This is a genomic window from Curtobacterium sp. C2H10, assembly GCF_025407985.1.
Classification (GTDB): domain Bacteria; phylum Actinomycetota; class Actinomycetes; order Actinomycetales; family Microbacteriaceae; genus Curtobacterium.
The window spans coordinates 1-54,468 of record NZ_JABXGF010000021.1 but is presented as its reverse complement, the minus strand read 5'-3'; the positions used below and the strand labels follow the sequence as shown (position 1 = coordinate 54,468).

Genomic DNA, 54,468 nt, shown 5'->3' with positions numbered 1-54,468 from the left:
GGGCACCGCCGTCGTCGTCACGGGCTCGCCGGGCGAGCGCGCCCTGACGGCGCGGGTCGCCGGCGACACCGCGATCGACCTCGGCGGACGCACCACGCCGGCCGAGCTCGCGGCGGTCCTGGCCGGTGCCGAGGTCGTCGTCGTGGGCAACACCGGGCCGGCGCACCTCGCCGCAGCGGTGGGCGCGCCGATCGTCAGCCTGTTCTCGCCGGTGGTCCCGGCCGTCAAGTGGGCGCCGGACGCACCGCTCGTCGAACTGCTCGGCGACCAGGGGGCTCCGTGTCGCCTCAGCCGCGCCCGAGAGTGCCCGGTGCCGGGGCACCCGTGCCTGTCCTCCGTGCGCATCGAGGACGTCCTCGAGGCGCATCGGCGGCTGCTCGACCGCGCTTCCCGGATGGTCCGGAGAAGTCTGCGGAGCACGCCAGAAGGAGCTGCGTAGCTTCCGGACTGCTCCTCCTCCTCTTCTTCTCCTCCCGACCGGAAGGCCCTGCATGCGGATCCTCGTGTGGCACGTGCACGGCGGCTGGATGGACGCCTTCGTCCGCGGCCAGCACGAGTACCTCGTCCCGACCACGCCCGCCCGGGACGCCTGGGGGCTCGGCCGTGCCGACCGGGCCTGGCCGGCCTCCGTCGTCGAGATCGACCCGGCCGACGTCGCCGACGCCGAGGTCGACGTCGTGGTGCTGCAGCGGCCCGAGGAACTCGACGGGGCGCGCCGGCTGCTCGGCGGGCGCGAGGTCCCGATGGTGTTCGTCGAGCACAACGCACCCCGTGTGGACGTGCCGAACAGCCGCCACCCGCTGCGGGACCGCGACGACGTCACCATCGCCCACGTCACGCACTGGAACGCGCTCATGTGGGACTGCGGCTCGACGCGGACCACGGTCGTCGAGCACGGCGTCGTCGACCCCGGGCCCCGGTACACCGGCACGCTCGACCGACTCGGCGTCGTCATCAACGAACCCGTGCGCCGCGGCCGCGTCGTCGGGACCGACCTGCTCCCCCGCTTCGCCGCGGTCGCACCGGTCGACGTCTGGGGCATGGGCACCGAGCGCCTGCCCGAACTCGGCTTCGGCGATCGTGTGGTCGCCCGCGGCGACGTGCCCGCCGACCCGATGCACGCCGCCCTCGCCGAGCGCCGGGCGTACGTGCACCCGAACCGGTGGACGTCCCTCGGCCTGTCGCTCATCGAGGCGATGCACCTGGCGATGCCGGTCCTGGTCCTGGCGACGACGGACGCGGCCCGCACGGTCCCGGCCGAGGCGGGCGCGATCGCGACGGACGTCGAGGAGCTGGTCCGCGCCTCCAGGACCCTGCTCGAGGACCCGGACGAAGCGCGCCGACGGGGTGCCGTCGCCCGCGAGGCCGCGCTCGCGCGGCACGCACTCGGCCGCTTCACCGCGGACTGGGACGACCTGCTCGACGACGCCGTGACGCGCGCCGTGACGCGGAACCGCACGGCCTCCGCCGCGCTGGAAGGGAGTGCGCGATGAGGATCGCGATGGTGTCCGAGCATGCGAGTCCGCTCGCGGTCCTCGGCGGGGTCGACGCCGGCGGGCAGAACGTGCACGTCGCCGAACTGTCGGGCGCGCTCGCGGACCGCGGGCACCGGGTGACGGTGTACACGCGCCGCGACGACGCCGACCAGCCCGTGCGCGTCCTGCTCCGCCCCGGCGTCGAGGTCGTGCACGTCGATGCCGGGCCCGCGCGGGCGGTCCCGAAGGACGACCTCTTCCCGTACATGGGGACCTTCGCGTCGGTGCTCGCCGCGGAGTGGTTCGTCGACCGGCCCGACGTCGTGCACGCGCACTTCTGGATGTCCGGGCACGCGGCCCTCGAAGCCGTCGCCCAGGTCCAGGCGCGCACCGGCGGCGTCCGCATCCCGGTCGTCCAGACCTTCCACGCGCTCGGGGTCGTGAAGCGCCGACACCAGGGCGCTGCCGACACGAGCCCGGCCGAGCGCGAGTGGCTCGAGCCCGCGGTGGGCCGCAGCGCCGACCAGGTCGTGGCGACGTGCTCGGACGAGGCGTTCGAGCTGAAGGCGCTCGGTGTCCCGCTGCACCGCATCTCCGTGGTGCCCTGCGGCGTCGACGTGTCGCTGTTCCGACCCGAGGGCGCGGGTCTCCCCGTGGAGGAGCGCGGCCGTGCCGCCCGGATCCTCACGGCGTCGCGGCTCGTCCGGCGCAAGGGCGTCGGGACCACCATCGCCGCACTCGCCGCGCTCGTGCACGAGGGTCGCGATGTCGAACTCGTCGTCGTCGGCGGTGCCGGGGTCGCCGGCGCCGACCTCCCGGACGACCCGGAGTACCAGCGCCTCGACGCGCTCGCGCGGTCCCTCGGTGTCCGCGACCACGTCACCTTCCGGGGCCAGCTCGGACAGCACGACATGCCGGCGGTCTACCGCAGCGCGGACGTCGTCGTCTGCGCGCCCTGGTACGAGCCGTTCGGGATCGTCCCGCTCGAGGCGATGGCGTGCGGACGCCCGGTCGTCGCGTCGAGCGTCGGGGGGCTGATCGACACCGTCGTCGAGGACGCCACCGGGCTGCACGTGCCCCCGCGCGACGAGCACGCCGTCGCCGCGGCCGTCGGCGGTCTGCTCGACGACCCCGACCGACGGGCGCAGTACGGACGGGCCGGCCGCGAGCGTGCCGAGTCGCGCTACACGTGGCAGAAGGTCGCCGCGGACAGCGAGCGGGTCTACGGGCGGCTGCTCGCCGGCAGCCGGTCGGTCGCCGCCCCCGTCCCCGACGCCCTCGCCCCGATCGACACCGAGCCCCGCGGTCCACGGGCCGGACGGACCGCCCGCTCCACCCAGTCAACCGAGAGGACGGCACGATGACCATCGACCAACGCACGGGGACCGTCGACGAGCGCACCAGCGCCAGTGCTCGGATCGTGCTCGACCACGTGGCGGCCTCGGTCCCCGTGGTCGCGTCGCTCGTCGACCACGGCGACCACATCGGTGCATGGGCGGACGACATCGCCGCGCGGCTCGTCGCCGGACGCCGGTTGCTCGCTGCGGGCAACGGCGGGTCGGCGGCCGAGGCGCAGCACCTCACGTCCGAGCTGACCGGTCGCTTCGACGGGGACCGGCCGGCGTACTCGGCGATCTCCCTGCACGCCGAGTCCTCCGCCGTGACGGCCATCGGGAACGACTACGGCTTCGACCAGGTCTTCGCCCGACAGGTCTCGGCGCACGCACGGGCCGGCGACGTCCTCGTCCTGCTGAGCACGAGCGGCCGGAGCCCGAACCTGCTCCGCGCCGCGGAGGCCGCCCGCGCCGTCGGGGCCCGGACGATCGCGATGACCGGGCCGCGGCCGAACCCGCTCGCCGAGGCGGTCGACGACGCGATCTGCATCGACGGGCCCTCTGCGAACGTGCAGGAGGCGCAGCTCGTCCTCGTGCACGCACTGTGCCGGGCGATGGAACCGGCGCTCCGCCGCGGGGCACGGCGATGACCGGGCCGCACGGGAACCCCACCGTGCCGCACGGGTCCGCGACCGCGCCGCGGCTCCGCATTGCCGTCGTCGGGGACACCCTGCTCGACGTCGACGTCTCCGGCACGAGCGAACGCCTCAGCCCCGACGCGCCCGTGCCCGTCGTCGACGTCCGCACGGACGACCGCCGTGCCGGTGGCGCCGGCCTCGTGGCGACGATGCTCGCGCGCGACGGCCACGACGTGACCCTCGTCACCGTGCTCTCCGACGACTCCAGGGGACCGGAGATCCGCAGCCTGCTCCCGGACGTCACCGTCGTCGCGGGCCCGTCCGGAGCGCCCACACCCGTGAAGACCCGCGTGCGCGTCGTCGACCACGCGCTCGTGCGGATCGACGAGGGGTGCGGCACCCCGCCCGTCCCGGACGTCACCGACGCGATGACCGCCGCCCTCGACGGGGTCGACGCCGTCGTCGTCGCCGACTACGGCCGCGGGGTCGCCGCTGCGCCGGGCATGCGGGAGGCCCTCGCCCGGGCGGCCCGGAGCACCCCCGTCGTCTGGGACCCGCACCCGAAGGGCGCCACGCCGGTCGCCGGGGTCGCGGTCGTGACCCCGAACTCCGCCGAGGCGCGCCGGTTCACCGCCGACGCGGTCGTGTCACCCCACGCGGGCGCGGGCAGCGCCGGCAGCGCGGACGTCACCTTCGCCACCGCGGCAGCGGCCCACCTGGTAGCCACGTGGCGCGTCGGCGCCGTCGCCGTGACGCTCGGCGACCGCGGCGCGCTCGTCGCGAGCAGCCGAGACGGCAACCGCTTCGTCCCGGCACCCTCCGTCACCGCAGGCGATCCCTGTGGCGCGGGCGACCGTCTCGCCGCCGGTGTGGCCGTCGCCCTCGCCTCGGGAGCCGACGTCGCCGAGGCCGTCACCGCCGGGGTCACCGCCGCGTCCGAGTACCTCGCCGCGGGCGGCGTCACGGCGCTCTTCGCCCAGGAGGGTCCGGCACCCGTGCGCGTCCCCGGCGCCGACCGCGACGCGATGCGCTTCGTGCACGACGTGCGGAACGCGGGCGGGACCGTGGTGGCCACGGGTGGCTGCTTCGACCTGCTGCACGCCGGGCACGCCCGCACGCTCTCGGCAGCCCGGGCGCTCGGGGACTGCCTGGTGGTCTGCCTGAACTCCGACGACTCGGTCCGGGCGCTCAAGGGCCCCGACCGGCCGATCATGGGCCAGGACGACCGCGTCGAGCTGCTCCTCGCGCTGGACTGCGTCGACGCCGTCGTGGTCTTCGACGAGCACACGCCCGACGAGGCCCTGCGCCGCTTCCGTCCGGACGTCTGGGCGAAGGGCGGCGACTACACCGCGGCCGAGCTCCCGGAGTCGCACACCCTCGCCGAGTGGGGCGGCCGCGTCGTGACGGTCCCGTTCCACCCCGGCCGGTCGACCACGCGACTCGCGGCGGCCCTCGAACACGTCGGCTGAGCCGGCACGCCCCACCACCCCACCACGGAAGGAAGTCCATGCCCGTCCCCACCACCCCCATCGGCCGTGTCCTCGTCACCGGCGGCGCCTCCGGCCTCGGGGCCGCGGTCGTCGCCGCGGTCACCGAGGCCGGCGGCACGCCGATCGTCCTCGACCTCCGGATCGATGCCGTCCCGGACGGCCTCGACGCCGTCGCGGTCGACGTCACCGACACCGAGGCGACCGAGCGAGCCGTCCGCGAGGCAGCGGAGCGGCACGGCGGTCTTGACGCCGTCGTGACCGCGGCGGGGATCGACAAGCCCGCCCCGATCGGCGGCATCTCGTCCGGCGACTGGGAGCGGATCGTCGCCGTCAACCTGCTCGGCACGGCGGCCGTCGTCCGTGCGGCGCTGCCCGCGCTCGAGGCATCGCACGGTCGGGTCGTCACGGTCTCCTCGTCGCTCGCCCTCCGCGGCGTCGGGGACGGCACCGCATACTCGGCGTCGAAGTTCGGCGTCCGCGGCTTCTCGCAGGCCCTCGCCGCCGAGACCGGCGGCAGCGTCGGCGTCACGAACGTGATCCCGGCGGGCATGCGGACGAACTTCTTCGCGGACCGCACGGAGCAGTACAAGCCCGGGTCGGACGCGCAGCTCATCGAGCCGGAGTACGTCGCGAACGCGATCCTGTTCGCGCTCGCGCAGCCGGCTGGCTGCGAGATCCGCGAGCTGTCGATCATGCCGGCGACGGAGCCGAGCTGGCCGTAGACGCGACCGTCTGACGGACGGGAGGCGCGGTGCGGGCCCGCACCGCGCCTCCAGTCACGTGGTGCGGAGCAGGTCCGCGACGTCGTCGAGCACGGCCTGCGGCTCGACCTCGTCGACGTAGGACGGGTCGTGCGCGCAGCGCTCGGCCGTCCACCCGACCTGCGTCACGTCGACCCCGCACACCGGGCACCGCGTCACGTACGAGAGGTGGACGCGGTGCCGACCGCGGTCGAACGGACCGGCGTTCACCACGTTGCCGAACCAGAACACGCCCACCGTCGGGGTGCCCACGGCCACGGCGAGGTGCCGCGGGCCGGAGTCGTCGCCGACCATGACGTCCGCCGCCGCGAGGACCGCCGGGAGGTCGGTGAGCGGGAGCGCGCCGGTGCGGTCGTGCACGCGGTCCGCGGAGTCGGCGGGCAGCGCGGCCCGGATCGCTGCCGCAGCGGGCACGTCCGTGGCGTCACCGACGAGGACGACGTCGTCACCGGCGGCGAGCCGAGCCCGGGCGACCGCGGCGAACCGGTCCGGGCTCCAGCGGCGCCGCGGATCGGTGGCCCCCGGGTGGATCGCGACGAGCCGCCCGCTGCGGTCCGACGCGGTGCAGACGCCGAGCCGGTCGCGGACCGCCGTGCGCTCCTCGTCGGAGACGCGCACGCGGGGGTCGAGGGTCACCGGTGCGGCACCGGCGAGCGAGACGACCTCGAGCGCCCGGAGGACCTCGTGCTGGTAGTAGACGTAGCGGACCCAGCGCTCCGTGACCTCGGCGTCCTCGGTGGCGGTGCCGACCGTGTGCCGGGCGCCGAGCCGGAGCAGGAACGGGTTCGAGTTCCGTCCGCCCCCGTGCAGCTGCACGGCGAGGTCGAAGCGCCCGGCGAGCCGCGACTCGAAGTCCGCGAGGGTCGGGGCACCCTCGCCGGAGTCCCGGACGCCCGGGATGACCGGCAGCTCCTCGAACGCGTGCACGGCGTCGGTCCGGCCGCGCAGCACCGCCGGGGCGGTCGGCGTGCCGAGCAGGGTGATGCGCGCGTCGGGGTACGCCGCTGCCAGGGCCTCGAGCGCCGGCACCGCGAAGAGCAGGTCGCCGAGGCCCCCGCCCCGGAGCACCCCGATCTCGCGGACGTCGTCGAACCGTTCTCCACCGTTGCCGATCAGTTGCACCCGTCCCGTCTACCGACCAGGGGCCGCCCGGACGTCCAGCAGCGGGCTCGGATGGACGAGAAACGCGATGCCGTGGGCGTGCCCAGCTTCCCGCGAGGACCGTCGGACCCCCGCCCGTCCCCCGGAAGGACACCATGACGATCGCTCCCCCCGCCACCGATGACATCGTGGTGGCCGACCCCGCCACCGGGACCCTCGCCTCGACGGTGCGCCGCGCCTCCGAGGAGGAGGTCCGCACCGCCGTCGCCCGTGCCCGCGCCGCGGCCCCGATGTGGGCCCGGACCGCACCGGCGGAGCGGGGTGCCCTGCTGCACCGCGCTGCCGAGCACGTCCGCGCGCACGCCCAGGAGCTGGCTGATCTGAACACCCGGGAGACCGGCAAGGTCCCCGGCGACGCGCTCGGCGGGGTCGAGGCCGGGGTCGGGACGCTCGTGCAGTACGCCGAGCTCGGACCCGTGCACCGCGGCGAGGCCCTGCGCGGCGCGTTCGGCGCTGCCGACTGGTCGGTGCCGCACCCCCGCGGCGTGGTGCTCGCGCTCACCCCGTGGAACGACCCGGTCGCCGTGGCGTGCGGGATCCTCGGCGCCGCGATCGTCACCGGCAACACGGTCGTGCACAAGGGCAGCGAGCGCTCCCCCGCCACGATCGCCCGGCTGAACGCCCTGCTCGCCGAGGTCCTGCCGGACGGCGTCCTCGTCGGGGTGGACGGCGACGGCGCGACGGGTGAACTGCTCCTCGCGCTGGACGGCGTCGACGTGTACGCGCACGTGGGCTCCACCGCGACCGGTGACCGGCTCTCCGAGGCTGCGGTGCGGACCCGTGCCCACGTCGTCCGGGAGAACGGCGGGAACGACGCGGTCGTCGTGGACGCCGACGTCGACCCGGTGTGGGCCGCCGCCCAGGTGGCGCTCGGCGCCTTCGCGAACACCGGCCAGATCTGTACGAGCGTCGAGCGGGTGTACGTGCACCGCGCGGTCGCCGAGCCGTTCCTGGCCGCACTCGTCGCCGAGGCCGAGCGGCGCACGTCGGCCCCGGCAACGGAGTACGGGCCGCTCGTCGACGACCGGCTCCGGCGCACCGTGCAGTCGCACGTCGACGACGCGCTGCAGCGTGGGGCGTCGGCGCGCACCGGCGGGGCCACACCGGACGGCCCGGGCGCCTTCTACCCCGCGACCGTGCTCACCGGTGTCACCGACGACATGCTCGTCATGACCGAGGAGACCTTCGGGCCGATCGCCCCCGTGCGCGTCGTCGAGGACTTCGACGAGGGCCTGCGGCTCGCGGCGGCCGACCGCTACGGCCTCGCGGCGACGGTGCTCACGAACGACACCGGACACGCCCTGCGTGCGGCCGCGGAACTCCCCGTCGGGACGGTGAAGGTGAACGCCGTCTTCGGTGGCGCCCCGGGTGGCAGCGCGCAGCCCCGGGGTGCCTCCGGTGCCGGGTTCGGGTACGGCCCGCACCTGCTCGACGAGCTCACCACCACGACGGTCGTGCACCTCGAGGCGGCCCCGCCGGCCGGGGGTGCCCGGTGAGCGTCGACGTCCGGCTCGTCCGGGACCTCGTCGCCACGGTCGACGACCGCGAGCCGCTCGTCGTCGTCATCGGCGACTGCATCCTCGACCGCTGGACCGTCGGCGAGGCCGAACGGGTCTCGCGCGAGGCCCCGGCCCCGGTGGTCCGCGTGACGGAGACCGTGGCGGTCCCTGGTGGCGCGGCGAACACCGCGGTGAACGCTCGCGCGCTCGGCGCCCGCGTCCGGATGGTCGGGCTGCTCGGTGACGACGAGGCCGGTGCTGTGCTCCGCGAACGCCTCGACACCGCCGGGGTGGACACGTCCTGCATGGTCGTCGTCCCCGGCACCCGCACCACGACGAAGTCGCGGGTCGTCGGCGGCGACCGGGTCGTCGTCCGCGTCGACGAGATCGCCGCGGAGCCCACCGCCGAGCACGGCGTCCGGCTGGCCGAGGCCGTCGCCCGCGCGCTGCGGTGCGCCGACGCCGCGGTCGTCTGCGACTACGGCCTCGGGGTGGACCCGGGCGACGTCGTCCCCGTGCTCGACGCCGACCGTCCCACCGCGGTCGTCGTCGACGCGCACGACCTCACCCGCTGGGCGGCGCTCCGGCCCGACCTCGTGACGCCCAACGCCGGCGAGGCGGCCGCCCTGCTCGGTGCGCCGCTCGGGACCGGCCCGGACCGGGCGTCCGCGGTCGTGGACGCCCGGCACGAGGTGCTCCGACGGACCGGCGCACGTGCGGCGGTCGTCACGCTGGACCGCGACGGCACGGTCCTGGTCGAGCACGGTTCCGACGGTGGATTCCGCACGCGGGCGGTCCCCGCCTCGGAGCAGCAGGCCTCCGGTGCCGGCGACACCTTCTGCGCCGCTGCCACGGTGGCGCTCGCCGTGCACGCCCCGCTCCGCGACGCCGTGTCGGTCGCCCAGGCGGCAGCCGATGTCGTCGTCCGCGAGGCCGGCACCTCGGTGTGCTCGGCCGCGGCGCTGCTCGAGTCGGTGACCGCGCCGGCCGCGACCGTCGTCGACCACGACGAGCTCGCCGCCGCGGTGGACGCCGCGCGGGAGGCCGGACGACGGATCGTGTTCACGAACGGCTGCTTCGACGTGGTCCACCGCGGGCACACGACGTACCTCCGGCAGGCCCGGGACCTGGGCGACCTGCTCGTCGTCGCACTGAACGACGACGACTCCGTCCGGCGCCTGAAGGGTCCGGAGCGGCCGATCAACCCGGCCGAGGACCGGGCCGGTGTCCTCGCCGCCCTCGCGTGCGTCGACCTGGTGACGGTCTTCGCCACCGACACCCCGATTCCGCTCATCGAACGGCTGCACCCCGAGGTCTACGTCAAGGGCGGCGACTACTCCCCCGAGATGCTGCGCGAGACCGCGGTGGTGCAGGGCTACGGCGGCGAGGTCGTCATGGTCGACTACGTGCCCGAGCACTCCACGACCGCCGTCGTCCGACGGATCCGCGAGGCGGCCGCAGCGACCGAGGCCGCGCGGACGGACCCCGAGGCCGCTCCGTGACACGTCAGGGGGAAGTCATACCGCGGTAGGGGGTGGTCGAGACCCGCGCGGGATGGCAGCCGGTCGCACGCTCCGTAGCGTCGAAGCCGTCGACGAGGTCCGTCGGCGGAGGGAGCCACCGTGTTCGACCAGATCACCCCGCTCGTCGTCGAGCTGGCGGCCAGCCCGCTCGTCTTCGTCGTCCTCTTCGCGCTCTGCCTGGTGGACGGCTTCTTCCCACCCGTGCCGAGCGAGGCCGCCCTCGTCGCGGTCGCCGCCATCGCCGCGACCTCCGGCCAGCCGGTCCTCGCCGGGGTTCTCGCTGCCGCGGCGCTCGGGGCGGTCGCCGGGGACTCCGTCGCCTACTGGATCGGCCGTCGGATCGGACTCGGCCGCCTCGCGCGGTCCCGGCGTCCGAGGATCGCCGCGGCGTTCGCGTTCGCCGAGCGCCAGATGCGACGGCGGTCCGCGAGCCTCATCCTCGTCGGTCGGTACATCCCCGTCGGACGCGTCGCGGTGAACACGACCGCCGGTGCGACACGGCTCCCCTACCGCCGGTTCCTCGCGATCAGCTCGGTCGCCGGGCTGGCGTGGTCGGCCACCTCGATCGGGATCGCCCTCGCGGCGTCGAGCGTGCTGCACGAGCCGCTCGTCGCAGCGCTGGTCTCGATGGTGGTCGCCGCCGGACTGGGGATCGCCGTCGACCGGGTCATCGGTAGAGTCACCCGGAAGCGGGAGGCCCGAGCAGCCGCCCGGGCGGACGACCGCGCGGACGCCCGGGCAGCGGTCCTCGACGCCGCCCGCCCCGCACCGCACCTCGCCCACTCCGGAGGGACCGCACGACCGTGACCGCCCACGTCCCACCCGCGACGCCGCGCCGACGCCGGCCGTGGTCGACGCGCCGGGAGTGGGCGACCTGGCCCGTCGTCGCCGCCCGGATCGCGCTCGTCGTCGTCGCCGCGACGCTCTTCGCGGTGGCCGCACCCGTGACGGTCGCCGTGTACGACGTGCCCGTCCCGCTCGCGCTGCTCGTGACCGCGGTGCTCTCCGTCTCGCTCGGGCTCGCTCCGGTGCTGCCGCGGACGTCCTCGGTGGTGCACCTGGCGGGGGTGGCGGCCCTCGGGCTGCTCACCGCCGGGTCGCCGGCCGGTCCGTGGCCGCTCCCGGTCACCGCGATCATCGGCGTCGGCGCGCTCCTCGTCGTGCTCGGCGTCCGGACGGACTGGCGACTCACCGCCGCCGTCTGGACCGCGGCGACGGTGCTCACGCTCGGCCTGGTCGCGGTGGTCCCCGGTCGGTGGGACCCGGCCGACGTCTGGGCCGCGACCTTCGTCGTGTCCGCAGGCAGCGACCTGCTCCTCGCCGGGACGGCCGTGGCGATCGGGCAGCGCCGCGCCGTCCGGGTGGAGCTCGCCGAGGCCCGCCGCGACGCCGAACTCGAGCAAGCCCGCCGCCGGTCGGTCGAGGAACGCTCCCGGATCGCCCGCGAACTCCACGACGTCGTGGCGCACAGCATGTCCGTCGTGCACATGCAGGCCGAGTCGGCGCCGTTCCGCGTGGCCGACCTCCCGCCGGCAGCACGTGCGGAGTTCGCGGCGATCGCCGAGACCTCGCGGACGGCGCTCCGCGAGATGCGGCAGCTGCTCGGCACCCTGCGCGGCGACGGCTCGGCGGAACGGGCGCCGCAGCCCCGGCTCGCCGACCTCCCCGCGCTCGTGCAGGCCACGCGGGCCGCCGGGATCCCGGTCGAGCTCCACCTCGACGACGACGCATCCGACGACGGGGACGACCGGCTGGCACAGCTGAGCGCGTACCGGGTCGTGCAGGAGGCGCTCGGGAACGTCGCGCGGCACGCTCCCGGTGCGGTCACGATCGTGACGGTCGCCCGGCGCGGCGCCCTGCTGGCGGTCGAGGTGACCAACGCCGCGCCACCCGCCGGCACCGTCCCCGCCACTCCCCCGGACGACGGCGGGTTCGGGCTCGCCGGCATGCGGGAGCGCGTGTCGGCACTCGGCGGGACGATCGAGCACGGGCCGCTCCCGGACGGCGGGTTCCGGGTCGCCGTGACCCTGCCCGCCCACCCGAGCACGGCCCAGTCCGCCCACCCGAGCACCGCCCAGCCGAGCACGGCCCCGCCCGACCGAGGAACCCGATGACGCGTGTGATGGTGGTGGACGACCAGCAGATGTTCCGCATGGGACTGCGGGCGATCCTCCAGGCCCAGGACGACGTCGAGGTCGTGGGCGAGGCGTCGGACGGCGCCGAAGCGGTCGTCGAGGCGCTGCGGCTGCGACCCGACGTCGTGCTCATGGACGTCCGGATGCCCCAGCTCGACGGGATCGAGGCGACCCGACGGATCACGGCCGCCCCGGCCACGCAGCCCGTGCGGGTCGTCATGCTCACGACGTTCGACATCGACGACTACGTGTTCGACGCCCTCCGGGCCGGGGCGAGCGGGTTCCTGCTCAAGGACGCCAGCGCCGACGAACTCGTCCAGGCGGTCCGGACCGTCGCGGCGGGCGACTCGTTGCTGGCGCCGCGGGTGACCCGCCACCTCGTCGAGGCGTTCGTCGCGGGCCCGCTCCCGGCCGCACCCCGGACCGAGGTGCTCGAGGTGCTGACCGAACGGGAGCGCGACGTGTTCCTGCTGCTGGCTCGGGGCCGGTCGAACGGGGAGATCGCGGCGGAGCTCTACATCGCCGAACAGACGGTGAAGACGCACGTCGGCCGCATCCTGGCGAAGCTGCAGCTGCGGGACCGGGTGCACGCGGTGGTGCTGGCGTACGAGACCGGCCTGGTGACGCCCGCCCCCTGAGGGACCGGTGCCACCAGGCCGTCTCGACCGAGCCGAGGAGGCTAGCGGACCCGGACCTGCTTCGAGGCCTGCTTGCCGGACTGCACGCCGGTGAAGGTGATCGTCGACTTCCCCGACGTCGCCTTCCACGCCACCGTCGCCGTGCCGTCGACGACGTCCACCGTGCCGAGGTCGGTCGACCCGACGGCGACCCGCACCTGGCGGTCACCGGCGAACCGCGACCCGGTGAGCGTCACGCGCTGGTTCGGACGCGGTGCACCGACGGACAGGTCGATGCGGGCGCCGCGCGACAGTGCCGCGAGGTCGTCGTGCAGCCGGAGCCCGTCGCGGATGGTGGAGAACGTGTCCGTCTGGTCCGACAGCCCGACGACGTTCGCGGCACCCGGGCCGTACGCCGCGATGCGGACCTGCGTGCCGGTGTGCTGCTGCGAGCTGCCCGCGGCCGAGGTGCCGTACGAGACCTTCATCGTGGTGCCGTCCGCGGTGCGGAGCGCCGTGGAGAGCGAGGTCGGCGGCGTGCTGTCGACGATCTGGCTCGAGTGGGCGTGGTCGGCCGTGGCGATGACGAGCGTGTTGCCGTCCTTCTTCGCGAAGGCGAGTGCGGACTGCACGGCCTCGTCGAAGTCGATCGTCTCGCCGATCTGGCCGCAGGCGTCGGCGGCGTGGTCCTGCTTGTCGATGCTCGCGCCCTCGACCTGCAGGAAGAAGCCCTTGCCGGTCTTCCCACGGTCACGGTTCAGCAGGTCGATCGACTTGTTCGTGAGCGACTGCAGCGACAGCCCGGTCGACAGGCGTGCCGGGTTCGGCGTGCACTGCACCGGTGCCTGGTCCGCCCCGCCGACGGTCGCCGTGGTGGGTGCGTACCGGGTCGGGAAGTTGCCCGGGGTGAAGAGCCCGAGGAGCGGCTTCGACTGGTCCGCACGACGGACGGCGGCGAGGCCGTCGGCGTCGGAGACCACCTGGTAGCCGCGCTGCTCAGCCTGGTCGAAGAGCGTCGAGCCCTGCCACTGCCCGGCCTTCGCGGTCTGCTGGAAGCTCGCCGAACCGCCGCCGAGGGTGAGGTCCGGGCGCGTGTTCAGCAGCTGCTCGCTGATCGACCCGAGCCCACCGTTCTGCAGCGCGTCGGTGCCGCACGAGGCCGTGTCCGGGCCGTAGCAGGAGCGGGCGCCGACGTGGGCGACCTGGACCGCCGGGGTGGCGTCCTGGATCTCGGCGGTGGACACGTCGCCGGTGCGGAGGCCGTTCGCCTTCGCGAGCTCGAGGAGCGTCTGCTGCTGCTTTCCGTCGATGTCGACCGAGATCGCGCCGTCGTACGTCTTCGTCCCGGTCGCCCAGGCGCTGCCGGAGGCCGCCGAGTCGGTGACGTAGTCGGGCTTGCCCTTGTCCGCACCGTCCTTGTACAGGGAGTACGTCGTGTACGAGCCGGTCAGCGGCAGCGCGTCGAGGCCCGGGAGCCGACCGGCCGCGCCGTACTGGTAGTTCCGCGCGATGGTGATCTCGGAGTCGCCCATCCCGTCGCCGATGAGCAGGATGACGTTCTTCGCGCCGGCCCGCTTGATCTCCTGCTGGATCGACCGGGTCTGGTCGCCCTGGTGGCGCTGTGCGCCGCCGTGCTGGTTCAGCGCGAGCTGCCCGACGGCCTCGGCCGCGCCCGGCAGGGCGACGGCGCCGGCGATGAGCGCGGCGCCGAGTGCGAGCGCCGCGCGGCGGCGGCGCTGCGAAGTGTGCTGCATTGGGTGTTCCCCTCGTCTGTGCCCCGAACGGGTGCCATCCGAGGATGGCTGTGCGTGGGTACAGGCGGGTGAACGGGCCCGGTCTGGTCGATGAACAGACGCGGTGACAGCGAGACGGGAGGCGCGGTGCCACCTGGCACCGCGCCTCCCGTCGGAAGTCGGTCGGGTCTACGCGGCGAGGTGCGCCTGCAGGAACCAGCGGTCCTTGGTCAGGCCGCGCTCGATCTCGATGACGACGTCCTGGCTGTTGAGGTCGACCTCGTCGAGGCCCTCGACGGCGCGGCGGACCTGCAGCAGCGCGGCGTCGATCTCGGCGATGACCTCGGTGATGGTCACGTCGGAGTTCTGGAAGCCCTCGGACAGCGGCGGGATCGTGGTGTTCGCGGCGACCGTGGCGATCCGGGAGTCGACCGGGAGGCCGAGGGCGACGATGCGCTCCGCGGCGAGGTCGGCCCACTCCTGGGCGTGCTCGACGATGGTGTCGAGGAGCTCGTGCACGCCGACGAAGTTGCGGCCGCGGACGTGCCAGTGCGCCTGCTTGCCGTTGACGACGAGCGCCTCGAGGTCGATCACGACGGGGGCGAGGAACTGCGCCACCCCAGCGGCGAGCTCCGGCGTCGTCGAGAACGGGGACGTGGTGGGCGTGGTGCTGGTGGTGTTGGTCATGTCGTTTCCTCCTGCCTCGTGGTCCCACCCGAGTGGGGTGGATCCGATGGTGACAACAGTGCCCGCTTCTCTTGTATGCCGCAAGGAAGCGAAGGCTGACCTCACCCGGTCAGCCGACGAGTGTGTCGAAGCCGGCGTCGGCCAGTTCGATCTGCACGACGGAGCGGGCGCGCTCGACCCAGGGGCTGTCGGCGCAGCCGATCCAGACGCTCGTGCGCGGTTCGCAGTCGGCGACGCACCACTCGGCCGCCCACCCGGTGACGGCGTGCGCGAGGGCCTCGCCGTGGTCGGCGAAGACGAGGGGTGACACCGCGGACGTCCGGGCGCTCCGGAGCAGCCACGTCACCGTGACGCGCGGGGGCGCCGGGAGCGTGCGGACCTGCTCGGCGAGGGCTGCCTCGACGAAGACCTGGCCGTAGGCGTTCTCGGGCAGGTCCTCGAGCATGCGGGTCATCTCGGGAAGGTCGTCGACACTGCCGGCGATGAGGATGCGTTCGCTGGGCTGTCGCCGGGTCCGTGCCATGCGACCACGGTAAGGCAAGCCTTACCTCATCACAAGGGCGTTGCGGCGGTTCCCCCGATACGCGCAGGTGCCACACCGAGTTCGTGGGCGAGGAAGGTCCACATCCAGGACAGGGCGACCGTGTTCGTCAGGTCCGGCACCCCCTGCGCGATCTGCGTCGCCACCCCGTCGCTGTACGCCGCGAGCTTGAGCGCCACGATCTCGGGCGACTCCGCGGGCGTGAACACCCCCGCCTCGATGCCCCGACGGACGACCCGGACCAGGCAGGCCTCCCACACGCGGATCCGCTCGGCGTACTCCGCAGCGACCTCGGGCCGCCGCACGACCGCCGTCCAGTAGTCCGACCAGATCCGCCAGTGCTGCCGCACCTGCTCGGTGTCCCCGAAGAGCGGTTCCACGAGCATGCGGATGCCGGCGACGGGGTCCGGCTCCGCGTCGACCGCGGCAACGATCGCCCCGTAGAAGCGCTCCGTCTCGAGCACGACGACCTCGTTGAGGATCTCCGCGACGCTGCCGAAGTGGTACGTGACGGTCCCGACCGAGACGTCCGCCTCGGCGGCGATGTCCCGCAGCCCCGTCGCCCCGACGCCGTTCCGGACGATCACGGCGCGTGCCGCCTCGACGATCATCGCCCGCCGGACCTCGGGACGCTGCCGGACCCGTGTCTGCTCCGGCCCGCTCACGCCGAGGTCCTCGGCACCTCGTCGACGAACGTGTGCTCGGCGACGAGCACCTCGGCGACGTCGGGACCACCGTCCCGGGCCCAGGCACGCACGGTGTTCCGGACGTGGAAGGCGTCGGCGTCCGCGGTGACCTCGGAGGCGGTCTCGAGCCGTGCGGCCCACTCCGGCTTCGCCAGGCCGATCGACCAGCGGGACGTCGCGCTGGCGCTGGTGGGGTCGTCGGACCGGATGCGGTAGGTCTCGCGGGCGTCCTCGCTGAAGACGAGCCCGTCCGGGTACACGCGTCCGCCGCCGTACCCGGGGTCGACGTCGAGCGTCCACTCCCCCGACTCGACGTCGTGCGTGACGGTGCGCTGCGGCAGGACCTCGGTCGGCGCGACCCGGTCGATCGCGAGCGGCTCGGAGCGCTCCGGCTGCTCGAACCGCACGCCGTCGTCGGTGGCGCGGGTCCACACCGGGAGCTCGACGTGCGAGCCGGCGGGGTCGATCGTGACGGTCGGTGTGACGCCGTGCGGCCAGACCCACGGCCAGTACGACGTCGACACGGCGATCCGGAGCCGGTGTCCCGCGGCGAACCGGTGACCGGTCGACACGAGCCGGACCGGCAGTGACGCCGCGGCGCCGGGCTCGAGCGGGTCGTCCCGGTCCATCCCGTCGCGCTTCGCGGCGTTGAGCACACCCCGGGTCACGAGGGTCGACGACCCGTCCGGCGCGACGTCGCACAGGCGCACGATCACGGTGGCCCGGGGCTGGTCGCTCGTCACGGCGAGGTGGACGAGGACGGTGCCGAGCACGTCGACCGGCTCGTCGAGCGGCAGGTCGAAGCAGACCGAGCGGCCGTCCTCGGCGCGCTGGTCCGGTGGCAGGTCGGTGGCGTTGCCGAACGGGAAGAAGCGTCCGGCGTCGGCACCGGTGTGCTGCGGCGACCGGACGACGACCGCGCCGTCCGCGCCGCCGCGGAACCCGGCGAGGGGAACCGTGCGGGACACGGTGGCGGACGACGGCCAGGCCTCGGCACCGACCCACCGGCCGCGGCGCGTCTCGTAGTGGGTCGCCGGCGGCTCGCCCTCGTTGATCCAGGCCCGGAGCGCGGGCTCCTGCTCGACGCCGGTGTCGACCCCGCGCAGCCAGCGGTCCCACCACCGCAGGGTCTCCTGCAGGAAGCCGATCGACGGCCCGGGTGCGAGGCCCCGGTCGGGGTACTGGTGCGACCACGGTCCGACGATCCCCTTGACCGGGGCGTCCACGTTGGCCACGAGCCGGAGCACGGCGTCGCGGTACGGGTCGGCCCAGCCGCCGACCGCGAGGACCGCGGCGCCGATGTTCCCGTACTCCTCCGCGGCGCTGCCGTGCCGCCAGTAGTCGTCGCGCTCCTGGTGGGACAGCCACACGGGCGTCATCGGGCGGTTCGCATCGAGGCGGTCACGCCACCGGTCGACCCAGCCGGACCCGACCACCTCGGGCCGCGGCGGCCGCGAGTTGAACGCGAACATCGTCGCACCCCACGCCGCCATGTCGATCCCGAGCACCGCACCGCCGACGTAGTGCACGTCGTTGTCGTACCGGTCGTCGGTCGAGCACACCGTCACGATCGCCTTGAGGGCCGCCGGTGCCCGGGCCGCGAGCTGCAGCGCGTTGAACCCGCCCCACGAGATGCCGAACATCCCGACGGCGCCCGTCGACCACTCCTGTGCGGCGAGCCACGCGATCACGGCCTCGCCGTCGCGGAGTTCCTGCTCGCTGTACTCGTCGTCGAAGAACCCGTCCGACGAGCCGGTCCCGCGGATGTCCACCCGCACCGAGGCGTACCCGTGCTGCGCGTACCAGGGGTGCCGCTCGGAGTCCCGCGGCGCGGTCCAGTCGTCGAGCCGGTAGGGCAGGTACTCGAGCAGCACCGGCACGGGGCCGTCGGGTGCCGCCGGGGACCAGATCCTCGTGTGCAACCGGACGCCGTCGGACATCGGGATCCACTCGTCGCGGACGGTCACACCGTCGGGCAGGGCCGGGTCCACCCCGAGTGCGGTGAAGCCGGTCATGCGTCCTCCCAGTTCCGGGTCAGGTGTCCGTCACCGCGGTCGGTCCACCCCGGAGCCTCGCGCCACCGCGGCACGCCGTCGCCGACGTCGGGCAGCTCGGTGCTGCCGGGTTCGAGCGTCGCTGCGAGGAGCGTCGCCGTGTACGGGTGGTTCGGGCCGCCGAACACGGCCTCGGTCGGGCCGATCTCGACGATCCGGCCGCCGGTCATCACGGCGACGCGATCGGCCACACCCCGCACCACCGCGAGGTCGTGGCTGATGAACAGGCAACTCAGCCCGCGCTCGCGCTGCAGGTCGGCGAGCAGCGCGAGGATCCCCGCCTGCACCTGCACGTCGAGCGCGGTCGTGATCTCGTCGGCGATGACCAGGCGCGGCTCGGCGGCGAGGGCCCGGGCGATCCCGACACGCTGCCGCTGCCCGCCGGAGAGCTGCGCCGGCAGCCGGTCAGCGAACTCCGGCCCGAGGCCGACCTGGGAGAGCAGTTCCCCGACCCGATCGCGCGACGAGGAACCGGTGAACAGCTTCAGCGGCCGCGCGATGGCGGCCCCGACGGTCCGGCGGGGGTTCAGCGAGGTGTCGGCGTTCTGGAACACGAGCTGCACCGCACGACGGAGGTCCGGGGACCGTCCGGCGATCGGCTCGCGCAGGTCCCCGCTCACGGTCCCGTCGTCGAACGAGAACGTGCCCGACTCGGCCGGGACCAGACCGGCCAGGGCCGTCGCGAGCGTCGACTTGCCGCTGCCGGACTCCCCCACGACGGCGAGCGTCTCGCGCGGCGCGATCGTGAACGAGACGCCGTCGACGGCGGCCGGCAGGCCGCGTCCGTAGCGGATCACCAGGTCCTCGGCGGTCACCACGGGGCGGACGAGCGGTTCTGGGCCCACGCCGCCGGTTCCGGCGCGACGCGCCAGCGGCGGGCCGGCCGTGCCGGTGGGGAGACCAACGGTCCGGCCGGCCCTGGAGGCGACCGTCGACGAGACGGACGCCGTCTCGGGCACGTGGTCCGTTCCTCCTGGCCGGCGCCCGTCCGGCACCGCGGCCAGCAGGGCACGCGTGTACTCGTGCTGCGGGGAGGCGAAGAGCGCCGCCGTCTCGGCGTGCTCGACGACCTCGCCGTCGCGCATCACGGCGATCTCGTCGGCCATCGCGGACACGACGCCGAGGTCGTGGCTGACGAGCAGGACGGCCATGCCGAGCTCGCGGCCGAGGTCGGCGACGAGGTCGAGCACGGCGGCCTGCGTGACCACGTCGAGGGCGGTGGTGGGTTCGTCGAGGACGAGCACACGGGGGCGCGCGGCGACGGCCATCGCGATCGCGACGCGCTGCTGCTGCCCGCCGGAGAGCTGGTGCGGGTACCGGCGGACGATCGTCTCCGGCGACGGCAGCCGCACGAGCCGGACGAGCTCGAGCACGCGCTCGGGGCCGTCGGGCTCGCCGTGGGCGCGGAGGGCCTCGCGGATCTGCTCGCCGACGCGCATCGACGGCGTGAGTGCCTGTCCGGCGTTCTGCGCGACCACCGACGCGGTGCCGCCACGGAGCGCCCGTCGGCCGGCCGGCGAGAGGGCGAAGACGTCCTCGCCGTCGACGTGCACGGTGCCGTGCTCGATGCGCGACCCGGTCCGGAGGTGCGCGAGCAGGGTGCGGGCGACGGTGGACTTGCCGCTGCCGGACTCGCCGACGAGCCCGAGGGTCCGGCCCGCCTCGATGGCGAACGAGACGCCGCGGACGACCGGCACGGAGCGCTTGCCGGCGGCGTACGAGATCGCGAGGCGGTCGACCTGGACGATGCTCACGCGCTGACTCCCTTCGTCGCGCGGTCGACACCGAGCGACTTGCTCAGCCCGTCGGCCGCGAGGTTCAGGCCGACCACCAGGGTCGCGAGCGCCACGATGGGCGCGAGCGTGCCGAGGGGCACGACCGTGAGGGCGGTCCGGTTCTCCTGGACCATGAGCCCCCAGTCCGGTGTCGGCGGGTTCGCACCGAAGCCGAGGAACGACAGCGACGCCACGAGCAGCACGATCCAGGAGGCGCGCATCGCGTACTCGACGAGGACCACGTCGAGGACGTTCGGCAGGATCTCGCGGAACACGATGGACAGGGAGCGTTCGCCCCGGGCGCGCGCGGCCGTGACGTAGTCCTGCGTGATCACCGTCCGGGCCGCGCCGCGCACCACCCGGGTCACGGCGGGCGCGTAGACGATCGTCACGGCGAGGACGATCACCCAGAGCCCGGCGTCGAACACGGTGACGACGACGAGGAGCGCGAGGATCGACGGCACGCTGAGCAGGGCGTCCACGATCCGCATGACGACCTCGTCGAACCAGTTGTCGGCGTACGCGGTGACGCAGCCGAGGACGGTGCCGACCGCCACGGCGATCGTCGTCGCCAGGAAGGTCACGAGCAGGGCGTAGCGGCCGCCGTTGAGCGTCCGGGACAGGATGTCGCGGCCGTACTGGTCGGTGCCGAGCCAGTGCGTCCACGTCGGGCCGGCGAGCACGTCGGCGGAGTTCGTCGCGACCGGGTCGTGGCCGGCGATGACGGGGGCGAGGACGGCGAGCACGAGGTGCAGCGCGATCAGGCCGAGGCCGATGGCCAGCGCGGTGGAGCTGCGCAGGGGGGCGACGGCTGCGCCGATGACGTTCCGGGAACGCGGGGCGATGGCGGTCATGCTGCTGCCTTCCGGGTGGGGCGTGTGCCGGTGCGGCTCCGGGTGCGCGCCCGTCGCTGTCGTGTTCGGAGCTTCGGGTCGAGCACCAGCGCGACGAGGTCGGCCGCGAGGTTGCACACGACGTAGACGAGTGCGCTGAGGAGCGCGATCGCCTCGATCGTCGGCAGGTCGCGGTTGAAGACGGACTCGAGCATGAGCTTGCCCATGCCCGGGTAGTTGAAGACGTTCTCCACGACGACCACCCCACCGAGCAGCCAGGCCACGTTGAGCGCGACGACGTTGAGCGTCGGCAGGAGCGCGCTCGGGACCGCGTGCTTCCAGACGACCCGGCGCATCGTCAGGCCCTTCAGCTCCGCGGTGGTCACGAACTCGGACGCCATCACGTCGATCGTCGAGGAACGGGCGGTCCGGACGATGTACGCGGCCATCGCCAGGGTCAGCACGATGATCGGCAGCCAGATCGTCGGCAGGAGCTCGCCGACCGTGGCGTCGCTACCGCGCAGGACGACGGCGGGGAAGAGCGGCAGCCCGATCGCGAAGAGCAGCACGAGCACGGTGGCGACCATGAACTCCGGCACGCTCATCACGACGAGGCTGACGATCGAGATCACCCGGTCGGACGCACGGCCGCGGCGGACCCCGGCGATGACGCCGAGCGCGAGGGACAGTGTGACGCCCACGACCATCGCGGGGACGGCGATGAGCATGCTGTTGCGGAACGCCGTGAACAGCGTCGGGGCGACCGGCTCCCCGCTGACCAGCGAGGTGCCGAAGTCGCCGTGCACCGCTCCGGCGAGCCACTGCAGGTACCGGAGCCAGACGTTCTGGTCGAGGCCGAGCGACTCCCGGAGCTGCTTGACGGCGTCGGGTGTGGCGTTCTGCCCGAGCAGCTGCTGCGCGACGTCGCCGGGCAGCGCCTGCACGGCGAGGAACACGAACAGCGACGCGAGCACCACCGTGAGCACGGCGATGCCGAGCCGACGGAGGACGGGGACGAGGACGTCCGAGGGCTTGCTCGTGGTCGTCGTCATCGTCGCAGTCCGATCCGGAGGTAGTCGAACTCGAAGCCGTACTCCGAGTAGTTCACGACGTCGCGGGACAGCCCGACCAGGCGGTCGCCGAACATCGGGGTCATGTCCGCGCCGTCCTCGACCACGAGCCGCTGGGCGTCCTGGTACAGGGTCAGTCGCTTCGCGTCGTCCATCTCGGCGCGGGCGTCGTCGAGCAGCCCGTCGAACCGCTCGTTGGACCACGCGCTCTCGTTGTACGACGAGCCGGACCGGAAGATCTGGTTGAGCAGCTGGTCGATCGGCCGGCCGGTGAACCAGTAGCTCACCATGAGCGGCTTCTGCATCCAGATCTGCGTGTAGTACGAGTCCGAGCTGGCGTTCTTCACCGTCAGGCGGATGCCCGCGTCCGCGACGGCGTCGCGGTAGGCGACGGCCATCGGGGTGAACACCGACTCGTAGCTCGACGTGTAGATCGACGCGCGGAGGTCCGACCGACCGGCGGCCTTGAGCAGCGCCTTCGCCTTGTCCGGGTCGTACTCGCGGTGGTCGTCCACGAAGGCGGCGAGCTGCGGCGGCACGGGGTTGTCCCAGCCCGGCGACCCGGTGCCCTGCAGGGCGGTGTCGACGATCGTGCGCGGGTCGTAGGCGAGCTTCATCGCCTGGCGGACCCGCGGGTCGCGGAACTCCTCGGAGGTGGCGAGCATCGGGATCGTGTACCACTGCGCGTTCTTCGAGCGGGCGATGGTCGCACGATCGGAGGCGGCGACGACCCGAGCCGTCGCGAAGTCGAGGTTCGTCTGCGAGATGAGGTCGATCTGCCCCGCGAGCAGTGCGTTCACCCGGGCGGTGGTGTCCTGGATCGAGTAGAAGTCGATGCCGTCCAACGCGGGGCGGCCGGCGAAGTGGTCGTCGAACGCCTCGACGCTGCCGGCACCCGCCGGAGTGAAGGACGACAGGCGGAACGGCCCCGTGCCGATGCCCGTCCGGCCGATGTCGGCGATCGCCCCGGCCGGCACGATGTAGCACTGGTACGCGGTCAGCAGCGACGGGAACTCCGCGTTCGGCTTCGTGAGGGCGAACCGCAGCGTGTACGGGTCGACGGCCGTCATCGAGCGGGCGTCCATCACCTCGCCGAGCACCCCGGCCTGCGGGCTGCCGGTCTTCTCGTCGAGGATGTGCCGGATGCTCGCGATCGCGTCGTCGGCGGAGAAGCGCGACCCGTCGTGGAACTGCACGCCCCGGCGGAGGCGGAAGGTCCACTCGGTGCCGTCCTGGTTCGCCGACCACTCCTCGGCGAGGTCGGGCACGGTCCGGCCCTGCTGGTCGAGCTTGACGAGCCGGTTGTAGAGCGCGCCGAGGTACTCGTAGGCCGACAGGGAGCTCGCCGAGTCGAGGGTCTCGGCGGCCGACGCGGCAGGTCGGGCGATCCGGAGTCGACCGCCGCTCCGGGCGGTGCCGGTGGCGGCGGCCTCGGGAAGGTCGGTGGTGCCGGCCGAGGCGCCGGAGCTGCACCCGGTGAGCGTCAGCAGGCCGAGGCCGGCGAGTCCTGCGGCGCCGGTGAGGAGCGCACGACGGCTCGGGCCGCGGGCGTTCCGGGGTTCGGGGACGATGGGCTGCATTCGGGGTGACCCCTCCTGGTAATCGTTCCGGTGAACGATAGAGGGCGGATCGTCCCCGGCCAAGCCCGACGAGACGGACGCCGGTCGCCCTCACGGGGCCCCGATCCGCACGGTGACCGCGATCGAGCGGTCTCCCGCAGCCGCACCAGAGGCACGGGAACGTTTACCAACCCGTTACACGAGCGCCTGCGCGAGGCGGGATGATCGACCAGAGCGGCGCCCGCGTGGTCGCCGGACACGCGACCGAGGAGCACCGATGGCGACGTTCACCCGAGGCTTCGGCGGTCGCCGTGACGCCCGCGACGACCCGAGCATCCCACCGGGCCAGACACTCGTCCGCGACTGGCCCGTGCTGTCGGCCGGCGCCACCCCCGAGATCGAACCGTCCGACTGGAGCTTCTCGATCCGCACCGAGTCCGGCCTGCACAGCTGGACCTGGGACGAGGTGCAGGCGCTCGGCGTCGAGGACGTCACCGTCGACATCCACTGCGTGACGCACTGGACGAAGCTCGACATGCCGTGGCGCGGTGTCCCGCTCGACCGGCTGTTCGCCGACGTCGAGACCTCGCTGGACTACTGCATGGTGCACAGCTTCGGCGGCTACACGACGAACGTGCCGCTCGACGAGCTCCTCGACGGGCAGGCGTGGATCGCGTTCGAGGCCGACGGCGAACCGCTCACCCCCGAGCACGGCGGTCCCGCACGCCTGCTGGTCCCCCACCTGTACTTCTGGAAGAGCGCGAAGTGGGTGCGCGGCATCGTCATGCAGTCCGACGACGAACCCGGCTTCTGGGAGAACGCGGGCTACAACCTGCACGGCGACCCGTGGAAGGAAGAGCGGTACTGGTGAGCGCGGTGGGAGGCCTGGAGGAACGGATCACCCCGCCGACGTCGGCTGCCCTCCGGCGGCGGCCGGCCTGGCACACCGCGACGGTCGCCGCCGTCTCCCCCGAGACCCCGAACGCCAGGCGGATCGTCCTGGACGTCCCGACGTGGCCGGGCAACGACCCCGGCCAGCACCTCGACCTGCGCCTCACCGCCGAGGACGGCTACCAGGCGTCACGCTCCTACTCGATCGCCTCGTCCGGCGCGACGACGTCGGTCGTGCTCGCGGTCGACCGGGTCGAGGAGGGCGAGGTCTCGCCCTTCCTGGTGGACGCCGTCGAGGTCGGGGACGCACTCGAGGTGCACGGACCGCTCGGCGGGTGGTTCGTCTGGCGCCCGGGCGTGTCGGAGCGGCCGGTGCAGCTCATCGCCGGTGGTTCGGGGATCGTCCCGCTCGCCGCGATCGCGAGCGCGCACGCCGACGCCGGTGACGGTGACGCCGCACCGTTCCGGCTCCTCTACGCCGTGCGCACGCCGGAGGACGTGTTCTTCCGCACCGAGCTCGCCCGTGCCGAGGCCGCCGGGGTCGACACCACCGTCGTGTACAGCCGCCGTGCCCCGGACGGTGCCGCGGTCCCGGCCGGCCGACTCACCCGGGACGCCCTGGCCGCAGCGGTGTTCCCGCCGGACGCCGGCGCCCTCGTCTACGTCTGCGGGTCGACGCCGTTCGTCGAACAGGTGCTGACGTGGCTCGGCGAGCTCGGGCACGACACGACCGACGTCCGCGCCGAGCGGTTCGGAGGCGGCGCATGACCGTGCTCGACGGCAACGCGTTGGCCGGGGTGCTCATCGGGTTCCTCGGCTCGGACCCCACGGTGGCCGCGCTCCGGTGCTCGGGGTGCAGGACGGTCGGGGCGCTCGCGGGCACCTCGGTGCACGCCAGCCCGATGGGCTTCGTCGCGCGGTGCCCGCACTGCGACGACGTGCTCGTCACGGTCGTCGACGCTCCGGGCGGACCGTGGGTCGGCATGCCCGGTGCCCGGGTCGCGCTCGACGCCGACTGAGGACGTCCGTCCGGGCGGAGTGCAAACGACACGCCGAGCACGTGCGAGGGGATGCGGGATCCGTGCGGGAAACCGCACGGTCCGGGAACCGACCCATCCGGACGGGGCGCCGCTCCGGATCACCCGATGGGCGCCGACCGGACCACCCATCCGCCGGCGCTCGAGGGGGCACGGTGGCCCACGCGTCCGAGGGGCGCGGGCACCCGAAGCCTGCGCCCCACGGACCGGATTCGGCCACCAGCCCGGACGACGAAGGCCCCGGTCGAGTGACCGGGGCCTTCGCAGTTCCGAGCGGATGACGAGATTCGAACTCGCGACCCTCACCTTGGCAAGGTGATGCGCTACCACTGCGCCACATCCGCGTACACGAGAACACTACCAGGCCGAGGGAGTTCGATCACACCATGAGCTACGTGCACGACAACCCCGGCGGTACCGAGGCCCACGGTGTGGACCTCGTCGACGGCGACGAACCAGCGGCGCGGATCCTCGTGCACGGCGACCTGCCGACGACGATCGAGCACGAGGGCCGGACCTGGCTGTCCTCCGGCGAGAGCCACGACGACGGCGACGACCAGGCGCCCCCGATCGCGATCTACCGGCCGGTCGGCTGAGCAGTGACCACCGCTCTGGAGGACGTCGTCGCCCTCTTCGAGTACGCCACCACGCGCCTCCTGGACCGCGTCGCGGGCCTGACCGATGATGAGTGGGCCTGGGAGCCGATCGGGGACGAACCGCGCGTGTCGATCCGCTGGCGGCTCGACCACATCGCCGAGACGCTCGACGGACCGCGCAATCGTGCGTTCCTCGGCGTCGGACCGACCGACGACGCGGCACCCGTCCCCGCGGTGTCGGCGGACGCGGCGGTCGCCGCCGTCCGCGACGCCGCCGCCCGCTTCGCCGCGCTGGCCCGTGGGCTCGGCGCCTCGGCGTCCGAGCCCCTCGGTCCGGTCGCGGGTCCGTACGGCGCCGACAGTCGGCTCTCGTTCGTCCTGCACGTCGTCGACGAGCTGGTGCACCACGCCGCCGAGGTCGCGCTGCTCCGCGATCTCCACGCCGGCTGGGAGCGTGCACATCGGGTGGCCCCACACTGACGGCACGGTGTCACCAGGGTGGACCGCGGAACCCCTCGGTCATCCTGGGGAACCGCCGAGGGAGACCCCATGACGAACCCATCCGAGGCGGCCACGACACCCCTCGCACTCACGAGCGTGGTGGCCTCCGGCCTCCCCAGCGAACTCGGCAGCCCCGCGGCAGCGAAGTACTACGACGTCCCGGCCGTGTTCAACCGTCGACCAGACGCCACCGAGACCACGGCGCTGCGCGGTGCCGACGGACACGCCCGGCTCGCCGCAGCCGGGTACCCCGACGTGACGCTCGACGTCCAGGACCGCCGCCTGGTGATCGGACACACGAACCTCGGGCAGCTCGAACGCGGCCTCGCCACCGCCGTCGCGACGATCGTCGACACCGTCAGTCGCGCGTCGCTGGCCGAGAAGGAGGTCGCGCGGGACGCCGCACGGGCCGACTTCGACGACCGGACGGCCCGGGCGCAGGACGTGACACGGGCAGCGGAACGCATTCGCTTCGTCCCGGAGGCAGCGCGGGTGCACTAGGGTCTCGGAAAACGGACAATGCATCGACGGCCGGATGGACCGTGCGACGGATCGCACGACGGCGGACGACCGAGAACGGTGTCACCCATGGATCAATTCGCTGCTGCAGCGGCCGCCATGCAGGCCGCGCCGGAGGGTACCGACCTGTGCCCGCCCTTCCTCGCCACCCTCCCCGTGACGAGCGTCGGCATCTCGACGCTCGGCGACCCGTTGGGCTCGATGACGGTGTGCGCGAGTGACGCGATGGCGGAGCGGGTCGACGAGATCCAACTCGACCTCGGCGAGGGGCCGTGTTGGCAGGCGCTCGAGACCCGGCGCCCCGTCCTCGAGGCCGATCTCACCGCCACGACGACCGCGACCTGGCCCGTCGCACTCGAGGAACTCCTCCGTGCCGGGGTCGGTGCGCTCTTCTCCTTCCCGATGCGCATCGGGACGATCCCCGTCGGTGCCGTCGACCTCACGGTGGGCGAGGAACGGACCCTGACCCGCGGACAGGTCCAGGGGGCGATCGAGCTGAGCACGGTCGCCGCTCGGCGTGTCCTCCGGGACGCCCTGCTCGCCGCTGCCGCCGACGGGCGCGCGGACATGGAACCCGGACGATACTCGAGGCGAGAGGTGCACCAGGCCACCGGCATGGTCGCAGCCCAGCTCGGCGTCAGTGTCCAGGACGCCCTGCTCGTCCTGCAGGCCCACGCGTACGCCACCGAACGCACCGTCCGCGACGTCGCCGCGGACATCATCGAACGCCGACTCGACCTCGCCCGGCCGTACGGTTCCGAGACCTAGGGAGCACGCACCATGGCACCGACCCGCGAGCACCGACTCGTCGACACCTTCGTCGCGCTGACCGACATCCTCGTGGACGACTACGACGTGGTCGAACTCCTGCAGAACCTCGTCGACAGCGTCGTCGACATCTTCGACGCGTCCGCCGCCGGCATCCTGCTCGTCAACCAGTCACAGGAGCTCGAGGTCCTCGCGTCCACGAGCGACCGGTCGAGCTTCCTCGGACTCCTGCAGCTCGACGCCGGCGAGGGCCCCTGCGTGGAGTGCTTCGCCACCGGGCGCCCGGTGTCGGTGCGCGACCACGCCGAGATGGAACGTCGGTGGCCGACGTTCGCCGCGGCCTCGGCCGAGTCCGGCTACGCCTCGGTCCACGCCATCCCGATGCGGCTGCGCGACACCACGCTCGGGTCGCTCAACCTGTTCCGCGAGAGCGAGGGCGCCCTGAACCGCGACGACGCCCTCGCCGCCCAGGCGCTCACGGACGTGGCCACGATCAGCATCCTGCAGCAGCGGTCGCTCGAACACGCCAACCTGGCGCAGCAGCAGCTGCAGCGCGCACTCGACAGCCGGATCGTCATCGAGCAGGCGAAGGGCTTCCTCGCCCAGACCCACCGGATCGACATGGACCAGGCCTTCGCGAAGCTGCGCGCCCACGCGCGGTCCAACCAGGAGCTGCTCGCCGACGTCGCGCGCGCGGTCGTGGAGCGGCGACTCGTCATCCCCTGAGGCGCGCAGGCCGCTCCGCGTAGCGTGCAGGACACCACGTAGCCCCGGTCCCCGGTTACCGCGTCACCGCTGCACCCAGGAGGACACCATGGTCGACGACACGACCGCACCGGTCGGCTACCGGAAGACCACACCGCGCGACGGCCGGCCCGACACGACGTCGACCTACACCGCGCTGCTCGCCCAGGTCCGCACCGCCGGACTCCTCGGGCGTCGGACCGGCTGGTACTGGGGGCTCGTCGCCGTCCTCACGGCGCTGCTCGTGGCCACGGGCACCGCGTTCGCCGTGCTCGGCGGCTCGTGGTGGCAGCTCGTCGTCGCGGGGGTGCTCGGACTGCTCTTCACCCAGTTCGCGTTCCTCTCGCACGAGGCCGCACACCGGCAGGTCTTCGCCAGTCACGACTGGAACGACCGTGCCGCACGGTACGTCGGCACGTTCCTGACCGGCATCAGCTACGCCTGGTGGATGAACAAGCACACCCGGCACCACGCGAACCCGAACACGGTCGGCAAGGACCCGGACATCTCGTTCGACGCGATCTCGTTCCGGGCGGAGGACGCGCGGAGCCGCACCGGGTTCCTGCACGTCCTGGTCCGGGTGCAGGGGTGGGCGTTCTTCCCGATGCTCCTCGTCGAGGGCGCGAACCTGCACTGGCAGTCGATCCGCACCTACACGGGACGCGGAGCCGTCAAGCACCGCTGGGCCGAGGGGTCCGTCTTCGCCGGACGCTTCGTGCTCTACGTCGGCGCGGTCTTCTGGGTCCTGCCGATCGGCATCGCGTTCGCGTTCCTCGGCGTCCAGCTGGCGGTGTTCGGCTTCTGCATGGGGATCGCGTTCGCGCCGAACCACAAGGGCATGCCGATCATCGAGGCCGGACGCCGGGTCGACTTCCTCTCCCGCCAGGTGCTGACCTCCCGCGACATCAGCGGCGGGCGGTGGGTCGAGTTCTTCATGGGCGGGTTGAACCACCAGGTCGAACACCACCTCTTCCCGAGCATGGCCCGGCCGAACCTCCGTGCGGCGCGGGACCTCGTCCGCCGGTACTGCGACGAGCAGGGGGTGCCGTACACCGAGACGACCCTCGTGCACTCCTACGTGATCGTCGTGCGGTACCTCAACGAGGTCGGCCTGGCGGCGAGCGATCCGTTCGCCTGCCCGGTGGTCGAGCGCTTCCGGGCCCCGTGACCGTCGGCGGTCCCCGCTAGGGTCCGGGCGTGATCACACGCACCACCGGTCAGGGCCGCCCGCTCGTCGCCGTGCACGGCTTCGGCATCGACCACCGCATCCTGCTCCCCCTCGAGCACGCCGTCGCGGACGCGCCGTGGCGGTGGGTGCACCTCGACCTGCCGTGGGTCCGGGAGTCGCCGGGGTACGACCCCTCGGCCTCGAGCGCGCAGGACGTCGCCGACGCCGTCCGGGAAGCGGTCCGTGCGCACCTGGGCGACGAGCCGTTCGCGATCGTCGGCAACTCGTTCGGCGGCATGGTCGCGCGCTCCGTCGCGCACGAGCTCCGCGGCCAGGTGCTCGGCCTCGCCACGATCGTCGGCGTCGTCGAACCGGACCACGCACGCCGACGAGTGCCCCCGCGACAGGTCGTCCTCCCCGATCCGGCCGTGGTCGCCGCGGCCGAGCCCGGTGCCGCCCGCGACGACTTCGCCGCGCTCAGCGTCGTCCAGACCACCGCGACGCTCGAGGCGTACGAACAGTCCGTGCTCCCCGGCCTGCACGCCGCCGACCAGGCCGTGGTCGACCGGATCGCGTCCGACTACGCGCTGCGCACCGAACCCGAGGCGCTCCACCCCGATCCGTTCACGGCACCGACACTGCACCTCTTCGGCCGTCAGGACGACGTGGTCGGGTACGAGGACGGCTGGGCGCTGCGCGACCACTACCCCCGCGCGACGTACGCCGTGCTCGACGCGGCGGGGCACAACGCCCACCTGGAACGTCCGGCCGTCGCGGCGGCACTGTTCCGCGACTGGCTCGACCGGATGGCCTGAGCCGGGGCGTCCGCCGCCCAGCCGCCGAGGACTACCGTCGAGCCAGGTGACCCCAGCCCACGGCCGCCGGAACGATCCCATCGTCCAGCGACCGGAAGCACCATGACCTCCCTCTCCAGCACCGAGCACGCCGAGACCGACGACGTCCGCTGGGCGGCGGTCGATCCGCGGACCTGGGAGGCGCGGTGCGGCTCCGTCGTGATCGGCACGGTGGTCTTCGGGTCGCGGTACGTCGTGCGGCTGCGGGACGGCGACATGACCGGCTTCCACACCAGTCTCGAGAGCGCGAAGGCGCAGCTCGAGGCGTGGGTCCGCTGGCAGTCGGGGCCTCCCGGCGAGCTCTGAGAGGCTGGGTCGGTGCACATCACACTCGACTCCACGACCGCGACCGACGTCGTCACCGACATCCGGTTCCCCGAGGGCAACCGGTGGCACGACGGCCGGCTCTGGTACTCCGACATGCACACGGGCGAGGTGTTCTCGCTGCGCCCCGGCCCGGGCGCGCAGCCCCGGCTCGAGGCCACGGTGGACGGGCAGTCCTCGGGCCTCGGGTGGCTGCCGGACGGCCGGGTGATCGTCAGCGCGATGGAGTCCCGCACGGTCGTGGCCGTGGGCGAGGACGGCGCGGCCGAGGTGTTCGCCGACCTGTCCGGGGTCGAGTCCTCGCTGCTCAACGACCTGGTCGTCGACGACGCGACCGGCCGCACCTACATCGGTGCCTTCGGCTACGACCTCTACGGCGGTGAGGAGCTCTGCCCCGGCCCGCTCTGGGTGATCGACACCGACGGGTCTCACCGCCTCGCCGCGGACGGGCTCGTCTTCCCGAACAGTGCGAACGTCCTCCCGGGGACCCGCACGCTCGTGGTCAGCGAGACGTGGGGTGGTCGCCTGACGGCGTTCGACATCGAGCCCGACGGTTCCCTGACCGGACGACGCGAGTGGGCGGCGCTCCCCGCCGGCACCACGCCGGACGGCAGCACCGTCGACCGCGACGGCGCGGTCTGGGTCTGCTCCGTCGACACCGGCGAGTTCCTGCGGGTCGTCGAGGGTGGCACGGTGACGGACCGCATCGACGCCCCGGGTCGGTGTGCGATCGACTGTGCGCTCGGCGGCGAGGACGGGCGCACGCTCTACCTCGCGACCGCCGACAGCTACGACCCCGCCGTGACGGCACGGACCCGGGCCGGTCGGATCAGTTCCGTGCGCGTCGAGGTCCCGGGGTGGTGACGGCGACCGGTCGGTCGTGACGCCGCGCGGAGATCGCTCCGTGCGGCCGCGGGGTCGCGTCGTCGGCGTCCCGGGTGACCGCCTCGACGACGTCGAAGCCCGCTGCGGAGACCGCTGCTGCCAGACGGTCCACCGACCACCGGTGCGCGGTGGTGACCGCGTGGTCGAACGGCTCCACGTCCGGTCCGGTGGGGAACCCGACGAGCAGCCCGCCGCCGGGGCGGAGGACCCGCGCGAACTCCTCGAGCGGACGTCGCAGGGCAGCCGGGTCGTGGTGGATCAGCGAGTACCAGGCCAGGACGCCACCGAGGCTCTCCGGCTCGTCGGGGAGCGCGTCGACGTCCGCGACCGCGAACGGGATGCCCGGGTGCGCCTGCCGGGCGTGGGCGACGAACTCCGGGACCCGGTCCACACCCCGTGCGTCGTGCCCGAGCGAGGCGAGCTGTGCGGTCCAGTGTCCGGGGCCGCACCCGCCGTCGAGCAGGGGTCCGTCGACGGTCGACGCCCACGCCGTCACCAGCGCTTCGTCGGCCGGGTGGACGGAGGTCATCGACCCCAGGTGCTCGATGTACTCGACGGCGCGACGCGAGTACGCCGACGTGACGGGGTCCGGGTCGCCGGGATGCACCATCACCACGTCGACGTCGTCCTCGTGGTCACGGACGAACCCGTGCCGCTCGTAGAGTCGCTGTGCCGCACTCCCCTGCAGCACGATGAGTCGCGTGTCCCCGGCGTGCGGCTCGGCCAGCACGGTCCGCAGCACCGACGACCCGATGCCGCGCCCCTGCAGGTGCGGCGCGAGGTACAGGTGCTCGATCCACCGGTCGCTGCCCTCGACCCGGACCGTGACGGAGCCGACGTCGGCGCCGTCGACCACGATGACCCGCGTGCTGTCGGGCAGGAAGCCGCGCCGCAGCCGCTCCCGGACGCGCACGTCGTCGTACCGGCCGAGTCGGCGGAGGTCGGCTCGGAGCACCTCGGCCCGAAGGTCCGCGACCCACTCCACGTCGTCGGGGGTACCGGGGCGCAGCGAGATGTCCATCCCCGCCATCGTACGGTCGCCGGACACGCCGTAGCCTGGCCGCGTGGCACCTTCGCGAGCGGTCGGGTTCGACCTCGACGGAACCCTCTTCGACCACCGGGGCGCCGCCCGCACCGGCGCGGAGCAGTTCCTCACCGGGCTGGGCGTCACCGTCACCCCGTCGGTGCTCGACGCCTGGTCCGCCGCCGAGGACGAGCACTTCGAGCGCTGGCGTTCCGGCGAGATCGGCTTCCAGGAGCAGCGGCGCGAGCGGCTCCGGACCGTCCTGCCCCCGCTCGGGATCGTGCTCCCCCACGACCCCGACGCTCTGGACAGCGTGTTCGAGCGGTACCTCGACGCCTACCGCGCCGCCTGGCGTGCGTTCCCGGACGTTGCGCCGCTGCTCCGCGAGCTCCGGACGCGCGGCTACCGCCTCGGGCTGCTGACGAACGGGTCCGCGGAACAGCAGTCCGAGAAGCTGGCGGCGACCGGACTCGACACCGCACTCGACGTGGTGTGCATCTCGGAGCGCATCGGCGTGCAGAAGCCCGACGAGGGAGCCTTCCACGCGCTCGCCGAGGCACTGGGGGTGCCCGCGTCGGCGTGCCTCTTCGTCGGCGACGACCCGGTCCGCGACGTCGCCGGGGCCCGGTCCGCGGGGATGCGCACCGTCCTCGTCGACCGGTACGCCGACGGTGCACCCGACGTCCGGCACCAGGTGCTGTCCGCGCTCGGCGAGTCCTGAACGACGCGGCGTCCGGGTCGGCTCGCGCCGTTCCCTAGGCTGGTGCGATGCGCTCCCTGACCCGGCTCGACGACTGGACGGCAGACGAGGTCGAGGAGGTCTTCGCCCTCGCGGACGCGTACCGCACCGGTCAGGGGCCGACGACCGACGGCTCTGCGGTGATGTTCTTCCCCGCGACCAGCCTGCGCACGCGGGTCACGTTCGAGCGCGGAGCCGCGACGATGGGACTGCAGCCGATCGTCTTCCCGGACACCACGCTCGACAAGCCCGAGGCGCTCTCGGACGTCGCCGGCTACCTGGCCTCGTGGGCGGACGTCCTCGTCGTCCGCCACCACGACCTCACCGTCGTCGAGGGCCTCGCGGCTGCCGGAGCACTCCCCGTCGTGAACGCGATGACCGACGAGAACCACCCGTGCGAGGTGCTGTCCGACCTGTACGCCCTGCGGCGGGAGCAGCGCGACCTCGGCACGCTGCGCTTCCGTTTCGTGGGCGCCGACGGCAACATCGCCCGGGCGTGGCAGGAGGCCGCACGTGTCCTGCAGCTCGACCTGGTGCAGTGCTGCCCCGCCGTCCTCGCGACCCCCGGAGCCGCCTGGACGGACGACCTCGCGACCGCCATCCGGACGGCCGATGTCGTCATCACCGACGGGCCCGGGCGGCATGCCGAGGCGCTCGAGCCGTTCCGGGTCACGGCGGACCTGCTCGACACCGCACCGGCCGGCGTCCGCTTCGCCCCGTGTCCGCCGTTCGTGCGCGGGCGGGAGGCCAGCGCGGACGCCGTGGCGCACCCGGCCTTCGTGGGTCACGGGTTCAAGGGGTCGCTGCTGCCGGTGCAGCAGGCCGTGCTGGCGCACTGCATCGGTCTCGCCTGATCCGGCCCACTCCCTACCGCTCGACTCGCACCGGAGCACGGCCCGACCGCCCGACACGGACCCGGAGAGATCGCACGGAGAGCGCGATGCCGACACCGTCGAGCACGACGAGGAGTCCGAGCGCAGCGTGCGCGACCACCCAGAGCGCAGCATCGTGCGGGAGCAACTGCGACGGGTCGAACGCACCGGTCGACTCCGAGCGGTCGACAGCCCGGTCGTGAGCCTCCGTGTACAACGCGAAGAAGGCGACGAACGCCGCGTTGAACACGGCCGCAAGCCCCCAGATCACCGAGACCGTCACCAGGGAGAGCGGCCGGGGCGTTCGACGTCGGACATGGGGCAACCGTAGACGGGCACGACCGGGCGATCGGCAGGGGGAACCGCGTCCTGGCGTGAGCGTCTTCGAAGGGACGGAACGACGAAAGCCCCCGGTTTCCCGGGGGCTTTCTTGTGTGGTGGGCGATACTGGGATCGAACCAGTGACCTCTTCCGTGTCAGGGAAGCGCGCTACCGCTGCGCCAATCGCCCAGAGGAGTGTGGAACTGGAGGTGGGGACGGGATTCGAACCCGCGTGGACGGCTTTGCAGGCCGCTGCCTAGCCTCTCGGCCACCCCACCATCGAGGTTCACGTCTCCGTGAGTACCCGAACGGTGGGATACCCTCTGGTGAGTCGTGACGTTCCGGAGAACACCACACTCGAGCGGATGACGAGATTCGAACTCGCGACCCTCACCTTGGCAAGGTGATGCGCTACCACTGCGCCACATCCGCATTTGTCCGACCCGCTGTCGCGGCGACGACGTAAACTCTATACGAACCCGGGGGCATCCACCAAAATCCTCCTCGTTCACCGGGCGTGTCCCCCGTGTTCATGCGGATCGGGCGGGTTCCACCGCCCGCGCCACACCCGGGACGCGCGCCGTGTTCGGCACCGGCCCCGGCATCCGCTACTATCGACTGGCACGCACAGTGCAGGGGGCGATTGGCGCAGTTGGTAGCGCGCTTCGTTCACACCGAAGAGGTCATCAGTTCGAGTCTGGTATCGCCCACCCACCCGCAAGAGCCCGGCGCAACAGCGTCGGGCTCTTCGCATCTGTTGAGACAGTCACCAGCCAGATCGGACGAAGGGGCGCATGACCGACGTCGACCTCGAGTTCGCCCGGGTCCGGGCAGTCCTCGACCGTCCGACCCTCCGGCTGATGTCCCGGCCGACCAGCGCCGTCGTCCTCGCCGTGTTCCGCACGGTGTTCGACCGCGACGTGCAGTACGTCCCCGCGGACCGGATGCACCTGCAGGTCGAGGAGCACGTCGCACGGCTCCAGGCCGCCGGCGCGCGCACCCCCGCGAGCGAGCAGGCGGAGCAGCCCGAGCAGGACGCCCGACCGAACGGCCGCGCCCTCTGCCGCGAGTGGGTCGCCGCGCAGTGGCTCGTCCGCTCGAACTCCCCCGACGGCGACGAGCAGTACTCCCTGACGAGCCACGCGCTCGAGGCCCTGTCCCTCGTCGACGCCCTGTCGTCCGACCGGGCGCTCATCAGCGAGAGCCGGCTCGCGATGATCGTCGACGCCGTGCACCGCTGGGCCGCCCGCGCCGAGCCCGACCCCGACGTGCAGATCCGCCGCATCGACGCGCAGATCGCCGAGCTCCAGGCCGAGCGTGAGCGACTCGAACAGGGTGACGTGGACACCGTGGACGACGCCCGGATGCGCGACGGCTACACGAACATCTCCGACCTGATCCGCCAGCTCCCGAGCGACTTCAAGCGTGTAGAGGAAGCGGTGGCGACGATGCACCGCTCGATCGTCGAGGACTTCCGGCAAGAGGTCCGTCCGATCGGCGAGATCCTCGACGACTACCTCGCCCGCACGGACAACCTCATGCAGGCCACCCCCGAGGGCCGTGCGTTCGAGGGGGCGTTCGAGCTGCTCCGCGACGACGCCCTGCTGCTGCGGCTCCGAGACGACATCGCGACGATCCTGGCCCACCCCTTCGCGGACTCCCTCGGGGCGTCCGAGCGCCGGGCCTTCCGCAACACGGTGGTCATCCTCCGCCAGGGCATCGAGGACGTCCTCGCTCAGCGACGACAGCTCACGGCGACGCTGCGCGACCAGATCGTCGCGCACGACGTCGCCCGCGACCGTGAACTCGACGCCGTCATCCGGTCGATCGAGCGCGGGCTGGCGACCTGGATGGAGCAGGGGTCGGCGCGCGACCGGCTGCCCCTCGGCCTCCTGCCGGCGACGGCCGAGGTCGGCACGCTGCGCGAACGGTTCTACGACCCGGACGCCGAGTCCGTGCCGCCCGCGATCGAGGAGCCGGACGACGACGTCTTCGAGGAACTCGACGTGGAGACGCTCCGGCGACACGGCGGACCGCTCCTCACCGAACTCCGTGCGGCACTGCGCTCCGCCGAGGCCGACTCCAGCGTCGACGCCTTCCACGGCCTGCCGCCGGAGCAGCGGCGCCCGGTCGAGCTCTTCGGACTCGCGCACCTCCTCACCGGTCACGAGGACTTCGAGTCCGCCACGCACCTCGCCGAGCACCGGACGGTCCGTCCCGACGGCAGCCCGGTCACCTTCCACATGCCGACCGCGGCGCTCACCGACGAACGCCGCGACCGGACGCCAGACACGACGAACGACGAACACGCACAGGAGGCGCGGTGAGCGACACGACGCCGGCACCGGTCGACGAGACGGTCCCCTACGACGACCCCGCACCCGTCCCGCAGGACGACGAGCGCGACGAGACGAGCTTCGCCCTCTTCGAGGGCGACGAGGGACGACTGGACGACCGGCAGCGTCGTGCCCTCGTGGCGCTGCTCCGCAACTCCTACGTCAGCGCAAGGACGCACGCCGACGAGTGGCGCGCCGTGCTCGACGCGGAGTACCAGCTCCGCTCGCGCCTCAACGACCTGTTCCTCGAACTGCACGTGGACCGCGACCGCGAGGTCGCCTGGAAGCGTCAGGCCCGCTCCGAGAGCCAGCGCCGCGGCTTCCCCACGCTGCTGCGCGACGTCCCGTACACGCGCGAGGAGACGATCGTCCTCGTCTACCTGCGCATGCGCCTCCGCGCCGACACCCGCCCGGGCCCGGACCAGGTCGTCGTTGACCGCTCCGAGATCCTCGGGCACGTCGCCGGGTTCCGCCCCGCGACGGCGACCGACCGCACCCGTGACGAGGGGCGCGTGGCGAAGGCGGTCGAACGCCTCGTGACCGCCCGGATCCTCCTGAAGACGAGCGACCCGGACCGGTTCCGGGTCGCGAGCGTGGTGGAGGTGCTGCTCCCGCTGGAGCGGCTGCGCGACCTCGACACGTGGTTGGCGAGCACAGCGTCGCGGACCGCCACCGCGCCCGGGGACGCGACCACCCCGGACGGCGAGCCGACCGACGGGGACGACCCGTCCCTCCTGGCCGACGAGACCGACACCGACGACGAAGGCGAGACGGAAGCGTGACCGACACCTTCGAGATCCCGGCCCTGTTCGACACGGTCGCGCAGTGGCGCGCCGAGTCGATGCAGGTCGTGAACTGGGGCGGCTTCCACGGCCACCGCCAGGTCGAGCTGTCCGGCACCGCGACGCTCATCTCGGGCGCGTCCGGCACCGGCAAGTCGACGCTGATGGACGCGTACCTCGCCGTGATGATGCCGTCGGACGTGCCGTTCAACGGCGCGTCGAACGACGCGACCACCGGGCGCGCGCGCAGTGCCGACCAGCGGAACCTGCTGACGTACCTGCGCGGCAAGGTGGACACCCGTCGCGACCCCGAGTCCGGCGCCCTGCGCGACGTGAACCTGCGCGGCGACGACCAGACCACGTGGGGTGCCGTCGCGGTGACGTTCCGGAACGACGACGAGCGGCGCTTCACGGTGCTGCGCGCGTACATCGTGCCGAAGCGTGCGCGGGGCGTCGGCGACATCCAGATGACCATGGCGACGGTGGACGACACGTTCGACCTGCGCGGGCTCGAGGAGTTCGTGCCGACGCGGTTCCACCACCTCGAGCTCACCGGGCGCGTGCCGGGGCTCGTCATCCGCGACACCTACCAGGAGCTCGCGTACACGCTGCAGACCCGCCTCGGGATCGGCGACTCCGGCGGTGGCAACCGGGCGATGCGGCTCCTCGCGCGCATCCAGGCCGGGCAGCACCTGCCGACCGTCGACGCCCTGTACAAGTCGCTCGTGCTCGAGACGCCGGGCACGTACGAGGCCGCCGACCGCGCCCTCGCGCACTTCTCCGCCCTCGACGAGGCGTACGAGGCGATGGACACCGAGGAGCGCAAGGTCCGCATCCTCTCCCCCATCACCGAACTGCACGCCGAGATCGCGCGCTCGAGGGCCGCGGCCGAGGCGCTCGACGGGATCGCGACCGGCGCCGAGGTGTCCCCGTTCGCGCACTGGACCGCATCGCGCAAGCGCGCACTCCTGGACGCCGAGGTGGACCGCAACGGACGCGAACGCACGGCTGCCCGCGCCGAGGTCGCCGCGGCGGAGGCCCGGCACGCCGCGGTCGAGATCGAGCTGCGCGATGCCGAGGCCCGGCTCCGCGACCAGGGCGGGAACGCGCTGGCGCAGCTCGAGGACCGCATCGACCGTCGGACGCGGGAGCGCGACGCCGTCGTCCGCACCCGGGCGACGTTCGACGAGCGGACGGCCGTGCTCGGGTCGCCCGTGTCCACCGAGCAGTCCTTCACCGCCGCGCAGCGGGCGTCGCACGAGTTCCTCGGCACCTACCCCGCGTCGCGCGCGGAGCTCGACGAGCGCCGTGACGCCCTCACCCGCGAGGAGTACCCGCTCCTCGACCGCGAGCGGTCCCTCCGCCAGGAGCGTCAGTCGCTCGAGCACCGACAGGGCGCCATGCCGCTGCCGATGCACGAGGCCCGACTGGCGATGGCCCGTGCCGCCGGCATCGACCCGTCCGAGCTGCCCTTCGTCGCCGAACTGCTCGACGTGCTGCCCGGCGAGGAGCGCTGGCGCACGGCGATCGAGTCCGTCCTGGCGCCCGTCGCCCGCACGCTCCTGGTCGACCAGGACCGCCTCGCCGACTTCAGCGAGGCGATCGACGCGCTCCGCCTGCCGGTGCGCGTGCAGTTCGAGGGCGTCCCGACGGGGCCGCACATCGACGTCGACGGCGACCCGTCCATGGTGTCCGGCAAGCTCGCGATCAAGCAGTCGCCGTTCAGCACCTGGGTGCGCGAGCGCATCGAGTCCGACCGCACCGACGCCCGGTGCGTCGGGTCCGCCGCGGACCTCGGCGGCGGCGGCCGGCGCGTCACCGAGTCCGGACAGCTCCGCGACGGTCGACGCGGTGCCCACGGCGACCGGCGTCAGGCGAACGTCATCGGCTTCACGAACGAGGCGCGGGTCGCCTCGGTGGAGCAGGAGCTGGCCGCGATCGCCGAGGACCTCGCCACGCTCGAGGCCCGGCGTACCGACGTCGCGCAGGACATCACGGCGCTCGACGTCCTCCGCGCCGCGCACCAGCACATCGTCGACGTCACGTGGGAGGCGATCGACGTCGTCGGGCTCGAGGACTCGCTCGCCCGCCTCGACCAGGAACGCCAGGCACTCCTCGCCGCCGACGACGGCCTCCGCACGCTGCGTTCGGCCGTGGGTCGGCTCCGGGCGTCCCTCGACGAGGCGTCGGACCGTCGCGCCGCTGCCCGCCAGTCGGTCGCCCGGCTCGAGGAGCGGCACGCCGTGCTCGTGGACGGTCAGGACGCCGCGGCCGAGATCCTGTCGCGCTTCGAGGACACCCCTGACGCCCTGCCGGACGACCGACAGGCGCAGCTGCTGTCCGAGACGTTCGAGGAGATCGGAGCGCCGGACGGCGTCGACGGCTTCGACGACGCCACCCGCCGCCTGAAGCGCCGGCTCGAGGAACGCCTCGCGCAGGCGCTCGACGGCGCCGCCTCGGCCTCGACCGCGTTGACGCTGACCTTCCAGCGCTACCAGGACGCATGGCCGGACCCGAACCTCGGGACCGGCGTCGCGTCCTACCCCGACTACCGCGCCATCCTCGACCAGATCGTCGCGACGGGCCTGCACTCCCGCCGGAGCGAGTGGCGCCGACGCCTGTCGCAGTGGAGCGGCGAGGACCTCGTCCCGCTCGCCGGCGCCTTCGACCGGGCCGTCGTCGAGATCGAGGAGCGGCTCGAACCGGTCAACGAGATCCTCCGCGAGCTGCCCTTCGGTGCGAACCGCGACCGGCTGAAGATCCAGATCCGCCGGGTCACGCGCGAAGAGGTCACGGCCTTCCGTCGGGAGCTGCGGGCACTGTCGGCGTCGGTCGACACCGAGCTGACCGACGACGTGCTCGAGACCCGGTTCCGCCGGCTCCGACGCTTCATGGCCGTCATCCGCCCCGACCCGTCCGTTCCCCGTGGCGGCCGGACCACGCAGCGCGACGCCGTGCTCGACGTCCGGCGGCACATGGAGATCACGGCCGTGCGGTACGACACCGAGGGCAACGACCTCGGCGTGTACTCGTCCCTCGGCGACAAGTCCGGCGGTGAGACGCAGGAGCTCGTGGCGTTCATCGTCGGTGCCGCGCTCCGGTACCAGCTCGGCGACGAGACCCGGCCGCGGCCGCGGTTCGCGCCGGTCTTCCTCGACGAGGCCTTCATCAAGGCGGACTCGGAGTTCGCGGGGCGTGCGGTGACGGCGTGGCTGCGGCTCGGGTTCCAGCTCGTCGTGAGTGCGCCGCTCGACAAGGTCACGGCGCTGGAGCCCTCGATGGAGCGGCTCCTGTCGATGCGCAAGCACCCGGACACCGGGCACTCGTCGATCACCGAGATCGCGCGGGCCGCCGTGGGGGCGTAGGCGCGCCGCCCGTCCCCGTGCCGCCGCCCGTCCGCGGGCCGCCGGGATCGCACGAACTGCCGCCCGGCGCCGGCAGCAGCGGCACCTCGTGCGACCTCAGCGACGGGCGCACGGCATGTCGTGCGACCGGAGCGAACGTCACCGTCACCCCCGGACTGGGGTGTCGGTAACAGCAGGCCGCCGGGCACTCCTTGACTACGATCGCCAGGAGCTCCACCGACTCCAGCAGGGACCGTACCGTGACCACTCGCACACGCACCGCAGGCGCGATCGTCACCGGGCTCCTCGTGGCCGGCGCGCTGGCTGCGTGTGTCCCGTCCTCCACGGCACCGGGGTCGACAGCCGCACCGACCACCGCCACAGCGACTCCGCTGGTCACACCGACGCCGACGCAGACGCCGACGCCCACACCCACCGCGACCCCGACTCCGACCGCGACGCCGACCGCCGTGCCGACGACGCTCCCGGTCGGCGACGTCACGTCGAACGGACGCACGTGGCGGCAGTCGTACGCCGAGGACTTCACGAAGCCCGCCGCACTCGGCACGGTGGCGTCCGTCTACCCCGGCATGGGCCTCTACGACGGATTCCAGGACACCAGCGGACTCGGCACGTACGCCCCTGCGAAGGTGCTGTCCGTCGCCGACGGCAACCTCGACTTCGACTTCCACTCCGAGGGCGGCCGACCGCTCGTCGCCGCCGTCATGCCGGACGGGTACGCACCGCACACGACGGCACGCGTCAGCATCCGCTACAAGACCACGGTCACCGACGGGTACAAGTTCGTCGGCATGCTGTGGCCGTCCTCCGACGACTGGAACGACGGCGAGATCGACTGGCCGGAGTCACTCACGCTCGGGGCATCGCCGCGACCCGCGTCCGCGATCCCGGGAACGTACGCGAACCGTCACGTCAAGTACGACCGCTCGGTGCAGGTCCACGCGAAGACCGACACCACCGAGTACCACGTCGCCACCACCGAGTGGGACACGGGCATCGTCCGCTTCTACTGGGACGGGGAGCTCGTCTCCTCCACCACCGAGGCCGTGCCGACGAAGCCGATGCGCGTGACCCTGCAGGGCGAGACGTGGACCGATCACGGCGCCGTCCCGACGGACGCGACGGGCACCGTGTCCGTCGACTGGATCTCCATCTGGAACTGACCCGCGCGCGGTACGGTGGGCGCGTGTTCGGACGCCGCTCCCCCAGCCCCCGCCCCGACGACCGACCGGGCCTCGGCATCGGTGCCCTCGTGCAGGTCGTCGACACCGACCAGGGCGGCGAGGAGTGGGCCGACGAGCCGATCGGCGTCATCGTCGCACCGGGCGGCAGCCAGCTCGGCGGGACCCAGCGCACCTGGACGATCGCGTTCGAGGAACCCGTCTACACGAAGGACGGCCGCGGCCCGTTCGAGCGCGCGACCGTCCTGAGTCGTCAGCTGGTGCCGATCGAGCCGGCACCGGACACCGAGGGCTAGTACTCCTCGTTGCCGCTCTTCATCATGGCTGCGAAGGCCATGCAGACCCCCACGCCGCCGAGCACGCCGATGCCGATGATGACGCCTGCGATGAGTTCGAGCATTGGTGACTCCTTGGTTCCGGGGCCGGTCTGGCTGCCCTCAGGTTAGCGGATGCCGCGCATGAGCTTCAGCACCGGCTTGGCGAGGACGAGCAGGACGACCCCGACCGCGACGGCGACGAGCCCGAGGACGGCGAAGTACGGCGCCTCGTCCGTCGGGTCGTAGTACTGCGAGAGCACCCCCGTGACGGCGGTGCCGAGCGACACCGACAGGAAGAACAGGGCCACCATCTGCGTCTGGAACTTCGGCGGTGCGAGCTTCGTGGCCACCGACTGGCCCACCGGCGACAGCAGGAGCTCGGCGATCGTGAAGACGAGCAGGATCCCGACGAGGGCGAGCAGCGGCGTGCCGTTCTGCCCGGTGCCGACGAAGGGCAGGAAGAGCAGGAACGCGACGCCCATGATGCCGGTGCCGAGGGCGAACTTCGTCGGGGTGGACGGCTGACGGTCGCCGAGCTTCGTCCAGATCGCCGCGAACACGCCGGACAGCACGATGATGAAGACCGGGTTGATCGACTGCACCCACGAGACCGGCATCTCCCAGCCGAACAGGGACCGGTCGAGGCGCTCGTCGGAGTAGACGGTCACGACGGTGAACTGCTGCTGGTACAGCGACCAGAACACCGCACTGCCGATGAACAGGGGGATGAAGGCGAACACGCGCGACCGCTCCTGCGCGGTGATGCCGCTCGAGAGGATCACCACGAAGTACCCGATCGTGGCGAGGATGACGATGGCGACGACCACGGTGGGCAGGTTGTCGACGTTCAGGAGCCCCGTCAGCACGGCGACCACGATCACCGCGAGTGCCACGAGGACGAGCACGCCGATGAGCGGGAGCCGACGGCGGTCGACGGGGTTCGTGACGTGGCGCACGGACTCCGGCAGCTTGCGGCGGCGGATCGCGTACTGCACGAGCCCGGCCGCCATGCCGACCGCAGCAAGGCCGAAGCCGTAGTGGAAGCCGAGCGAGCTCTGCAGCAGGCCGGTCAGGAGCGGACCGAAGAACGCCCCGAGGTTCACGCCGAGGTAGTAGAGCGAGAAGCCGGCGTCACGACGGGGGTCGTCCGGGCTGTAGAGCCCGCCGACGATCGTCGTCGCCGTGGCCTTGAGCCCGCCGGAGCCGAGCGCGATGAGCACGAGGCCGACGCCGACGCCCGCGACACCGGGGATGAGCGCGAGGGCGATGTGCCCGAGCATCACGACGATGGCGCTGCCGAACAACGTCCGGTCCGCACCGAGCAGGCGGTCGGCGATCCACGCCCCGATGATCGTGAACAGGTACACGGCTCCGCCGTAGGCACCCATGATCCCGCTGGCGACGCCCTTGTCGATGCCCAGCCCGCCCTGCGAGAGCGTGTAGTACATGTAGATGAGGACGATGCCCTGCATCCCGTAGAACGAGAACCGCTCCCAGAGCTCGACGGCGAACGGCGTCGACAACTCGAACGGTTGCCCGAAGAAGGTCCGCCCGCGTGCGGGCGTGGTGGTACCTGACATGCCGCACATTCTGCCCCTCGGAGCCGGGCCGCGCCGAATCGCTGAACTCGCCTCAGGAACGCCGGGCGCGGTCGTTTGGAGGGTTCCCACGACCGCGGCCGACACACGGGCCACCCGCGTTGTCAGCCCCGGACGGCGTTCACGCGACTCGCGGGTCCGATCAATAGCGTGGGTTCTGCAACACCGGACAGAGCAGTTCAGGAGGGCTCCGACCATGGTCGACACCGCACCCGTCCACAGCACGAACACGCCCAAGGCAGACGCCGCGGGCGACCCCGCCGCGGGCACGCCCGCCGGCGGGACGGACACCGACGTCCGGATCGACGTCGACCTGCTCGCCGAGCACCTGCTCGGCCGTTGGGCGGACGACCGCCGAGCCTCGCGCCGACTCGCACTCGACCCGGCGATGCACAAGGTCGAGGGCATGCCCTACGCCGACGCCCGCGCCCGGACGCTCGACCAGCTCCGCATCCTCGTCGACGCGGGAGCGATCCAGCGCCCCTACCCCGAGGAGTTCGGCGGCTCGAGCAACCACGGCGGCAACCTCGCTGCGTTCGAGGAGCTCACCACGGCCGACCCCTCGATGCAGATCAAGGCCGGCGTGCAGTGGGGGCTGTTCGGCTCGGCCGTGCACCACCTCGGCACCGAACGGAACCACCGCGAGTTCCTGCCGGGCATCGTCTCGTTCGAGGTCCCCGGCTGCTTCGCGATGACGGAGACCGGGCACGGCTCGGACGTCCAGAGCATCGCCACGCGGGCGACCTACGACCCGGCGACCCAGGAGTTCGAGATCCACACGCCCTTCCGCGGTGCGTGGAAGGACTACATCGGCAACGCCGCCCTGCACGGCAAGGCGGCTGTCGTCTTCGCGAAGCTCGTGACGCAGGGCGTCGACCACGGCGTCCACGCGTTCTACGTGCCGCTCCGCGACGCCGAGGGTGCGTTCCTGCCCGGTGTCGGCGGCGAGGACGACGGCTACAAGGGCGGCCTGAACGGCATCGACAACGGCCGACTGCACTTCGACCACGTGCGCGTCCCCCGCACCAACCTGCTGAACCGCTACGGCGACGTCGCCGAGGACGGCACCTACTCCTCGCCGATCGCCTCGCCCGGTCGCCGCTTCTTCACCATGCTCGGCACCCTCGTGCAGGGCCGCGTGTCGCTCGACGGCGCCGCGGTCGTCGCCCAGAAGATCGGCCTGGAGATCGCGCTGACGTACGCGGCACAGCGTCGCCAGTTCCCGACGGGCGACGGCACCGAGGGCGTCCTGCTCGACTACGGCCGGCACCAGCGCCGGTTGATCCCCCGCCTCGCCACGGTGTTCGCGCAGTCGTTCGCCCACGAGAAGCTCCTCCGCACCTTCGACGACGTGTTCAGCGGGCGTGAGGACACCCCGCAGCGTCGCGAGGACCTCGAGACCCAGGCAGCGGCCTTCAAGTCGATGTCCACGTGGTCGGCCCTCGACACGCTCCAGGAGTGCCGCGAGGCCTGCGGTGGCGCCGGGTTCCTCGCCGAGAACCGCCTCACCGGACTCCGCGCCGACCTCGACGTCTACGTGACGTTCGAGGGCGACAACACCGTGTTGCTCCAGCTCGTCGGCAAGCGCCTGCTCACCGACTTCCGCGCGAAGGCGCCGAAGGACCCGGCGTCGACCGCGAAGTTCGTGGCGGCCCAGGCGGCTACGAAGCTCGCCGACGCCACCGGTCTCCGACGCCTCGGGCAGACCATGACCGACCGGGGCTCGCTCGCCGCCTCCGTCACGGACCTGCAGGACGCCAGGACGCAGCGTGACCTGCTCGCCGGCCGCGTCGACACGATGGTCACCGAGATCGGCATGCGCCTCGCGTCGGCCGGGAAGGACCGCGCACGCGGCGCCCGACTGCTCAACCGCTCGCAGCACGAGCTCATCGAGGCGGCGAAGGCCCACGCGGAGCTCATGCAGTGGGAGGCCTTCACCGAGGCCATCGACGAGGTCCCGCCGGGAGACACCCGCCGCGTGCTCGTCTGGCTCCGCGACCTGTTCGCCCTCGGCCTGCTGGAGCAGCACCTCGACTGGTACCTCATGCACGGGCGCATCACGGCGCAGCGGGCGCGGGCGGTCTCGGCGTACATCGACCGCCTCGTCGCCCGGGTCCGACCGGTCATCCCGCAGCTGCTCGACTCGTTCGGGTACGAGGCCGGCCACGTCCGCGCCCCGATCGCGCTCGGTGCCGAGCAGGCCCGGCAGGACGAGGCGCAGGCATGGTTCGCCGCCGAGGCGGCCGCGGGTCGCCTCCCCGAGCAGGAGAAGAAGCCCCGCGCCTAGCGCTGGACGTGGGGCGCGTCAGGCGTCGCCGGCGGGCCCGTGGTCCTCGAGGGCCCGGCGGAGCCGCGCCTCGGCGTCGTCCCCGGCGCCGGCAGCAGCGGCAGCGGCCTCGGCGTTGGCCTCGGTCACCGCGCGCACGACCTCTTCGCGCTGGATCTTCACCCCGCGAGGCGCGTCGATACCGATGCGGACGCCGTCCCCGCGGCTGTCGAGCACCGTGATGACGATGTCGTCACCGACGAGGATCCGCTCGCCGACCTTCCGCGTGAGTACCAGCACCCGTTCAGCCTAGCGACACGACGGGGACTCCCAGCAGGTGCACCGACTCCGGCGTGGCGGTCTCCCCCGCGCCGATCGCCACGATCCCGGCCACGTGGGCCCGGTCGGCGACGGCGGCGAGCATGCGGACCGAGTCCTCGTGCTTCCGACCGACGTCCACGACGACCCAGACCTGGTCGGGTGCGAGTCCGGCGGCCGTCGCGACGTCGTCCCAGGCGGCGACCGCGAGCAGCGCGTACCCGTCGCGGACGCCCTCGGCCCGGGCGAGGATCCCGCTCCGCCGGTCGGCCGCGTCGGTCGGCCGGAGTGCGTGCCGGGTCGCGAAGATCCCGGCGGCCGCGTCCACGTCGTTCGGACGCCCGACGAGCAGCACGAGGTCGCCGTCGGCGGACCGGACCGACGGGGCGGGCCGGGTGGGCGCGGTGGCGGCGACCAGCTGCTCGGCCACGACGTCGTCGACGAGCCGAGCCGTGCCTCCAGGAACGACCGACGGACCGGGCACGACGGACGCGACGGGTACCGCGGACGGTCCGGGCACGTCCAGGAGGCGCGACCCGCCCGGCTCCTCGGCCCCCGCCTCCGGCAAGGCACGCGTCGGGCGCGGGGCGCTCCCCGTGATCCCGTCGGCGACGAAGCCGTCGAGCACCGACGCGAACGCGTCGGCCCGCGTGGACGCGGTGCCGTCGTGGCCGGCGATGCGCGCCTCCGCGGCTTCGGCGTCGGCCAGGAGCGCGGCGATGCCCACCCGCTGGACCGGAGAATCGGCGATGGCGACGCGCGCGGTCGGGACGTCGTCGGGGCCGGGGACCTCGACGGTGGCCTCGACGTGCGCCTTGCGGAACAGCCCGCCGATGCCGGGTGTGGTGACGCGCTCGGCGGCGACGATGCGTGCGCCCGGTCCGAACTCCGAGCGGACGGCGTCCCGGAGCTCGTCGAGCGTGGCGCCGTTACGCTGCAATCGGGTCGGCGGCACGGACCACTCCCACGGTCTCGATGGTGGAGCCCGCGGCGGTGGCCTCCTGGTAGGAGAGCACCGGCAGGCCGTTCGACTGCGCGGAGACCATGCGGTGCACGGCCGGGCGGAGCTGCGGGGCGCAGACGAGGACGGCGGAGATCCCCTGGTCCTCGACGGAGCGGACGGCCTCGCGGAGCGACCCGAGGACCTGCTCGATGCGATGGGCGTCGAGGACGATCTGGGTCCCCTGCTCGGACGGCCGGAGCCCCTCGAGCATCGACTGCTCGAGCAGCGGGTCGATCATGATGACCCGGAGCGTGCCGGCGTCGAGGTACCGGGCGGGCAGCGCGGGGCCGAGTGCAGCGCGGGCGGCCTCGACGAGCCCCTCCGGGTCGGTCGACACCTTCGCGCGGAGCGTGAGGCCCTCGCAGATCCGGCCGAGGTCGTTGATCGGGACCCGTTCGGCGAGCAGGCCCTGCAGGACCCGCTGCAGCTCGGCGAGCGAGAGCATCCCGGGGACGAGCTCCTCGACGGCCGCGGGGTTGACCTGCTTGACGCCCTCGGTGAGGACCTTGACGTCCTCGCGGGTGAGGAGCCGCGCGGCGTTGTCGCCGATGATCGCCTGCAGGTGCGTGACGAGCACGGAGACGCGGTCGATCACGGTCGCGCCGGTCATCTCGGCGGCGTGCCGGAGCTCGGCGGGGACCCACTTGCCGGCGAGGCCGAACACCGGTTCGACGGTGGTCTCCCCGGGGAGGCCCTCGAGGTGGTCGCCGAGCGCGAGCACGCTGCGCGACGGTGCGGTGCCCCGGCCGGCCTCGACGCCGGCGATGCGGATGGCGTAGGTCGACGGCGGGAGCTCGATGCTGTCGCGGGTCCGGACGGGCGGGACGACGATCCCCATGTCGATCGCGATCTTCCGGCGGAGTGCCCGGACGCGGCCGAGCAGGTCGTCCGAGGCGCCGGACACCATGTCGACCAGGTCGGGCGCGAGCAGGATCTCGAGGGCGTGCACGCGCATCTGCTCGATGAGGTCCTCGGGGGTGTCGGCGCTCGGCGCGGCGGCCTCCATGGCCTGCTGCTGGGCAACGGCGGCCTCCTCGCGCTTGGTGTTCTGCCCGAGGCGCCACCCGATCACGAGCAGCGTGGCGCCGATGACCAGGAACGGGACGATCGGCATGCCGGGGATGAACCCCATCGCGATCGCCGCGACACCCGCGATCGCGAGGGCGTTCCGCGACTGGGTGAGCTGCTGCGACGCCGAGGTGCCGATCTCGGTCTCGGCGCCGGAGCGGGTGACGATCATGCCCGTCGACACCGCCATGAGGAGCGCCGGGATCTGCGTGACCAGCCCGTCGCCGATGGTCAGGATGCCGTACTTCGACAGGGCGTCGGTGATCGACAGCCCGTTCTGCACCATGCCGATGGCGATGCCGCCGACGAGGTTGATGACGATGATGAGGATGCCGGCGATCGCGTCGCCCTTGACGAACTTCGACGCACCGTCCATGGCGCCGTAGAAGTCGGCCTCGGCGGACACGGCGGCACGGCGTTCCTTCGCCTGGGCGTCGGTGATGAGCCCCGCGTTGAGGTCCGCGTCGATCGCCATCTGCTTGCCGGGCATCGCGTCCAGGGTGAACCGTGCCCCGACCTCGGCGACGCGCTCGGCGCCCTTCGTCACGACGACGAACTGGATGACGACGAGGATCAGGAAGATGACCGCGCCGATGATGATCGAGCCGGAGACCGCCACGTGGCCGAACGCCTGGATGACGTCGCCGGCGAACCCCTCGCCGAGGACGAGCCGCGTCGACGCGACGTTCAGGCCGAGCCGGAACAGCGTCGCGACGAGCAGCAGCGACGGGAACACCGAGAAGTCGAGCGGCTTCTTCACGAACAGCGTCGTGAGCAGGATCACCAGCGCCAGCAGGATGTTGCAGATGATGAGGAAGTCGAGCAGGAAGGACGGCACCGGCAGGATCAGCAGCAGGATGATGCCGACGATGAAGACCGGGACGACGAGCTTCGGCAGGTCCTTGCGGTTCATGCGGGCACCCCTTCGGGAGTCGAGTTCGGGCGGAGCTTCCGGGGCCGGAGGTCCCCGCTGATCGTGGCCGGGTCGATGACCGTCGCGACCTCGTCCGGGGTGGTCGGCCGCGGCGGGGCGTGCGTCCCGGCCGCCGCTCCCCTGGCCTTGAGCGCCATGACGAACGACAGCACGCGGGCGACCGGCGTGTAGAGGTCGACCGGCACCTCCTGCCCGAGCTCGCACGCGGCGTGCAGCGCACGGGTGAGCGGGACGTCCTGGACGATGGGCACCCGGGCCTCGAGCGCCTTGTCGCGGATCATCGCCGCGACCGGACCGGCGCCCTTCGCCACGACGCGCGGCGCGGACTTCCCCGGCTCGTACGACAGCGCGACGGCGTAGTGCGTCGGGTTCGTCATCACGACGTCCGCGGTGCCGATCGCCTGCACCATCCGGTTCCGGCTCATCGCGAGCTGTCGGGAGCGGCGCTGGGACTTCACGAGCGGGTCGCCCTCGGCGTGCTTGTTCTCGTCCTTGACCTCGCGCTTGGTCATCATCGTGCGCTTGCGGTTGCGGCGGATCACGACGAAGACGTCGAGCGCGGCGAGGACCAGGCCGGCGACGATCGCCGCCCGCAGCAGGGTGCCGGTCCCGGCGGCCGCGGCGTCGAGCACGGCGGACAGCGGGAGCGATCCGCTCGTCATGAGGACGGGGACGAGGGCCTGCACGGCCATCCAGAGGACGAGTCCGACGACGGCCGTCTTGAGGAGCGCCTTGCACCCGTTCCAGAGCGCCTGGGTGCCGAACACCCGCTTCAGGCCCTGGATCGGGTCGAAGTGCTCGGGCTGCGGCGCCAGCTTCCGGACGTGCACGCCGCCCTGCGCGACCGCTGCGGCCAGCACGGCGACGGCGACGACCCCGAGCATCGGGCCGAGGGTCCCGCCGAGCGAGCCGAGGGCCTCGTGGAAGACGGCGTTCATGGTGCCGATCGTCGGGTCGGCGATGACGCGCTGCACGGCTCGGAGCTGCTCGGAGCCCGCGGCGGCGGCGTTGCCGATCGCGGACGGCATCATGAGTGCCGCGACCGCGATCCCGATCCACGCGCCGAGGTCCTGCGACCGCCCGATCTGGCCCTTCTGGTGGACCTCGCGCATGCGCTTCTGGGTCGCCTGCTCGGAGCGTTCTCCGCTGTCGGACACGTCGTCACCCCCGTCCCGTGATCGCGGCCACCGCGTCGCCGGTGAGGGACGAGACGACGGACGGCAGGGCCATGAAGAGCGCGCCGGCGAAGACGACGGTCAGCCCGATCTTGATCGGGAAGCCCATCTGGAAGGCGTTGAGCGCCGGGGCCACGCGGGTGAGCAGGCCCAGGCCGACGTCGGCGAGGAAGAGCACCACCACGAGGGGCCCGGCGATCTGCAGCGAGGACAGGAACATCTGCGTGAGCGCGGTGACGAGCACGGACGCCAGGCCGCCGAGGTCGAACGTGCCGGTCAGGGGCACCGCGTCGAAGGAGCGCACGAGTCCGGCGACGATGAGCTGGTACCCGCCCGAGGCGAACAGCAGCGCGAGCGCCGCCATCTGGAACAGCCGCGTGAACTGGGCGCCGTTCACCTGCGACTGCGGGTCGAAGGCCTGCGCCAGCGTGAACCCGCCGAACAGGTCGATGAGCGCACCCGCCGACTGCACGGCGGCGAACACGAGGAACACGAGGAACCCGAGGGCGAGCCCGACGAGGAGCTGCGTGAGGAGCGCGAGCAGGAACGGTCCGGTGTCGAGCGACTCGTAGCCGACCGCGACGCGCGGGGCGACGCCGATCGCCAGCCCGATGCCGAGGATCACCTTCACCGTCGCGGGGAACGCGCGGTACGAGAACGGTGGCGCGATGACGAAGAACGCGACGAGGCGGACGCCGGCGAGCATCGTCGCCTCGAGGCGGTCGCCGTCGATCGAGAGCTCCATCAGGCCGTTCCCAAGAGCTTCGGGATCATGTCGAACGCGACGTGCGTGAACCCGACCATCTCCGAGATCATCCAGTTGCCGCAGACGACCAGGGCGATCGCGACGGCGACGGCCTTCGGCACGAAGGAGAGCGTGACCTCCTGGATCTGCGTGACCGACTGGAACAGCGAGATCGCGAAGCCCACGACGAGCGACGTCACGAGCACGGGCGCGGCGAGCTTCGCCGACACCAGGAGCGCCTGGAGCGTGAGGTCGATGACGGCCTGCTGGTTCATCAGTGCACCACCTGGTAGCTCTCGATGAGGGACTTGATGATGAGCCCCCACCCGTCGACGAGGACGAACAGCAGGATCTTGAACGGGAGCGAGATCATGACCGGCGGGAGCATCATCATGCCCATCGACATGAGCGCCGCGGAGACGACGAGGTCGATGACCAGGAACGGGATGAAGATGACGAACCCGATGATGAAGGCGCTGCGGAGCTCGGAGATCACGAACGCGGGGATCACCGTCGTCATCGGCACGTCGGCCATCGACTTCGGGTTGTCCCGACCGGCGGCACGAGTGATGAGCGCCACGTCCTCCTCACGCGTCTGGTGCAGCATGAACGTCCGCAGCGGCTTCGTCCCGATCTCGACCGCCTGGGTGAAGTCGAGGTGGCCGGCGAGGTACGGCTGCAGGGCGTCGTCGTTGATGTGCCCGAGGACCGGTGCCATCACGAAGAGCGACAGGAACAGGGCGAGGCCGGCCAGCACCTGGTTCGGCGGGATGGACTGCAGCGCGAGGGCGTTCCGCGTCATCGCGAGCACCACGAAGATCTTCGTGAACGACGTCATCATCAGCATGAGGGCCGGTGCGACGCTGAGCAGGGTGATCCCGATCAGGGTGACGACGGCGGACGACGGGGTGCCGTCCGGGCCGTTCACGCTGACGCTGAAGTCACCGGTCGACGGCGGCGTGGGCGTGGCGGGGGCGGTCGGCTGCACGACACCGGCCGCGTGGGCGCCGGTCGCCGTGAGCATGAGGAAGCCGGCGACGATCGTCACCCCCAGCAGGAGGAGGGCGATCAGGCGTCCGGTGCGTGCCGCGGTCACCCGGCCCGCCGGTTCCGGAGCGCCGAAGCGGCCTGCCGCCAGGTGTCGGCGGACAGGATCGACCCCTGCAGCTGCTGCGCCGTGGGCAGCGTGGTGCGCTGCGAGCGGCGGTTGCGGGGACGCATGGGCAGCGGCTGCGCCGCGTCGGACGGGAGGCTCGGCTCGGCTGCCGTCTGCTGCTCCAGTTCCTGACGGAAGCGGTCGGCCGACGGGGTCGGACGCACCGGCAGCGTCACCGGCCCGGTCACGATCGTGAGTTCCGGCGCCGGCGCCTGCCCGCTGGTGAGCAGGGCGACACCGTGCTCGGAGACACCGAGCACGAGGCGCTCGCCCTCGACGTCGACGACGACGACGCTCGCCTTGCCGCCGATGCCCTGGCGGCCGACGACCTCGACCGACGCCGAGCGGCGGCCCTTGGCCTTGCCCGCACCCAGGCCGCTCTTCGCGACGCGACGGTGCAGCACCCACATCAGGGCGAGCACGACGCCGAGCGAGAGCGCGACGCGAAGGACGATGACGGCGGTGTCCACGTCGGGGCTCAGACGCTCTCGGCGACGTCGAGGATCTTCGTGATCCGGACGGCGTAGTCCTGGTCGACGACGACGACCTCGCCGTGCGCGATGAGCCGGCCGTTGAGCAGGACGTCGGCCGGCGCTCCGGCGCTGCGGTCGAGTTCGACGACCGCGCCGGGCTCCATGCCGAGCACGTCGCGCACGGACATCCGGGTGCGGCCGATCTCGACCGTCAGGGTCATCTCGACGTTGTTGATCCGGCCGAGGTTCCCGGCGGGCAGCGTCGTCGTCGGTGCCGCGGCGGCGGGTGCGGACACGGTGCCGTTCTCGCGGACGCGCAGGGCGAACCAGCCGCCGGGGACGCCACCGGCGGTGAGCTCGAACACGACCGTGTCCGGGTCGGCCAGGAGCGCCGAGGCCGACTCGCGCCGAGCGTCGCCGAGGACGCCGACGCCGAGGACACCGGCGGCGGCCTCGAGGGACGGACGGAGCACGTCGGTCACGTCGACGATCCCGTGGTCGGTGCCGCCCGCGGCGACGACGGCCTCGAGGTCGGTGAGCACGAGGACGAGGTCGGCCGACAGGCCGCCGACGAAGGACGCGACCACCGCGTCACCGGCCGCCTCGAGGGCGACGGGGGTCGCGCCTCCCGGGACCGCCACCGCTGCCAGCGGAGCGGCCGTCGGGAGCTGCGCGGCGAGTGCCTCGGCCGCGTGCGTGTGGAGGGTGGTCGTGACGGTCATGCGGGCTGCTCCGATGTGGTGGTGACGACGATGCCGGCGAGGCGCGAGCCGTTCGCGCCGACGGCGGCGGTGCCGACGGGCTCGCCGTCGACCGCGATGGTGAGGGGGCGGTGCTGCGGGTGCGGCAGCGGCAGCACGTCGCCGACGGCGAGGCGCAGGACCTGCGACGGCAGCACGGTCGCCGGGGCGAACCGCAGGCTGACGCCGACCGGGAC

At 72.8% G+C, this 54,468-nt stretch carries 54 protein-coding genes and 5 tRNA genes; 32 read left to right on the top strand and 27 right to left on the bottom strand.

Going from position 1 to position 54,468, the window contains the following annotated elements; translation table 11 throughout:
• The 6 genes from HWD93_RS09855 to HWD93_RS09830 form a co-directional block, all read left to right on the top strand.
• Window positions 1-439: glycosyltransferase family 9 protein (locus HWD93_RS09855; RefSeq protein ID WP_261646713.1), on the top strand; the 439-nt coding region annotated here is incomplete at its 5' end.
• Window positions 440-491: 52 nt separating this feature from the next.
• Window positions 492-1,493: a glycosyltransferase gene (locus HWD93_RS09850; protein ID WP_261646712.1), complete on the top strand. Its 1,002-nt coding sequence runs from the start codon at window positions 492-494 to the stop codon at window positions 1,491-1,493.
• Entirely contained in the window at window positions 1,490-2,839 is a 1,350-nt protein-coding gene (locus HWD93_RS09845) for a glycosyltransferase (RefSeq protein ID WP_261646711.1), read from the top strand. The genes HWD93_RS09850 and HWD93_RS09845 overlap by 4 nt, the downstream gene beginning before the upstream one ends.
• Window positions 2,836-3,459 (top strand): SIS domain-containing protein, encoded by a 624-nt coding sequence (locus HWD93_RS09840; protein ID WP_261646710.1) that lies wholly within the window; start codon window positions 2,836-2,838, stop codon window positions 3,457-3,459. Before HWD93_RS09845 ends, HWD93_RS09840 begins: the two co-directional genes overlap by 4 nt.
• On the top strand, window positions 3,456-4,916 hold the full coding sequence (locus tag HWD93_RS09835; RefSeq protein WP_261646709.1) for a PfkB family carbohydrate kinase: 1,461 nt from the start codon (window positions 3,456-3,458) through the stop codon (window positions 4,914-4,916). Before HWD93_RS09840 ends, HWD93_RS09835 begins: the two co-directional genes overlap by 4 nt.
• A 38-nt stretch (window positions 4,917-4,954) precedes the next feature.
• On the top strand, window positions 4,955-5,659 hold the full coding sequence (locus tag HWD93_RS09830) for an SDR family oxidoreductase (RefSeq protein WP_261646708.1): 705 nt from the start codon (window positions 4,955-4,957) through the stop codon (window positions 5,657-5,659).
• 54 nt (window positions 5,660-5,713) lie between these two features.
• Here HWD93_RS09830 and HWD93_RS09825 read toward each other — a convergent pair whose 3' ends face one another.
• Entirely contained in the window at window positions 5,714-6,820 is a 1,107-nt protein-coding gene (locus HWD93_RS09825; RefSeq protein ID WP_261646707.1) for a glycosyltransferase family 9 protein, read from the bottom strand.
• Window positions 6,821-6,954: 134 nt separating this feature from the next.
• Here HWD93_RS09825 and HWD93_RS09820 point away from each other — a divergent pair, with 134 nt between their 5' ends.
• The 5 genes from HWD93_RS09820 (at window position 6,955) to HWD93_RS09800 (ending at window position 12,654) form a co-directional block, all read left to right on the top strand.
• Window positions 6,955-8,355: an aldehyde dehydrogenase gene (locus tag HWD93_RS09820; protein ID WP_261646706.1), complete on the top strand. Its 1,401-nt coding sequence runs from the start codon at window positions 6,955-6,957 to the stop codon at window positions 8,353-8,355.
• Window positions 8,352-9,860, top strand: a complete 1,509-nt coding sequence (gene rfaE2 / locus HWD93_RS19470; RefSeq protein ID WP_261646705.1) for a D-glycero-beta-D-manno-heptose 1-phosphate adenylyltransferase — start codon at window positions 8,352-8,354, stop codon at window positions 9,858-9,860. Before HWD93_RS09820 ends, rfaE2 begins: the two co-directional genes overlap by 4 nt.
• A gap of 120 nt (window positions 9,861-9,980) precedes the next feature.
• On the top strand, window positions 9,981-10,688 hold the full coding sequence (locus HWD93_RS09810) for a VTT domain-containing protein (RefSeq protein WP_261646704.1): 708 nt from the start codon (window positions 9,981-9,983) through the stop codon (window positions 10,686-10,688).
• Window positions 10,685-11,995 (top strand): histidine kinase, encoded by a 1,311-nt coding sequence (locus HWD93_RS09805; protein WP_261646703.1) that lies wholly within the window; start codon window positions 10,685-10,687, stop codon window positions 11,993-11,995. The genes HWD93_RS09810 and HWD93_RS09805 overlap by 4 nt, the downstream gene beginning before the upstream one ends.
• The gene (locus HWD93_RS09800; protein ID WP_261646702.1) at window positions 11,992-12,654 is read left to right on the top strand and encodes a response regulator transcription factor; all 663 of its coding nucleotides are present in this window, start codon (window positions 11,992-11,994) and stop codon (window positions 12,652-12,654) included. The genes HWD93_RS09805 and HWD93_RS09800 overlap by 4 nt, the downstream gene beginning before the upstream one ends.
• A 41-nt stretch (window positions 12,655-12,695) precedes the next feature.
• On the opposite strand, the gene phoA is transcribed toward HWD93_RS09800, so the two are convergent.
• The 9 genes from phoA to HWD93_RS09755 form a co-directional block, all read right to left on the bottom strand.
• Window positions 12,696-14,387 carry an alkaline phosphatase gene (phoA, locus tag HWD93_RS09795; protein WP_261646701.1) on the bottom strand — a complete coding sequence of 564 codons (1,692 nt, stop codon included), beginning with the start codon at window positions 14,385-14,387 and terminating at the stop codon, window positions 12,696-12,698.
• Window positions 14,388-14,555: 168 nt separating this feature from the next.
• A complete protein-coding gene (locus HWD93_RS09790; RefSeq protein ID WP_070418937.1) occupies window positions 14,556-15,053 on the bottom strand; it encodes a Dps family protein in 498 nt (165 codons plus the stop codon).
• Between the two features lie 109 nt (window positions 15,054-15,162).
• On the bottom strand, window positions 15,163-15,576 hold the full coding sequence (locus HWD93_RS09785) for an SIP domain-containing protein (protein WP_071301600.1): 414 nt from the start codon (window positions 15,574-15,576) through the stop codon (window positions 15,163-15,165).
• Window positions 15,577-15,605: 29 nt separating this feature from the next.
• The gene (locus HWD93_RS09780) at window positions 15,606-16,259 is read right to left on the bottom strand and encodes a TetR/AcrR family transcriptional regulator (protein ID WP_254789585.1); all 654 of its coding nucleotides are present in this window, start codon (window positions 16,257-16,259) and stop codon (window positions 15,606-15,608) included.
• Window positions 16,256-18,295, bottom strand: coding sequence for a CocE/NonD family hydrolase (locus tag HWD93_RS09775; protein WP_261646700.1), 2,040 nt, complete (start codon window positions 18,293-18,295; stop codon window positions 16,256-16,258). The genes HWD93_RS09780 and HWD93_RS09775 overlap by 4 nt, the downstream gene beginning before the upstream one ends.
• Window positions 18,292-20,088 carry an ABC transporter ATP-binding protein gene (locus HWD93_RS19465; protein ID WP_261646699.1) on the bottom strand — a complete coding sequence of 599 codons (1,797 nt, stop codon included), beginning with the start codon at window positions 20,086-20,088 and terminating at the stop codon, window positions 18,292-18,294. The genes HWD93_RS09775 and HWD93_RS19465 overlap by 4 nt, the downstream gene beginning before the upstream one ends.
• Entirely contained in the window at window positions 20,085-20,963 is an 879-nt protein-coding gene (locus HWD93_RS09765) for an ABC transporter permease (RefSeq protein WP_071294646.1), read from the bottom strand. The genes HWD93_RS19465 and HWD93_RS09765 overlap by 4 nt, the downstream gene beginning before the upstream one ends.
• Window positions 20,960-21,994 carry an ABC transporter permease gene (locus HWD93_RS09760; RefSeq protein WP_071294645.1) on the bottom strand — a complete coding sequence of 345 codons (1,035 nt, stop codon included), beginning with the start codon at window positions 21,992-21,994 and terminating at the stop codon, window positions 20,960-20,962. The genes HWD93_RS09765 and HWD93_RS09760 overlap by 4 nt, the downstream gene beginning before the upstream one ends.
• Window positions 21,991-23,592, bottom strand: coding sequence for an ABC transporter substrate-binding protein (locus HWD93_RS09755; protein WP_261646698.1), 1,602 nt, complete (start codon window positions 23,590-23,592; stop codon window positions 21,991-21,993). The genes HWD93_RS09760 and HWD93_RS09755 overlap by 4 nt, the downstream gene beginning before the upstream one ends.
• 256 nt (window positions 23,593-23,848) lie before the next feature.
• On the opposite strand from HWD93_RS09755, the gene HWD93_RS09750 reads away from it, so the two are divergent.
• Genes HWD93_RS09750 through HWD93_RS09740 form a run of 3 tightly spaced genes read left to right on the top strand, consistent with a single transcriptional unit; the run spans window position 23,849 to window position 25,481 of the window.
• Window positions 23,849-24,442, top strand: a complete 594-nt coding sequence (locus tag HWD93_RS09750) for a molybdopterin-dependent oxidoreductase (RefSeq protein WP_261646697.1) — start codon at window positions 23,849-23,851, stop codon at window positions 24,440-24,442.
• The gene (locus HWD93_RS09745) at window positions 24,439-25,230 is read left to right on the top strand and encodes an FAD-binding oxidoreductase (protein ID WP_261646696.1); all 792 of its coding nucleotides are present in this window, start codon (window positions 24,439-24,441) and stop codon (window positions 25,228-25,230) included. Before HWD93_RS09750 ends, HWD93_RS09745 begins: the two co-directional genes overlap by 4 nt.
• Complete coding sequence (locus tag HWD93_RS09740) at window positions 25,227-25,481, top strand: DUF6510 family protein (protein ID WP_261646695.1); 255 nt, start codon at window positions 25,227-25,229, stop codon at window positions 25,479-25,481. The genes HWD93_RS09745 and HWD93_RS09740 overlap by 4 nt, the downstream gene beginning before the upstream one ends.
• 290 nt (window positions 25,482-25,771) lie before the next feature.
• Here HWD93_RS09740 and HWD93_RS09735 read toward each other — a convergent pair.
• Window positions 25,772-25,843: transfer RNA gene (locus HWD93_RS09735), tRNA-Gly, on the bottom strand.
• A 42-nt stretch (window positions 25,844-25,885) separates the two neighbouring features.
• On the opposite strand from HWD93_RS09735, the gene HWD93_RS09730 reads away from it, so the two are divergent.
• From HWD93_RS09730 to HWD93_RS09690, 9 genes are all read left to right on the top strand, one after another.
• A complete protein-coding gene (locus tag HWD93_RS09730) occupies window positions 25,886-26,095 on the top strand; it encodes a hypothetical protein (protein ID WP_070418928.1) in 210 nt (69 codons plus the stop codon).
• A gap of 3 nt (window positions 26,096-26,098) precedes the next feature.
• On the top strand, window positions 26,099-26,575 hold the full coding sequence (locus HWD93_RS09725; protein ID WP_261646694.1) for a DinB family protein: 477 nt from the start codon (window positions 26,099-26,101) through the stop codon (window positions 26,573-26,575).
• A 69-nt stretch (window positions 26,576-26,644) separates the two neighbouring features.
• Window positions 26,645-27,097 carry a hypothetical protein gene (locus tag HWD93_RS09720; protein ID WP_261646693.1) on the top strand — a complete coding sequence of 151 codons (453 nt, stop codon included), beginning with the start codon at window positions 26,645-26,647 and terminating at the stop codon, window positions 27,095-27,097.
• Window positions 27,098-27,184: 87 nt separating this feature from the next.
• Window positions 27,185-27,883: a GAF and ANTAR domain-containing protein gene (locus HWD93_RS09715; protein WP_083295359.1), complete on the top strand. Its 699-nt coding sequence runs from the start codon at window positions 27,185-27,187 to the stop codon at window positions 27,881-27,883.
• Window positions 27,884-27,895: 12 nt separating this feature from the next.
• Entirely contained in the window at window positions 27,896-28,609 is a 714-nt protein-coding gene (locus tag HWD93_RS09710) for a GAF and ANTAR domain-containing protein (protein WP_071301610.1), read from the top strand.
• Window positions 28,610-28,697: 88 nt separating this feature from the next.
• The gene (locus HWD93_RS09705; protein ID WP_229086553.1) at window positions 28,698-29,795 is read left to right on the top strand and encodes an acyl-CoA desaturase; all 1,098 of its coding nucleotides are present in this window, start codon (window positions 28,698-28,700) and stop codon (window positions 29,793-29,795) included.
• Between the two features lie 29 nt (window positions 29,796-29,824).
• A complete protein-coding gene (locus HWD93_RS09700) occupies window positions 29,825-30,610 on the top strand; it encodes an alpha/beta fold hydrolase (RefSeq protein WP_261646692.1) in 786 nt (261 codons plus the stop codon).
• Between the two features lie 102 nt (window positions 30,611-30,712).
• Window positions 30,713-30,955, top strand: coding sequence for a hypothetical protein (locus HWD93_RS09695; RefSeq protein ID WP_071294635.1), 243 nt, complete (start codon window positions 30,713-30,715; stop codon window positions 30,953-30,955).
• A 12-nt stretch (window positions 30,956-30,967) separates the two neighbouring features.
• Complete coding sequence (locus tag HWD93_RS09690; protein ID WP_261646691.1) at window positions 30,968-31,837, top strand: SMP-30/gluconolactonase/LRE family protein; 870 nt, start codon at window positions 30,968-30,970, stop codon at window positions 31,835-31,837.
• Here the strand turns inward: HWD93_RS09690 and HWD93_RS19140 are convergent.
• The gene (locus tag HWD93_RS19140; protein ID WP_306577111.1) at window positions 31,803-32,879 is read right to left on the bottom strand and encodes a GNAT family N-acetyltransferase; all 1,077 of its coding nucleotides are present in this window, start codon (window positions 32,877-32,879) and stop codon (window positions 31,803-31,805) included. The genes HWD93_RS09690 and HWD93_RS19140 overlap by 35 nt on opposite strands.
• Before the next feature lie 43 nt (window positions 32,880-32,922).
• On the opposite strand from HWD93_RS19140, the gene HWD93_RS09675 reads away from it, so the two are divergent.
• Both HWD93_RS09675 and HWD93_RS09670 read left to right on the top strand, forming a co-directional pair.
• Window positions 32,923-33,603, top strand: coding sequence for an HAD family hydrolase (locus tag HWD93_RS09675; protein WP_261646690.1), 681 nt, complete (start codon window positions 32,923-32,925; stop codon window positions 33,601-33,603).
• 47 nt (window positions 33,604-33,650) lie between these two features.
• The gene (locus tag HWD93_RS09670; RefSeq protein WP_261646689.1) at window positions 33,651-34,475 is read left to right on the top strand and encodes an ornithine carbamoyltransferase; all 825 of its coding nucleotides are present in this window, start codon (window positions 33,651-33,653) and stop codon (window positions 34,473-34,475) included.
• A gap of 13 nt (window positions 34,476-34,488) precedes the next feature.
• Here the strand turns inward: HWD93_RS09670 and HWD93_RS09665 are convergent, their stop codons facing one another.
• The 4 genes from HWD93_RS09665 to HWD93_RS09650 all read right to left on the bottom strand — a co-directional run bounded on the left by HWD93_RS09665 (window position 34,489) and on the right by HWD93_RS09650 (window position 35,246).
• Entirely contained in the window at window positions 34,489-34,776 is a 288-nt protein-coding gene (locus HWD93_RS09665) for a hypothetical protein (RefSeq protein ID WP_261646688.1), read from the bottom strand.
• A gap of 152 nt (window positions 34,777-34,928) precedes the next feature.
• Window positions 34,929-35,003 (bottom strand) — tRNA-Val (locus tag HWD93_RS09660).
• Window positions 35,004-35,018: 15 nt separating this feature from the next.
• A tRNA-Cys gene (locus HWD93_RS09655) sits at window positions 35,019-35,092 on the bottom strand.
• An 82-nt stretch (window positions 35,093-35,174) separates the two neighbouring features.
• Window positions 35,175-35,246: transfer RNA gene (locus tag HWD93_RS09650), tRNA-Gly, on the bottom strand.
• Between the two features lie 205 nt (window positions 35,247-35,451).
• Between HWD93_RS09650 and HWD93_RS09645 the strand changes: the two genes are divergently transcribed.
• The 6 genes from HWD93_RS09645 (at window position 35,452) to HWD93_RS09620 (ending at window position 42,774) form a co-directional block, all read left to right on the top strand.
• A tRNA-Val gene (locus HWD93_RS09645) sits at window positions 35,452-35,524 on the top strand.
• A gap of 84 nt (window positions 35,525-35,608) precedes the next feature.
• Entirely contained in the window at window positions 35,609-37,141 is a 1,533-nt protein-coding gene (locus HWD93_RS09640) for a DUF3375 domain-containing protein (RefSeq protein WP_261646687.1), read from the top strand.
• Window positions 37,138-37,932: a DUF4194 domain-containing protein gene (locus HWD93_RS09635; protein WP_229086560.1), complete on the top strand. Its 795-nt coding sequence runs from the start codon at window positions 37,138-37,140 to the stop codon at window positions 37,930-37,932. The genes HWD93_RS09640 and HWD93_RS09635 overlap by 4 nt, the downstream gene beginning before the upstream one ends.
• Window positions 37,929-41,297 (top strand): ATP-binding protein, encoded by a 3,369-nt coding sequence (locus HWD93_RS09630; protein WP_261646686.1) that lies wholly within the window; start codon window positions 37,929-37,931, stop codon window positions 41,295-41,297. The genes HWD93_RS09635 and HWD93_RS09630 overlap by 4 nt, the downstream gene beginning before the upstream one ends.
• A gap of 239 nt (window positions 41,298-41,536) precedes the next feature.
• On the top strand, window positions 41,537-42,460 hold the full coding sequence (locus tag HWD93_RS19460) for a glycoside hydrolase family 16 protein (protein ID WP_261646685.1): 924 nt from the start codon (window positions 41,537-41,539) through the stop codon (window positions 42,458-42,460).
• Window positions 42,461-42,483: 23 nt separating this feature from the next.
• Window positions 42,484-42,774, top strand: coding sequence for a hypothetical protein (locus HWD93_RS09620; RefSeq protein WP_254791752.1), 291 nt, complete (start codon window positions 42,484-42,486; stop codon window positions 42,772-42,774).
• Window positions 42,775-42,920: 146 nt separating this feature from the next.
• On the opposite strand, the gene HWD93_RS09615 is transcribed toward HWD93_RS09620, so the two are convergent.
• Window positions 42,921-44,384 carry a peptide MFS transporter gene (locus HWD93_RS09615; RefSeq protein ID WP_261646684.1) on the bottom strand — a complete coding sequence of 488 codons (1,464 nt, stop codon included), beginning with the start codon at window positions 44,382-44,384 and terminating at the stop codon, window positions 42,921-42,923.
• A 205-nt stretch (window positions 44,385-44,589) separates the two neighbouring features.
• Here HWD93_RS09615 and HWD93_RS09610 point away from each other — a divergent pair, with 205 nt between their 5' ends.
• The gene (locus HWD93_RS09610) at window positions 44,590-46,680 is read left to right on the top strand and encodes an acyl-CoA dehydrogenase (RefSeq protein WP_261646683.1); all 2,091 of its coding nucleotides are present in this window, start codon (window positions 44,590-44,592) and stop codon (window positions 46,678-46,680) included.
• A gap of 18 nt (window positions 46,681-46,698) precedes the next feature.
• On the opposite strand, the gene csrA is transcribed toward HWD93_RS09610, so the two are convergent.
• The 10 genes from csrA to HWD93_RS09560 form a co-directional block, all read right to left on the bottom strand.
• A complete protein-coding gene (gene csrA, locus HWD93_RS09605; protein WP_261646682.1) occupies window positions 46,699-46,959 on the bottom strand; it encodes a carbon storage regulator CsrA in 261 nt (86 codons plus the stop codon).
• Window positions 46,960-46,963: 4 nt separating this feature from the next.
• Complete coding sequence (locus HWD93_RS09600) at window positions 46,964-47,932, bottom strand: hypothetical protein (RefSeq protein ID WP_261646681.1); 969 nt, start codon at window positions 47,930-47,932, stop codon at window positions 46,964-46,966.
• The gene (locus tag HWD93_RS09595; protein ID WP_261646680.1) at window positions 47,907-49,961 is read right to left on the bottom strand and encodes a flagellar biosynthesis protein FlhA; all 2,055 of its coding nucleotides are present in this window, start codon (window positions 49,959-49,961) and stop codon (window positions 47,907-47,909) included. The genes HWD93_RS09600 and HWD93_RS09595 overlap by 26 nt, the downstream gene beginning before the upstream one ends.
• Window positions 49,958-51,139, bottom strand: a complete 1,182-nt coding sequence (locus HWD93_RS09590; protein WP_071301625.1) for a flagellar biosynthesis protein FlhB — start codon at window positions 51,137-51,139, stop codon at window positions 49,958-49,960. Before HWD93_RS09590 ends, HWD93_RS09595 begins: the two co-directional genes overlap by 4 nt.
• A gap of 4 nt (window positions 51,140-51,143) precedes the next feature.
• A complete protein-coding gene (locus HWD93_RS09585) occupies window positions 51,144-51,902 on the bottom strand; it encodes a flagellar biosynthetic protein FliR (RefSeq protein ID WP_070418906.1) in 759 nt (252 codons plus the stop codon).
• Entirely contained in the window at window positions 51,902-52,177 is a 276-nt protein-coding gene (gene fliQ / locus HWD93_RS09580; RefSeq protein ID WP_070418905.1) for a flagellar biosynthesis protein FliQ, read from the bottom strand. Before fliQ ends, HWD93_RS09585 begins: the two co-directional genes overlap by 1 nt.
• The gene (fliP, locus tag HWD93_RS09575) at window positions 52,177-52,998 is read right to left on the bottom strand and encodes a flagellar type III secretion system pore protein FliP (protein WP_261646679.1); all 822 of its coding nucleotides are present in this window, start codon (window positions 52,996-52,998) and stop codon (window positions 52,177-52,179) included. Before fliP ends, fliQ begins: the two co-directional genes overlap by 1 nt.
• Window positions 52,995-53,528 carry a flagellar biosynthetic protein FliO gene (locus HWD93_RS09570; protein WP_071294622.1) on the bottom strand — a complete coding sequence of 178 codons (534 nt, stop codon included), beginning with the start codon at window positions 53,526-53,528 and terminating at the stop codon, window positions 52,995-52,997. Before HWD93_RS09570 ends, fliP begins: the two co-directional genes overlap by 4 nt.
• 8 nt (window positions 53,529-53,536) lie before the next feature.
• Entirely contained in the window at window positions 53,537-54,253 is a 717-nt protein-coding gene (gene fliN, locus HWD93_RS09565) for a flagellar motor switch protein FliN (protein ID WP_261646678.1), read from the bottom strand.
• Window positions 54,250-54,468: FliM/FliN family flagellar motor C-terminal domain-containing protein (locus HWD93_RS09560; protein ID WP_261646677.1), on the bottom strand; the 219-nt coding region annotated here is incomplete at its 5' end. The genes fliN and HWD93_RS09560, both read right to left, overlap by 4 nt.

Bases quoted from the DNA above. Each gene is read 5' to 3' on its own strand.
- HWD93_RS09850 (WP_261646712.1), top strand. From the start codon at position 492: ATGCGGATCCTCGTGTGGCACGTGCACGGCGGCTGGATGGACGCCTTC.
- HWD93_RS09845 (WP_261646711.1), top strand. From the start codon at position 1,490: ATGAGGATCGCGATGGTGTCCGAGCATGCGAGTCCGCTCGCGGTCCTC.
- HWD93_RS09840 (WP_261646710.1), top strand. From the start codon at position 2,836: ATGACCATCGACCAACGCACGGGGACCGTCGACGAGCGCACCAGCGCC.
- HWD93_RS09835 (WP_261646709.1), top strand. From the start codon at position 3,456: ATGACCGGGCCGCACGGGAACCCCACCGTGCCGCACGGGTCCGCGACC.
- HWD93_RS09830 (WP_261646708.1), top strand. From the start codon at position 4,955: ATGCCCGTCCCCACCACCCCCATCGGCCGTGTCCTCGTCACCGGCGGC.
- HWD93_RS09820 (WP_261646706.1), top strand. From the start codon at position 6,955: ATGACGATCGCTCCCCCCGCCACCGATGACATCGTGGTGGCCGACCCC.
- HWD93_RS09800 (WP_261646702.1), top strand. From the start codon at position 11,992: ATGACGCGTGTGATGGTGGTGGACGACCAGCAGATGTTCCGCATGGGA.
- phoA (WP_261646701.1), bottom strand. From the start codon at position 14,387: ATGCAGCACACTTCGCAGCGCCGCCGCCGCGCGGCGCTCGCACTCGGC.
- HWD93_RS09790 (WP_070418937.1), bottom strand. From the start codon at position 15,053: ATGACCAACACCACCAGCACCACGCCCACCACGTCCCCGTTCTCGACG.
- HWD93_RS09785 (WP_071301600.1), bottom strand. From the start codon at position 15,576: ATGGCACGGACCCGGCGACAGCCCAGCGAACGCATCCTCATCGCCGGC.
- HWD93_RS09775 (WP_261646700.1), bottom strand. From the start codon at position 18,295: ATGACCGGCTTCACCGCACTCGGGGTGGACCCGGCCCTGCCCGACGGT.
- HWD93_RS09765 (WP_071294646.1), bottom strand. From the start codon at position 20,963: ATGACCGCCATCGCCCCGCGTTCCCGGAACGTCATCGGCGCAGCCGTC.
- HWD93_RS09760 (WP_071294645.1), bottom strand. From the start codon at position 21,994: ATGACGACGACCACGAGCAAGCCCTCGGACGTCCTCGTCCCCGTCCTC.
- HWD93_RS09755 (WP_261646698.1), bottom strand. From the start codon at position 23,592: ATGCAGCCCATCGTCCCCGAACCCCGGAACGCCCGCGGCCCGAGCCGT.
- HWD93_RS09750 (WP_261646697.1), top strand. From the start codon at position 23,849: ATGGCGACGTTCACCCGAGGCTTCGGCGGTCGCCGTGACGCCCGCGAC.
- HWD93_RS09740 (WP_261646695.1), top strand. From the start codon at position 25,227: ATGACCGTGCTCGACGGCAACGCGTTGGCCGGGGTGCTCATCGGGTTC.
- HWD93_RS09730 (WP_070418928.1), top strand. From the start codon at position 25,886: ATGAGCTACGTGCACGACAACCCCGGCGGTACCGAGGCCCACGGTGTG.
- HWD93_RS09720 (WP_261646693.1), top strand. From the start codon at position 26,645: ATGACGAACCCATCCGAGGCGGCCACGACACCCCTCGCACTCACGAGC.
- HWD93_RS09715 (WP_083295359.1), top strand. From the start codon at position 27,185: ATGGATCAATTCGCTGCTGCAGCGGCCGCCATGCAGGCCGCGCCGGAG.
- HWD93_RS09710 (WP_071301610.1), top strand. From the start codon at position 27,896: ATGGCACCGACCCGCGAGCACCGACTCGTCGACACCTTCGTCGCGCTG.
- HWD93_RS09705 (WP_229086553.1), top strand. From the start codon at position 28,698: ATGGTCGACGACACGACCGCACCGGTCGGCTACCGGAAGACCACACCG.
- HWD93_RS09695 (WP_071294635.1), top strand. From the start codon at position 30,713: ATGACCTCCCTCTCCAGCACCGAGCACGCCGAGACCGACGACGTCCGC.
- HWD93_RS19140 (WP_306577111.1), bottom strand. From the start codon at position 32,879: ATGGACATCTCGCTGCGCCCCGGTACCCCCGACGACGTGGAGTGGGTC.
- HWD93_RS09670 (WP_261646689.1), top strand. From the start codon at position 33,651: ATGCGCTCCCTGACCCGGCTCGACGACTGGACGGCAGACGAGGTCGAG.
- HWD93_RS09640 (WP_261646687.1), top strand. From the start codon at position 35,609: ATGACCGACGTCGACCTCGAGTTCGCCCGGGTCCGGGCAGTCCTCGAC.
- HWD93_RS09615 (WP_261646684.1), bottom strand. From the start codon at position 44,384: ATGTGCGGCATGTCAGGTACCACCACGCCCGCACGCGGGCGGACCTTC.
- HWD93_RS09610 (WP_261646683.1), top strand. From the start codon at position 44,590: ATGGTCGACACCGCACCCGTCCACAGCACGAACACGCCCAAGGCAGAC.
- HWD93_RS09595 (WP_261646680.1), bottom strand. From the start codon at position 49,961: ATGAACCGCAAGGACCTGCCGAAGCTCGTCGTCCCGGTCTTCATCGTC.
- HWD93_RS09585 (WP_070418906.1), bottom strand. From the start codon at position 51,902: ATGGAGCTCTCGATCGACGGCGACCGCCTCGAGGCGACGATGCTCGCC.
- fliQ (WP_070418905.1), bottom strand. From the start codon at position 52,177: ATGAACCAGCAGGCCGTCATCGACCTCACGCTCCAGGCGCTCCTGGTG.
- fliN (WP_261646678.1), bottom strand. From the start codon at position 54,253: ATGACCGTCACGACCACCCTCCACACGCACGCGGCCGAGGCACTCGCC.